The sequence below is a fragment of the Escherichia whittamii genome (assembly GCF_014836715.1).
In the GTDB taxonomy this organism is placed as follows: domain Bacteria; phylum Pseudomonadota; class Gammaproteobacteria; order Enterobacterales; family Enterobacteriaceae; genus Escherichia; species Escherichia whittamii.
The window spans coordinates 1-57,671 of sequence record NZ_JACSQI010000008.1 but is presented as its reverse complement, the minus strand read 5'-3'; the positions used below and the strand labels follow the sequence as shown (position 1 = coordinate 57,671).

At 50.8% G+C, this 57,671-nt stretch carries 53 protein-coding genes, 1 tRNA gene and 3 rRNA genes (1 of these 57 running past the window's edge); 27 read left to right on the top strand and 30 right to left on the bottom strand.

Annotated features, from left to right (window positions below; translation table 11 throughout):
* Positions 1-927: the 3' portion of a PDDEXK nuclease domain-containing protein gene (locus H9644_RS13555; RefSeq protein WP_191774958.1), read on the top strand. The gene continues 186 nt to the left of window position 1, outside the view; 927 of the gene's 1,113 nt are visible here — the last part of the coding sequence; its start codon lies off the left edge, out of view; its stop codon occupies positions 925-927.
* Positions 928-986: 59 nt separating this feature from the next.
* On the opposite strand, the gene nanQ is transcribed toward H9644_RS13555, so the two are convergent.
* The 6 genes from nanQ to nanR form a co-directional block, all read right to left on the bottom strand.
* Complete coding sequence (nanQ, locus tag H9644_RS13550; protein WP_064529508.1) at positions 987-1,451, bottom strand: N-acetylneuraminate anomerase; 465 nt, start codon at positions 1,449-1,451, stop codon at positions 987-989.
* Positions 1,448-2,323, bottom strand: coding sequence for an N-acetylmannosamine kinase (nanK, locus tag H9644_RS13545; RefSeq protein ID WP_191774955.1), 876 nt, complete (start codon positions 2,321-2,323; stop codon positions 1,448-1,450). The genes nanQ and nanK overlap by 4 nt, the downstream gene beginning before the upstream one ends.
* Positions 2,320-3,009: an N-acetylmannosamine-6-phosphate 2-epimerase gene (locus tag H9644_RS13540; RefSeq protein WP_064529506.1), complete on the bottom strand. Its 690-nt coding sequence runs from the start codon at positions 3,007-3,009 to the stop codon at positions 2,320-2,322. The genes nanK and H9644_RS13540 overlap by 4 nt, the downstream gene beginning before the upstream one ends.
* 46 nt (positions 3,010-3,055) lie before the next feature.
* Positions 3,056-4,546, bottom strand: coding sequence for a sialic acid transporter NanT (nanT, locus tag H9644_RS13535; RefSeq protein ID WP_064529505.1), 1,491 nt, complete (start codon positions 4,544-4,546; stop codon positions 3,056-3,058).
* Between the two features lie 108 nt (positions 4,547-4,654).
* Positions 4,655-5,548 carry an N-acetylneuraminate lyase gene (gene nanA / locus H9644_RS13530; RefSeq protein WP_191774953.1) on the bottom strand — a complete coding sequence of 298 codons (894 nt, stop codon included), beginning with the start codon at positions 5,546-5,548 and terminating at the stop codon, positions 4,655-4,657.
* 121 nt (positions 5,549-5,669) lie between these two features.
* Positions 5,670-6,461 carry a transcriptional regulator NanR gene (nanR, locus tag H9644_RS13525; RefSeq protein ID WP_064529503.1) on the bottom strand — a complete coding sequence of 264 codons (792 nt, stop codon included), beginning with the start codon at positions 6,459-6,461 and terminating at the stop codon, positions 5,670-5,672.
* A 379-nt stretch (positions 6,462-6,840) separates the two neighbouring features.
* On the opposite strand from nanR, the gene dcuC reads away from it, so the two are divergent.
* A complete protein-coding gene (gene dcuC, locus H9644_RS13520; protein WP_191774951.1) occupies positions 6,841-8,208 on the top strand; it encodes an anaerobic C4-dicarboxylate transporter DcuC in 1,368 nt (455 codons plus the stop codon).
* Between the two features lie 43 nt (positions 8,209-8,251).
* Here the strand turns inward: dcuC and sspB are convergent, their stop codons facing one another.
* From sspB to zapE, 6 genes are all read right to left on the bottom strand, one after another.
* Complete coding sequence (sspB, locus tag H9644_RS13515; RefSeq protein ID WP_064529500.1) at positions 8,252-8,749, bottom strand: ClpXP protease specificity-enhancing factor; 498 nt, start codon at positions 8,747-8,749, stop codon at positions 8,252-8,254.
* A 5-nt stretch (positions 8,750-8,754) separates the two neighbouring features.
* Positions 8,755-9,393: a stringent starvation protein SspA gene (sspA, locus tag H9644_RS13510; protein ID WP_000257293.1), complete on the bottom strand. Its 639-nt coding sequence runs from the start codon at positions 9,391-9,393 to the stop codon at positions 8,755-8,757.
* Between the two features lie 268 nt (positions 9,394-9,661).
* A complete protein-coding gene (locus H9644_RS13505) occupies positions 9,662-10,456 on the bottom strand; it encodes a DUF695 domain-containing protein (RefSeq protein ID WP_191774949.1) in 795 nt (264 codons plus the stop codon).
* 155 nt (positions 10,457-10,611) lie between these two features.
* A complete protein-coding gene (gene rpsI / locus H9644_RS13500) occupies positions 10,612-11,004 on the bottom strand; it encodes a 30S ribosomal protein S9 (protein WP_000829818.1) in 393 nt (130 codons plus the stop codon).
* Between the two features lie 15 nt (positions 11,005-11,019).
* Entirely contained in the window at positions 11,020-11,448 is a 429-nt protein-coding gene (gene rplM, locus H9644_RS13495; protein WP_001517180.1) for a 50S ribosomal protein L13, read from the bottom strand.
* A gap of 219 nt (positions 11,449-11,667) precedes the next feature.
* Positions 11,668-12,795, bottom strand: coding sequence for a cell division protein ZapE (gene zapE, locus H9644_RS13490; protein ID WP_191774947.1), 1,128 nt, complete (start codon positions 12,793-12,795; stop codon positions 11,668-11,670).
* 193 nt (positions 12,796-12,988) lie between these two features.
* Here zapE and zapG point away from each other — a divergent pair, with 193 nt between their 5' ends.
* The 3 genes from zapG to degS all read left to right on the top strand — a co-directional run bounded on the left by zapG (position 12,989) and on the right by degS (position 16,066).
* Positions 12,989-13,387 carry a Z-ring associated protein ZapG gene (zapG, locus tag H9644_RS13485; protein WP_010345273.1) on the top strand — a complete coding sequence of 133 codons (399 nt, stop codon included), beginning with the start codon at positions 12,989-12,991 and terminating at the stop codon, positions 13,385-13,387.
* A gap of 154 nt (positions 13,388-13,541) precedes the next feature.
* Positions 13,542-14,909: a serine endoprotease DegQ gene (gene degQ, locus H9644_RS13480; RefSeq protein WP_064529497.1), complete on the top strand. Its 1,368-nt coding sequence runs from the start codon at positions 13,542-13,544 to the stop codon at positions 14,907-14,909.
* A gap of 89 nt (positions 14,910-14,998) precedes the next feature.
* Positions 14,999-16,066: an outer membrane-stress sensor serine endopeptidase DegS gene (gene degS / locus H9644_RS13475; RefSeq protein WP_064529496.1), complete on the top strand. Its 1,068-nt coding sequence runs from the start codon at positions 14,999-15,001 to the stop codon at positions 16,064-16,066.
* A 64-nt stretch (positions 16,067-16,130) separates the two neighbouring features.
* On the opposite strand, the gene mdh is transcribed toward degS, so the two are convergent.
* Entirely contained in the window at positions 16,131-17,069 is a 939-nt protein-coding gene (mdh, locus tag H9644_RS13470; RefSeq protein ID WP_064529495.1) for a malate dehydrogenase, read from the bottom strand.
* Positions 17,070-17,503: 434 nt separating this feature from the next.
* On the opposite strand from mdh, the gene argR reads away from it, so the two are divergent.
* Positions 17,504-17,974, top strand: a complete 471-nt coding sequence (argR, locus tag H9644_RS13465; RefSeq protein ID WP_064529494.1) for a transcriptional regulator ArgR — start codon at positions 17,504-17,506, stop codon at positions 17,972-17,974.
* A 368-nt stretch (positions 17,975-18,342) separates the two neighbouring features.
* Positions 18,343-18,606, top strand: a complete 264-nt coding sequence (gene yhcN, locus H9644_RS13460) for a peroxide/acid stress response protein YhcN (RefSeq protein WP_064529493.1) — start codon at positions 18,343-18,345, stop codon at positions 18,604-18,606.
* A 55-nt stretch (positions 18,607-18,661) separates the two neighbouring features.
* Here yhcN and H9644_RS13455 read toward each other — a convergent pair whose 3' ends face one another.
* From H9644_RS13455 to aaeX, 4 genes are all read right to left on the bottom strand, one after another.
* Positions 18,662-18,934 (bottom strand): barstar family protein, encoded by a 273-nt coding sequence (locus H9644_RS13455; protein ID WP_064529492.1) that lies wholly within the window; start codon positions 18,932-18,934, stop codon positions 18,662-18,664.
* A 91-nt stretch (positions 18,935-19,025) separates the two neighbouring features.
* Positions 19,026-20,993: a p-hydroxybenzoic acid efflux pump subunit AaeB gene (gene aaeB, locus H9644_RS13450; RefSeq protein ID WP_064529491.1), complete on the bottom strand. Its 1,968-nt coding sequence runs from the start codon at positions 20,991-20,993 to the stop codon at positions 19,026-19,028.
* 5 nt (positions 20,994-20,998) lie between these two features.
* On the bottom strand, positions 20,999-21,931 hold the full coding sequence (aaeA, locus tag H9644_RS13445; RefSeq protein WP_191774945.1) for a p-hydroxybenzoic acid efflux pump subunit AaeA: 933 nt from the start codon (positions 21,929-21,931) through the stop codon (positions 20,999-21,001).
* A 7-nt stretch (positions 21,932-21,938) separates the two neighbouring features.
* Positions 21,939-22,142: a p-hydroxybenzoic acid efflux pump operon protein AaeX gene (gene aaeX, locus H9644_RS13440; RefSeq protein WP_000051841.1), complete on the bottom strand. Its 204-nt coding sequence runs from the start codon at positions 22,140-22,142 to the stop codon at positions 21,939-21,941.
* 182 nt (positions 22,143-22,324) lie between these two features.
* Here aaeX and aaeR point away from each other — a divergent pair, with 182 nt between their 5' ends.
* On the top strand, positions 22,325-23,254 hold the full coding sequence (gene aaeR / locus H9644_RS13435) for an HTH-type transcriptional activator AaeR (RefSeq protein WP_191774943.1): 930 nt from the start codon (positions 22,325-22,327) through the stop codon (positions 23,252-23,254).
* Between the two features lie 73 nt (positions 23,255-23,327).
* Here the strand turns inward: aaeR and tldD are convergent, their stop codons facing one another.
* The 8 genes from tldD to csrD form a co-directional block, all read right to left on the bottom strand.
* On the bottom strand, positions 23,328-24,773 hold the full coding sequence (gene tldD, locus H9644_RS13430; RefSeq protein WP_191774940.1) for a metalloprotease TldD: 1,446 nt from the start codon (positions 24,771-24,773) through the stop codon (positions 23,328-23,330).
* A gap of 155 nt (positions 24,774-24,928) precedes the next feature.
* The gene (gene yhdP / locus H9644_RS13425; RefSeq protein ID WP_191774938.1) at positions 24,929-28,729 is read right to left on the bottom strand and encodes an AsmA2 domain-containing protein YhdP; all 3,801 of its coding nucleotides are present in this window, start codon (positions 28,727-28,729) and stop codon (positions 24,929-24,931) included.
* A gap of 67 nt (positions 28,730-28,796) precedes the next feature.
* On the bottom strand, positions 28,797-30,266 hold the full coding sequence (gene rng, locus H9644_RS13420; RefSeq protein ID WP_064529486.1) for a ribonuclease G: 1,470 nt from the start codon (positions 30,264-30,266) through the stop codon (positions 28,797-28,799).
* Positions 30,256-30,849 (bottom strand): nucleoside triphosphate pyrophosphatase YhdE, encoded by a 594-nt coding sequence (gene yhdE / locus H9644_RS13415; protein WP_064529485.1) that lies wholly within the window; start codon positions 30,847-30,849, stop codon positions 30,256-30,258. The genes rng and yhdE overlap by 11 nt, the downstream gene beginning before the upstream one ends.
* An 8-nt stretch (positions 30,850-30,857) precedes the next feature.
* Positions 30,858-31,346 carry a rod shape-determining protein MreD gene (gene mreD / locus H9644_RS13410; RefSeq protein WP_191774936.1) on the bottom strand — a complete coding sequence of 163 codons (489 nt, stop codon included), beginning with the start codon at positions 31,344-31,346 and terminating at the stop codon, positions 30,858-30,860.
* Entirely contained in the window at positions 31,346-32,416 is a 1,071-nt protein-coding gene (gene mreC / locus H9644_RS13405; RefSeq protein ID WP_064529483.1) for a rod shape-determining protein MreC, read from the bottom strand. The genes mreD and mreC overlap by 1 nt, the downstream gene beginning before the upstream one ends.
* A gap of 65 nt (positions 32,417-32,481) precedes the next feature.
* A complete protein-coding gene (mreB, locus tag H9644_RS13400) occupies positions 32,482-33,525 on the bottom strand; it encodes a rod shape-determining protein MreB (RefSeq protein WP_000913396.1) in 1,044 nt (347 codons plus the stop codon).
* Positions 33,526-33,830: 305 nt separating this feature from the next.
* A complete protein-coding gene (csrD, locus tag H9644_RS13395; RefSeq protein WP_191774934.1) occupies positions 33,831-35,771 on the bottom strand; it encodes an RNase E specificity factor CsrD in 1,941 nt (646 codons plus the stop codon).
* A gap of 151 nt (positions 35,772-35,922) precedes the next feature.
* Here csrD and acuI point away from each other — a divergent pair, with 151 nt between their 5' ends.
* The 12 genes from acuI to H9644_RS13335 all read left to right on the top strand — a co-directional run bounded on the left by acuI (position 35,923) and on the right by H9644_RS13335 (position 46,358).
* Positions 35,923-36,897, top strand: a complete 975-nt coding sequence (gene acuI / locus H9644_RS13390; RefSeq protein WP_191774932.1) for an acrylyl-CoA reductase (NADPH) — start codon at positions 35,923-35,925, stop codon at positions 36,895-36,897.
* 97 nt (positions 36,898-36,994) lie between these two features.
* Positions 36,995-37,999, top strand: coding sequence for a protein-methionine-sulfoxide reductase catalytic subunit MsrP (gene msrP / locus H9644_RS13385; protein ID WP_064529480.1), 1,005 nt, complete (start codon positions 36,995-36,997; stop codon positions 37,997-37,999).
* Complete coding sequence (gene msrQ / locus H9644_RS13380) at positions 38,000-38,599, top strand: protein-methionine-sulfoxide reductase heme-binding subunit MsrQ (RefSeq protein ID WP_191774930.1); 600 nt, start codon at positions 38,000-38,002, stop codon at positions 38,597-38,599.
* A 395-nt stretch (positions 38,600-38,994) separates the two neighbouring features.
* Positions 38,995-39,465, top strand: a complete 471-nt coding sequence (gene accB, locus H9644_RS13375; protein ID WP_000354618.1) for an acetyl-CoA carboxylase biotin carboxyl carrier protein — start codon at positions 38,995-38,997, stop codon at positions 39,463-39,465.
* A 10-nt stretch (positions 39,466-39,475) separates the two neighbouring features.
* The gene (gene accC / locus H9644_RS13370; RefSeq protein ID WP_000884622.1) at positions 39,476-40,825 is read left to right on the top strand and encodes an acetyl-CoA carboxylase biotin carboxylase subunit; all 1,350 of its coding nucleotides are present in this window, start codon (positions 39,476-39,478) and stop codon (positions 40,823-40,825) included.
* 108 nt (positions 40,826-40,933) lie between these two features.
* Positions 40,934-41,176 carry a YhdT family protein gene (locus H9644_RS13365; protein WP_000381170.1) on the top strand — a complete coding sequence of 81 codons (243 nt, stop codon included), beginning with the start codon at positions 40,934-40,936 and terminating at the stop codon, positions 41,174-41,176.
* A complete protein-coding gene (gene panF, locus H9644_RS13360; protein ID WP_191774929.1) occupies positions 41,166-42,617 on the top strand; it encodes a sodium/pantothenate symporter in 1,452 nt (483 codons plus the stop codon). The genes H9644_RS13365 and panF overlap by 11 nt, the downstream gene beginning before the upstream one ends.
* Before the next feature lie 11 nt (positions 42,618-42,628).
* Positions 42,629-43,510: a 50S ribosomal protein L11 methyltransferase gene (prmA, locus tag H9644_RS13355; protein WP_191774927.1), complete on the top strand. Its 882-nt coding sequence runs from the start codon at positions 42,629-42,631 to the stop codon at positions 43,508-43,510.
* A gap of 328 nt (positions 43,511-43,838) precedes the next feature.
* Positions 43,839-44,804 carry a tRNA dihydrouridine synthase DusB gene (dusB, locus tag H9644_RS13350; RefSeq protein ID WP_032345182.1) on the top strand — a complete coding sequence of 322 codons (966 nt, stop codon included), beginning with the start codon at positions 43,839-43,841 and terminating at the stop codon, positions 44,802-44,804.
* Between the two features lie 25 nt (positions 44,805-44,829).
* The gene (gene fis, locus H9644_RS13345) at positions 44,830-45,126 is read left to right on the top strand and encodes a DNA-binding transcriptional regulator Fis (protein WP_000462905.1); all 297 of its coding nucleotides are present in this window, start codon (positions 44,830-44,832) and stop codon (positions 45,124-45,126) included.
* An 84-nt stretch (positions 45,127-45,210) separates the two neighbouring features.
* Positions 45,211-46,095, top strand: coding sequence for an adenine-specific DNA-methyltransferase (gene yhdJ / locus H9644_RS13340; RefSeq protein ID WP_064529477.1), 885 nt, complete (start codon positions 45,211-45,213; stop codon positions 46,093-46,095).
* 83 nt (positions 46,096-46,178) lie between these two features.
* A complete protein-coding gene (locus tag H9644_RS13335; RefSeq protein WP_001517193.1) occupies positions 46,179-46,358 on the top strand; it encodes a DUF2556 family protein in 180 nt (59 codons plus the stop codon).
* 2 nt (positions 46,359-46,360) lie between these two features.
* Here H9644_RS13335 and envR read toward each other — a convergent pair whose 3' ends face one another.
* Entirely contained in the window at positions 46,361-47,023 is a 663-nt protein-coding gene (envR, locus tag H9644_RS13330) for an acrEF/envCD operon transcriptional regulator (protein ID WP_064529475.1), read from the bottom strand.
* A gap of 398 nt (positions 47,024-47,421) precedes the next feature.
* Here envR and acrE point away from each other — a divergent pair, with 398 nt between their 5' ends.
* The 7 genes from acrE to H9644_RS13295 all read left to right on the top strand — a co-directional run bounded on the left by acrE (position 47,422) and on the right by H9644_RS13295 (position 56,739).
* On the top strand, positions 47,422-48,579 hold the full coding sequence (gene acrE / locus H9644_RS13325; protein ID WP_064529474.1) for a multidrug efflux RND transporter periplasmic adaptor subunit AcrE: 1,158 nt from the start codon (positions 47,422-47,424) through the stop codon (positions 48,577-48,579).
* A gap of 11 nt (positions 48,580-48,590) precedes the next feature.
* On the top strand, positions 48,591-51,695 hold the full coding sequence (gene acrF, locus H9644_RS13320; protein ID WP_191774925.1) for a multidrug efflux RND transporter permease subunit AcrF: 3,105 nt from the start codon (positions 48,591-48,593) through the stop codon (positions 51,693-51,695).
* A 251-nt stretch (positions 51,696-51,946) separates the two neighbouring features.
* Positions 51,947-52,168, top strand: a complete 222-nt coding sequence (locus H9644_RS13315) for a putative periplasmic lipoprotein (RefSeq protein ID WP_000825639.1) — start codon at positions 51,947-51,949, stop codon at positions 52,166-52,168.
* A gap of 417 nt (positions 52,169-52,585) precedes the next feature.
* Complete coding sequence (locus tag H9644_RS13310) at positions 52,586-53,611, top strand: amino acid ABC transporter substrate-binding protein (protein WP_191774923.1); 1,026 nt, start codon at positions 52,586-52,588, stop codon at positions 53,609-53,611.
* Between the two features lie 67 nt (positions 53,612-53,678).
* The gene (locus H9644_RS13305; RefSeq protein WP_191775066.1) at positions 53,679-54,860 is read left to right on the top strand and encodes an amino acid ABC transporter permease; all 1,182 of its coding nucleotides are present in this window, start codon (positions 53,679-53,681) and stop codon (positions 54,858-54,860) included.
* A 9-nt stretch (positions 54,861-54,869) separates the two neighbouring features.
* A complete protein-coding gene (locus tag H9644_RS13300; protein ID WP_191775064.1) occupies positions 54,870-55,973 on the top strand; it encodes an amino acid ABC transporter permease in 1,104 nt (367 codons plus the stop codon).
* A gap of 7 nt (positions 55,974-55,980) precedes the next feature.
* Positions 55,981-56,739: an amino acid ABC transporter ATP-binding protein gene (locus H9644_RS13295; RefSeq protein WP_191774921.1), complete on the top strand. Its 759-nt coding sequence runs from the start codon at positions 55,981-55,983 to the stop codon at positions 56,737-56,739.
* Between the two features lie 63 nt (positions 56,740-56,802).
* Here H9644_RS13295 and rrf (H9644_RS13290) read toward each other — a convergent pair.
* The 4 genes from rrf (H9644_RS13290) to H9644_RS13275 form a co-directional block, all read right to left on the bottom strand.
* Positions 56,803-56,918: ribosomal RNA gene (gene rrf, locus H9644_RS13290) — 5S ribosomal RNA — on the bottom strand.
* A 39-nt stretch (positions 56,919-56,957) separates the two neighbouring features.
* Positions 56,958-57,033, bottom strand: a tRNA-Thr gene (locus H9644_RS13285).
* A 154-nt stretch (positions 57,034-57,187) separates the two neighbouring features.
* Positions 57,188-57,303: ribosomal RNA gene (gene rrf, locus H9644_RS13280) — 5S ribosomal RNA — on the bottom strand.
* Positions 57,304-57,401: 98 nt separating this feature from the next.
* Positions 57,402-57,671 (bottom strand): 23S ribosomal RNA (locus tag H9644_RS13275); the annotation flags it as partial.

Genomic DNA, 57,671 nt, shown 5'->3' with positions numbered 1-57,671 from the left:
GGTACGCAGTTAATCAAGCGGCTATCAAAGGATTTAAGTCTAAGGTATAAGCGTGGGTTCTCCACCAGGAATTTATGGCAGTTTAAGAATTTTTATATTTGTTTTCAACGAATTGAAATTGTGCAGACACTGTCTGCACAATTCACCCCCACAATTCTCCAGACTGTGTCTGGAGAATCTTGCCATTTAGCGCAACTCGCCAAATCCTTCCCCCTACCCTGGTCCACTTACGTCCGTTTGCTTTCTGTTAAAAACGCTGACGCCCGCAGTTTTTATGAAAAAGAGACGCTCCGCTGTGGCTGGTCTGCTCGTCAGCTCGAACGACAAATTGCGACCCAGTTTTATGAGCGGACATTACTATCACATGACAAATCAGCCATGCTGCAACAACACGCTCCTGCCGAGACGCATATTCTTCCGCAGCAGGCGATACGCGATCCCTTTGTGCTCGAATTTCTGGAATTAAAAGATGAATACTCAGAATCTGATTTTGAGGAGGCTCTGATCAACCACCTGATGGATTTCATGCTGGAACTTGGGGATGATTTTGCCTTTGTTGGTCGACAGCGAAGGTTACGCATTGATGACAACTGGTTTCGGGTCGATCTGTTGTTTTTCCACCGCCGTTTACGCTGCCTGCTAATCGTCGATCTAAAAGTGGGCAAATTCAGCTATAGCGATGCCGGACAGATGAATATGTATCTCAACTATGCCAAAGAGCACTGGACGCTACCGGATGAAAATCCGCCCATCGGTCTGGTTCTCTGTGCAGAGAAAGGAGCCGGAGAAGCGCATTATGCACTGGCGGGTTTGCCTAACACCGTTCTGGCAAGTGAATATAAGATACAGCTACCTGATGAGAAACGACTCGCGGATGAACTCGTTCGAACACAGGCGGCGCTAGAGGAAGGTTATAGACGCCGTTAATTTCAGCAATTTCGAATTCTCCAGACTATGTCTGGAGAATCTTTAAAACGAACTAAGTTTTAAGCCATTAACTCAGCCTTAACCTTCACTACCACCTTTTTAATCTCACCAGGCTCGCTAACAACACATCCCGGTTTATGCGGTTCTCCTGGCATAAACACGGCGAACATTCCCGGTTTCAGGATGATAGCTTGCTCGTTCTCAATGGCGCTGCAAAGCTGGTAATCATCTTCATGGTGAAATTCTTCACACTGACGCGCAGAACCTGCCATGCCAAAAAGAATCCGCTCCTCGCCGCTTAACAATAACTGGATATCTATATATTGCTCGTGCAATTCGGCTTTTTTCTCAACGGGCGATTGAGTGTTAAAAGTCATGACATTCATAAAGATATTGTCGCCCTGCAATTCGTAACGACCCGGCGCTTTTTCCTGCGGCCTGGCGGCTAATGCCAGCGTTAACGCGTCCAGTAGTGCTGGATGTAAACCGGCAGACGGTAACGACTGTACTTCACCCATCATCATAATTTTTCTCCCTGGGCCAACAGCGCAGCCCCAAGTAAACCTGCATCGTGGCGGTAGTGCGCCGCCAGTAAATCAACGTGAAATGCCGCTGGCTCCTGAGCCAGATACGTTTCCACCAGCGCCAGGTATCCTTCTGCCAACCCGACGCTGCCACCGACCACCACACACTGGCAATCAGTTGTGGCTTTAACATCTGCAATCAGTCTTGCCAGCACGCGTGCGGAGCGGTGAATCAGTTGCTGCGCCTGACCGTCGCCCTGCCCGGCGCGCCTGAAGATAGTTTTCGCATCCGCGCCCGCCAGGTCGCCCTGCGCCGCCGCTGCAATGCCACGACCAGAAGCAATAGCTTCCACGCAACCTATGCGTCCACAGCCACAGACCGGACCGTGCGGATCGGCCAGCGTATGCCCGAGATGCCCCGCCAGACCGCCAGGGCCGGTTAGCAGATTGCCGCCACTGACCACTCCACCGCCAACGCCAGTGGAAACGGTGATAAACACCATATCGGTTATATCGCCTTCCAGCGCCTGATACTCCGCCCATGCTGCAGCCTGCGCATCGTTAATGGCAATGGTCGGCAAATCGGTAAGTTGTTCCAACGTTTTGACTAACGGAAAGTGTAGCAATCCACCGAGATTATGCGGATTCAGCGCCAACAGGCTGCCGTCGCGAATAATTCCGGTTGAAGCGATGGCAACTTGTTGCGCATGAGCTTGTAACGGTGCAATTAACGCGGCTAGGGCATCACGCAGCGCCTGCGGAGTCTGGCTGGCAGGTGTCGGTAGCTCACGACGATCGCGGATCTGCCCGTCAGCGCCAATCAGCGCAGCGGCAAGTTTAGTACCGCCGATATCAATCGCCAGTGTGGTCATAGCACCGCCTTTTTCATCGCTGTGTTGTACCACTGGCAAATGTGTTCAAGACGCGTAATGGCTGAACCGACCGTCACCGCCCATGCGCCGCGGCGCATGGCGTCTGCAGCCTGGGATGGCGTGTTGTAACGTCCTTCGGCAATCACCCGACATCCGGCGTCGCTTAATGTCTTCACCAGTGCCAGGTCTGGCTCTTCCGGTGTTTCAGGCGTGGTGTAACCCGAAAGCGTGGTGCCAATAATTTCGGCGCCGAGTTTTTGGCAAGCCAGGCCGTCCTCCGGCGTGGAACAGTCGGTCATCGCCAGTAAACCATGATGGTGAATACGTGCCAGCAGTGTTTCAACAGGAACCGGGCGCGGGCGATCGGTGCCATCAATAGCGATGATATCAGCCCCCGCCTGCGCCAGCGCATCAACATCTTCAATATAGGCGGTGATGCGTACCGGAGAATCCTCCAGATCGCGTTTCACAATCCCGATAATCGGCACACTCACCACCGCACGCGTAGCTTTCAGATTCGCCACACCTTCAATGCGAATGGCAACCGCACCAGCCTGCTCTGCCGCTAATGCCATGGCAGCGACGATTTCAGGTTTATCGAGCGGGCTGTCCGGAACCGGCTGGCAGGAGACAATCAGGCCACCGTTGGCGGCGATTTTTTGATCCAGTTGTGCAAGTAACGACATACTTCTTCCCTTAGCAAAAGGCCCGGCACATGGCCGGGCAACAGGATTAACTTTTGGTTTTGACTAAATCGTTTTTGGCACCGCCAAACGGCACGGCACCGCTGAATGGTTTGCCGTCGATAGCGTCATGAGTACGCAACGCTTCCGGGCGCAACCAACGCTGAACGCGAGAAGGCATATCCAGCCCAATCAGCAGGATCACCACGAACGTCAGGCTGAACGAGAGCGATCCCAGTGCAGTACCCAGATCCAGACGTTGAGCGATCAACGCACCAAGGATTGGGGCCAGTGCGCCGCCAAGCGCGCCAACGTTGTAGGTAAAGCCCAGGCCCGCTGCACGCTGGTCAGTATCGAAATAACCGCCAATCAGTTTCGGTAAGATCCCGGAAATACCCTGACCAAGCATTTGCTGGAAGAACAGTAACAGACCAAGCACCCAGACGTTTGCACCGCCAATCGCAAATACCGGAATAATCAGCAGCTGTGAGGCCAGCAGGCTGCAAACGTAGGCTTTGCGCGTTCCCAGCCAGTCGCCGAGGAAGCCGCCGACGCAGCAGCCAACCGCCGCACCAAAGCCGCTAAAGAACAACACATTGGCGACTGTATGCGGGTTATAAGCCAGATCGGTTTTAAGATACGTTGGCAGTAGCGCCTGAATCGGCCATGAGTAGAGGAAGGCAAATAACACAACCACCATCAGCATCACGCCCGTTGGCCAGCGTTTGCCCGTGCTTTGCACCATAAAGCTGATAAAGATTGCGGCGCATAGCAAACCAAGAACAGCGACGATTGCGGCATTTTGCAGATTACCGGCAAAGCAGAACCACAGCGCAGTGGCCGCTGCCAGCGTCATCACGATATTGGCGATACGATGTTCACCACGGTAGAGAATATCCACCATCGTTCGCACCGGTGCTTTGCCTCCGTGTTTCTCTTTCCAGTCTTCCGCTTCCGGGATGTTTTTCCGCAGCCAGAGAGCAAAGATGATCGGTAAGATGCCGATAAAGAACAGTGCACGCCAGCCCCAGACCGGAACGACCAGACTATAGACCTGGGCGGCAACCACAGCCCCCACCGAGAAGCCGGAAATCAGAAAACCACTGGCTTTGTTACGCAGATGTTTTGGCCAGCTTTCAATCACATAGGTGGCGCTGGAACCGTACTCACCCGCCATCCCCATGCCGATGACCAGACGCGCGATAAACATAGTGATGTAGCCAGGCGCAAAGCCGCAGGCCAGCGTCCCGATCGAGAAGAGAACGATACTGGTGACCATTGCCAGACGACGCCCGTAGCGGTCGCCCATAGCGCCAAGCATCAGGCCGCCGAACCAGCGAGAGATGAAAGCTGCGGAGATCAGGCTTGCCGCCTGTACTGTTGTCAGCCCGAATTCACCTTGTACTTCAGTGAGTACCAGGGCAATTAAAACGAAATCAAAACCATCAAGCAGATATCCCAACCAGGCAGCGGAAAATGCCCGCCATTGTGCACGATTGAGATGGCGATACCACGGGATATTCTGGGTTGTAGTACTCATTGTGAGTCTCCCGCGGTGGGCAATGCCCACACGCTTTGGTATGAAAATTGTAGGGTACAGATGCGCTTATTTCCCCTCACCCGGTAGGGGCGAGCAAGGGGAAAGAACTCACCCGCGTTCTTGCATCAACTGCTGGGCAAGCGCCTTCAGTTCTGGCAGATATTTTTCATCTACCGGACCAAACGGTTTACGGCACAGCGGTACAGACACCACATCCATATAATGCAAGACAGTTTTCAGGCCGCGGAATACGCCAGTTTTGATCAGCAAATCAATGACTTTATTACATTCTGTTTGCAGCTTCTGTGCGGTCTGGATATCGCCTTCTTTCAGCGCCTTCACGATACCCTGATAACGCCAGCCCATGATGTTGTAAGTACTGCCGATACCGCCGTCTGCGCCCGCCAGCAGGCCGGAAGCGAAGATTTCGTCGTAACCGTTATAGAGCACCAGATCCGGATGTTCGCGACGGATCTGCTCCATCTGATAGAGATCGCCAGAGGTCTGTTTCAGCGCACCTACACCAGGCAGCGTAACCAGTGTGTTGATTTGATCCAGGGTCAGTTTTACCCCGCTCAGTGCCGGAATGTTGTACACCACCATCGGCAAACCATCCGCTGAATCAATGATTGCCCTATAGTGATCGCAGTGTTCTTCAAAGCTGAAAGGATAGTAGAACGGCGTAACAGCGGAGACGGCATCGAAGCCATAACGTTTGGCTGAAACCGCAAGTTGCTGACTTTCAGCAGTGCTGACGCAACCTACGTGAGCGATTAATTTAATCTTACCTTTCGCCTCTTCGGCGACAATTTCCATTACCTGTTCACGCTCTGAAAGGCTTTGGACAAAGGCTTCACCGGTCGAACCACCCACGTATAAACCGTCGATGCCCTGCTTAATATTGAACTGAACCAGGCGACGCAGACTCGCTTTATCCAGTGCTTGGTGTTGGTCAAAAGGAGTCAGGAGTGCAGCCATTACGCCACGTAAATTCGTTGCCATAAATACCTCTGAAGTGATGCTTGTCTGATGAACGATATACCTTTATACCTGTTATACCAGATCAAATAAGCAACACATCATACAGAACGCTTATAATGCGATCTGCTTCACTAAAGTGGCATTATTTCTTTTTGTGAGTAGCTTGGCCGAAGGCATGCCAGGTGGCAGAAACACTGTTGAGATGCGATTGCAACGCGCGATCGGCTTCGTCAGGATCGTGGCGGCGGATCGCGTCAACGATCGCAATATGTTGTTGATAGCTGACGTTGTTATGCTCGTGCAATGCCTGATCGGCGACTGTTGGGCGCGCGGCGATCAACCAGTCAAGCAAGGCAACGTGGATCGCCTTAAAGATCGGATTACCCGGGATCTCCGCCAGTACACGGTGGAAATCAACGTCTGAGCGGATGAATGCGGCATTGTTATCCAGCGACTGACTGTTGATTTCCAGGGCTTTTGCCAGCAAATCGATTTGTTCATCGGTGGCATGTTCAGCCGCATAGCGCACCAGGCTGGACTCAAAGAACAGACGTAACTGTTCGAAATGGGCTATCCCTCCAGGATGAGAAAGGAAATCTTTCGCCATACCGGACAACTCGCCGATGATAGTGTCCGCAGAAGGACGCGAGACGCGAGCGCGCTCACCGTTGTTTATTTGCACCAGACCTTTACGCTTTAACGCCGCCAGCGCTTCACGCACCGAAGGACGCCCGACGTTAAAGAACGCCATGAGTTCGCGCTCAGACGGCAACTGCTCACCTTCGCCAAACTCGCGGCGGCGGATCATCTGCTCCAGTTCTTCTTCCACCATTTCGGAGAGTTTTTTACGCGCCAGCGGACGGCTACGCAAGTTGCGACCAATTACAGGTGAAGAATCTTCGTTTTGCGAATCAAATGCGTTCATAAGGCCCATTCTTTAAGGTCAGCGTGATTAACATCATCAATGACATCCTATCACAGGATTGAAAGTAGGGTGAAATGAAGGGGTTTACTCTTTGTACACCATCATTATCGTAATTAATTTAATAATTAACCTTTGCGAAAATAAATATAACGCAGATAAAAACACCCCAACCAAATTATTTACAAGAATATTTGCGGATATTATGAATATTATGAATGTGTTCTTGATAAATAATCACAAAGGCATAATTTATAATGAAAAATCTGATTTCTTACAATTAAAAAAATCGACATCAACACCATAAATAGCCTTGCAAAAAATATAACATCATTGTTTTCAATCTGCCGTTAATGGGATTGACCATTTTCTTTTGACACGGAGTTCAACAATGTTCGGCATAATTATTTCTGTCATCGTGTTAATAACGATGGGCTATTTGATCCTTAAAAATTACAAGCCACAGGTGGTGCTGGCCGCAGCGGGTATCTTTCTGATGATTTGTGGTGTCTGGTTAGGGTTTGGTGGTGTACTCGATCCCGCCAAAAGCAGCGGCTACTTAATCGTCGATATTTATAATGAAATCCTGCGCATGCTGTCCAACCGCATTGCCGGGTTGGGGTTGTCGATTATGGCGGTGGGCGGTTATGCCCGCTACATGGAACGCACAGGAGCCAGTCGGGCGATGGTGAGCTTGTTAAGCCGCCCGTTAAAACTCATTCGCTCACCGTATCTTATTCTGTCGGCCACTTACGTCATCGGCCAAATCATGGCGCAGTTTATTACCAGTGCCTCCGGTCTGGGTATGTTGCTGATGGTCACATTATTTCCAACGCTGGTAAGTCTGGGAGTAAGTCGCCTCTCTGCGGTAGCAGTTATCGCGACCACCATGTCTATTGAATGGGGGATTCTGGAAACGAACTCTATTTTTACCGCCCAGATAGCAGGAACGAAAATTGCCACTTATTTCTTCCACTATCAGCTGCCGGTCGCCTCTTGTGTCATTCTCTCAGTGGCAATCTCCCACTTTTTCGTGCAACGCGCTTTTGACAAAAAAGATAAAAATATCAATCAAGAACAGGCGGAGCAAAAAGCTCTCGACCATGTTCCGCCGCTCTATTACGCCATTTTACCGGTAATGCCGTTAATCCTGATGCTCGGTTCGCTGCTTCTTGCTCACCTGGGATTGATGAAGTCAGAACTGCATCTGGTGGTGGTGATGTTATTAAGTTTGACGATGACGATGTTTGTCGAGTTCTTCCGCAAACATAACTTGCGCGAAACAATGGATGATGTGCAGGCGTTTTTTGACGGCATGGGTACGCAGTTTGCAAACGTGGTAACGCTGGTGGTCGCCGGTGAAATATTTGCGAAGGGATTAACGACGATTGGCACCGTTGATGCGGTTATCAAAGGAGCGGAGCATTCTGGCCTTGGTGGCATTGGCGTGATGATTATTATGGCTCTGGTTATTGCCATTTGTGCCATTGTGATGGGCTCCGGCAATGCGCCATTTATGTCATTTGCCAGCCTTATTCCGAATATCGCTGCTGGACTGCACGTACCTGCGGTAGTGATGATTATGCCGATGCACTTTGCCACAACGCTGGCGCGTGCGGTTTCGCCGATTACTGCGGTAGTGGTAGTAACTTCAGGAATAGCAGGCGTTTCGCCCTTTGAAGTGGTGAAGCGGACCGCGATCCCAATGGCAGTCGGATTCCTGGTGAATATGATCGCCACAATTACGCTTTTTTATTAAGACATTAAAACGACAAAACAGGCCACCAGGGCCTGTTTTTATTTTACTTCACAACACGTAATGCCGGGCGACCACCACGCGGTGGTTGCGGCGGTTCATCATCAGGATGATTATCATCATCGCGATCTGGCTTATCGCCATCAATGACCGACATAACGGTTTCATTATCTGCCGATACATCTTCATCATTCATGATGCTGGCATCTTCGTCGTAGGCAGCTTCAGGCTCAAACATTGTGCCGGCGCCATTTTCACGGGCGTAGATAGCCAGCACGGCAGCCAGCGGTACCGAAACTTGACGCGGGATACCACCAAAGCGCGCGTTAAAGCGTACTTCATCATTCGCCAGTTCCAGGTTGCCGACCGCACGCGGAGCAATGTTGAGTACGATTTGCCCGTCACGCGCATATTCCATAGGAACCTGCACGCCAGGGAGCGTCACATCCACCACCAGGTGCGGCGTGAGCTGGTTATCCAGCAACCACTCATAGAATGCACGCAGCAGATAGGGACGACGTGGTGTTAGCTGTGACAAATCCATACAGATTAACTCCGGCCCAGACGCATTTCACGTTCAGCTTCAGTTAAGGAAGCAAGGAAAGAGTCACGCTCAAAGACGCGGGTCATATAGCCTTTCAGCTCTTTCGCACCCGGGCCGCTGAACTCGATGCCCAGTTGCGGCAGACGCCACAGCAGCGGGGCAAGGTAGCAATCGACCAGGCTGAACTCATCGCTCAGGAAGTACGGCTTCTGACCGAAGACCGGCGCGATGGCCAGCAGTTCTTCGCGCAGTTGCTTACGTGCGGCATCCGCTTCAGAAGCTGAACCGTTGATGATGGTGTTCATCAGCGTGTACCAGTCTTTTTCGATGCGGTGCATGTACAGGCGGCTTTCACCGCGAGCTACCGGGTAAACAGGCATCAGTGGCGGATGCGGGAAACGCTCATCCAGGTATTCCATAATGATGCGAGATTCCCACAGGGTCAGCTCACGATCCACCAGGGTCGGAACGCTCTGATTCGGGTTGAGGTCAATCAGATCCTGAGGCGGATTGTCCTTTTCCACGTGTTCGATCTCGAAACTTACACCTTTTTCAGCCAGCACGATGCGGACCTGATGGCTATAGATGTCAGTAGGACCGGAAAACAGCGTCATTACCGAACGTTTGTTGGCAGCGACAGCCATGAAAACCTCCAGGTATAGTCAGAATTTTTACTGCTACCAGCCACCAGGTGGCCAGTCAGAAGTTGTGTTACCCAGTAAGGAACGACTCTCTTTGTTCGAAAAACAAACAAAAAATGAGCAATACCCGACATTTGGGCAGAAAATTGGATGATAGTTTACCAGATTTTGCGACCTTTGTGGTGAGTCGATGCCGGAAATGGGGAAAAAGAGATGTTCCTTAGTCTGAAATGCTTGACTTAATCCCCACCAGAAATGTTGTCTACCTCTTTTACACCGTTGCTATCGGTGCGCCCCAGCCATCAAAACTACCGCCATGCTTTTCAGCCAAATCGGTAATCTGGCATGTGATATCGGTCATATGCCATTGTTCCGGAGCATCAGTGTTAGTAAATGACGCCATATACCCTTGCTGTTGGTCGTTCTGCCGAATACTTACCAGCGTAATGCCATATGGCAATATCGCCACGTCCTCCGCAAAGGCACGGGCAGCATCTTCTGTCGGCAATGTCGCGTAGTAATCAATGGTGCGTGGGAGAGTCAAATCGTCACCATGTTCCAGCAGCCCACGGCATACGCGGGAATCGTGTATCCAGTTCCAGTCATATTTCGACGGGTACAGGAACTGGCGATAGTAATTTCCGTTATCGTTTTTACTCATACTATAGCTGCAAGAGACTTCCGGGCCACCCGTGAGCAATTTATCCAGCGTTTTTTCCCAGTCCAGTTCTTTTTCCGACAGGAAAACAAAATCGCGCCATCCCTCTTGTGTTACCACCCCCACCAGCCAAATCGGTAATGTCTTGCCCCTCTCCTCAAGCCAGTCCTCTATACGATTTAAACGTTGTGTTTCATCAGGCTGCGGTAAACCGTTTTCATAACAATGGGTATAACGCACGCGAAAGAACCAGGTATGGTTAAGTCGATCAAATTTTTCGTCCTGAATGGCGCCGATATCAACACGGATGCCAGTGACACGGTCATCCACCGTTGTGATAAAGAACTCCCATTTATCCGACAACGTTAAAGATTCTTTCTTGTTAAACAATGCATTAAATAATCCCATCGCGATATCCTTTTCTACAGTACGTGGAAAATACTATTAAAAGGAGAATAATGCTGAAGAGAGAGGGAAAAGAGGCTGGAATCGGACTTTAGCCATAAAAAAACCCGCCGAAGCGGGTTTTTTCGCAAATTGTCTTCTGCGTGAGCAGAAACCAATTAACGTTTGGAGAACTGCGGACGACGACGTGCTTTACGCAGACCGACTTTCTTACGTTCAACCTGACGAGCGTCACGAGTAACGAAGCCAGCTTTACGCAGTTCAGAACGCAGGGATTCGTCGTACTCCATCAGAGCGCGGGTGATACCGTGACGGATCGCACCAGCCTGACCAGAGATACCACCACCTTTAACAGTGATGTACAGATCCAGTTTCTCAACCATGTCGACCAGTTCCAGCGGCTGACGAACTACCATGCGGGCAGTTTCACGACCGAAGTACTGTTCCAGAGAACGTTGGTTGATAACGATTTTGCCGTTGCCCGGTTTGATGAACACGCGAGCTGCGGAGCTTTTGCGGCGACCAGTGCCGTAGTATTGATTTTCAGCCATTGCCTATAATCCCGATTAGATGTCAAGAACTTGCGGTTGCTGTGCCGCGTGGTTGTGCTCGTTACCTGCGTAAACTTTCAGTTTACGGAACATAGCACGACCCAGTGGGCCTTTTGGCAACATGCCTTTAACCGCGATCTCAATCACACGCTCAGGACGGCGAGCAATCATCTCTTCAAAGGTCGCTTGTTTGATACCACCGATGTGACCGGTGTGATGATAGTACACTTTGTCAGTACGCTTGTTGCCGGTTACAGCAACTTTGTCAGCGTTCAGAACGATGATGTAATCACCAGTATCTACGTGCGGAGTGTATTCCGCTTTGTGCTTACCGCGCAGGCGCAGAGCCAGTTCGGAAGCCAGACGGCCCAGAGTTTTACCGGTCGCGTCAACAACATACCAGTCGCGTTTTACGGTTTCTGGTTTAGCTGTAAAAGTTTTCATTAAAAGCTTACCCAATAAATAGTTACACGTTGGTGAACACCCAAACGTCTTCAATTGTTGAGGTTCACACGACAAAGTCCGGCAAACCTACCCCTTCGAATAGCCTATGCCAGCACACAAAAAGTTTCGGGAAAAAAAACTTTCTTGTAACGTGGGGTCGCAGGATTATAGAGAAGTCGGGGTCAAAGATCGACCCCTTTTTGTGATTTATGGCAGGTTTTAACCCGCCAAATGCTCGCGCTTCAAATACTCTTCACTCTGCATCTCTTGTAGACGTGACAGGCAACGCTGGAATTCAAACTTCAGTCGTTCGCCCTGATAAATTTCATACAAAGGCACTTCTGCGCTCACCACTAATTTGACATGGCGCTCGTAGAACTCATCCACCAGCGCAATAAAACGTCGTGCTTCGCTCTCCATCAACCGCGTCATGACCGGCACATCAAACAACATCACCGTGTGAAACAGGCGTGAAAGCGCAATATAGTCATGCTGGCTACGGGCATCAACGCACAAGGTAGTAAAAGAGACGGCAAGCGTTTGATTCTCAGCGCCCATTGTCGCCAGCGGGCGATGGTTGATTTCTAACGTCGGTGAGTTTTCTCGTTTCGCTCCAGCCAGCGCCAACCAAAGTTTATCCATTTGCGCCCGGGTTTCATCATTGAGCGGCGATAGCCACAAATGCGCCTGGGTAAGCGTTCGTAGTCGATAATCGACACCTGCATCGACATTCATTACATCGCAATGCTGTTTAATGGCGTCAATAGCCGGTAGAAAACGCGCACGCTGTAAGCCATTTCGATATAGCTCGTCAGGCGGAATATTTGACGTTGCGACCAGCGTTATTCCGCGAGCGAACAAGGCTTTCATCAAACCACCAAGTAACATGGCGTCGGTAATATCCGAAACAAAAAATTCATCAAAACAGAGGACATCGGTTTCTGCTTTGAAGCGATCGGCAATAATTTCCAGCGGGTCGGTCTGGCCCTGTAATGCAGTCAGTTCTTCATGCACGCGCAGCATAAAACGGTGAAAGTGCAGGCGCTGTTTCCGCTCTCCCGGCAAGCTTTGATAGAAAAGGTCCATCAGCCAGGTTTTTCCTCGCCCGACGCCACCCCACATATATAAGCCACGCACCGGCGCACAGCTTGCCTCTTCGCGCTTCCCCCACAGTTTACCGACTCGCGCCATTAACCCACTCGCCCTCGCAGTAGGCGGCGTGCTGTTGATTAACTTCTGGTAGATAATCTCCAGCCGACTGACGGCCTCTTTTTGTACGTCGTCAGGTTGATGGCTGCCCTCATTGAGCGCCTTCAGGTATTGCGATGTCGGGGTAACGCTTTGCATGATGTTCTTGTTATTCCTTGAATAATCGGTGTGCCGTTGTTCACGGTTGACGAAAAAAAGGCCGTTCTACACTACGCGATATGCAGTCGGGATTCCACTTCTGTGGAATTAACGGTTATAGTGGCATAATCAGCCGCAGGCATGGAGCCTGAAGCCAACACCCTACGGAAACAAAAGACAACGGGAGATGTTCATGACCTGGGAATATGCGCTAATTGGGTTAGTCGTCGGCATCATTATTGGTGCTGTGGCCATGCGTTTTGGTAATCGTAAACTACGCCAGCAACAGGCGTTGCAGTACGAACTGGAAAAGAATAAAGCTGAACTGGACGAGTATCGCGAAGAGCTGGTTAACCACTTTGCCCGCAGCGCGGAATTACTGGATACCATGGCGCATGACTATCGCCAGCTGTATCAACACATGGCGAAAAGCTCCAGCAGCCTGCTGCCGGAACTGTCTGCTGAAGCCAACCCGTTCCGCAATCGTCTGGCGGAGTCCGAAGCCAGCAACGATCAGGCTCCGGTGCAGATGCCGCGCGACTATTCTGAAGGCGCATCTGGCCTGCTGCGCACTGGCGCAAAGCGCGACTAATTTATTTTGCGGGCGCAGCCATTGCGCCCTCCTCTTCTCTCCCTCCCCGACTATCATTTAATCTGGTGTCTCATTGTTAGCCGTCTGAAAATTCAATAACATCAAACTGTTTTGAATCTCTTTTTCTTATCATTCAGGTACGAGAGCAGGAATAATGAAAAAACAAACCCAGCTGTTGAGTGCATTAGCGTTAAGTGTCGGGTTAACTCTCTCGGCGCCGTTTCAGGCTGTCGCGTCGATTCCCGGCCAGGTTGCCGGTCAGGCGCCATTGCCCAGCCTGGCCCCGATGCTGGAAAAAGTGCTTCCCGCAGTGGTAAGCGTGCGAGTTGAAGGGACTGCCAGCCAGGGACAGAAAATCCCGGAAGAATTCAAAAAATTTTTTGGCGATGATTTACCGGATCAACCTGCGCAACCCTTTGAAGGTTTAGGCTCCGGTGTCATCATCAATGCCAATAAAGGTTATGTGCTAACCAACAATCACGTCATCAATCAGGCGCAGAAAATAAGTATCCAGCTCAATGACGGACGCGAGTTTGATGCGAAACTGATTGGCAGCGACGACCAGAGCGATATCGCTCTGCTACAAATTCAGAATCCGAGTAAATTAACGCAAATCGTCATTGCCGACTCCGACAAACTGCGCGTCGGTGATTTTGCCGTCGCGGTCGGTAACCCGTTTGGCCTTGGGCAAACCGCGACTTCAGGTATTGTTTCCGCATTAGGTCGCAGCGGGTTAAATCTCGAAGGTCTGGAAAATTTTATCCAGACCGATGCTTCCATTAACCGTGGCAACTCCGGCGGTGCGCTGTTAAACCTTAACGGCGAGTTGATTGGTATTAACACCGCAATTCTTGCCCCTGGCGGCGGTAGCGTCGGGATTGGCTTTGCTATCCCCAGCAATATGGCGCGTACTCTGGCGCAGCAACTTATCGACTTTGGTGAAATTAAACGTGGTCTGTTAGGTATTAAAGGTACAGAGATGAGTGCCGATATCGCCAAAGCGTTTAATTTAGATGTGCAACGTGGCGCGTTTGTCAGCGAAGTACTGCCTGGTTCGGGCTCGGCGAAAGCTGGCGTGAAAGCAGGCGATATTATTACCAGCCTCAACGGTAAACCACTCAATAGCTTCGCCGAGTTGCGTTCCCGCATCGCCACCACTGAACCTGGTACTACAGTGAAGCTTGGTCTGTTACGTAACGGCAAGCCGCTGGACGTGGAAGTGACGCTTGATACCAGTACATCTTCTTCAGCCAGTGCAGAGATGATTACACCAGCGCTGGAAGGCGCAACGTTGAGCGACAGTCAGCTAAAAGATGGTGGAAAAGGCATTAAGATCGACGAAGTTGTCAAAGACAGCCCCGCCGCTCAGGCAGGTTTACAGAAAGATGATGTAATTATTGGCGTGAACCGCAATCGTGTGAACTCGATTGCTGAGATGCGCAAAGTGCTGGCAACCAAACCGGCTATTATTGCCCTGCAAATCATGCGCGGTAATGAGAGTATTTACCTGCTAATGCGTTAATGTCATAAACCGGGCATCAGGCTTACGTGTGATGTCCGGTTAACTCGTGATATGCTGCTGCCGTTCCCTTTTTTAATGACGCCTCCATCATGTTTGTGAAGCTCTTACGTTCCGTTGCGATTGGATTAATTGTCGGCGCTATTTTGCTGGTTGCCATGCCTTCGCTGCGCAGCATTAACCCGCTTTCCACACCGCAATTCGACAGTGCCGATGAGACGCCTGCCAGTTATAATCTGGCGGTCCGCCGCGCCGCGCCTGCGGTGGTAAATGTCTATAACCGTGGATTGAACACATCCTCACACAACCAGCTTGAGATCCGTACGCTAGGGTCAGGTGTGATCATGGACCAACGTGGTTATATCATTACCAATAAACACGTAATCAACGACGCCGACCAGATTATCGTCGCCTTACAGGATGGCCGTGTTTTTGAAGCGTTGCTGGTTGGCTCTGATTCACTGACCGATCTGGCGGTGCTCAAAATTAATGCCACTGGCGGTTTACCCACCATTCCAATCAATTCTCGTCGCATACCGCACATTGGCGATGTAGTGCTGGCGATCGGTAACCCGTACAACCTCGGACAAACAATTACCCAGGGAATTATCAGCGCCACGGGTCGCATCGGCCTGAACCCTACCGGGCGGCAAAACTTTCTGCAAACCGATGCTTCCATTAACCACGGCAACTCCGGCGGTGCGCTGGTGAACTCACTGGGTGAACTGATGGGCATCAACACATTGTCGTTTGATAAGAGTAACGATGGCGAAACCCCAGAAGGCATCGGTTTTGCGATTCCCTTCCAGTTAGCAACCAAAATTATGGATAAGCTAATCCGCGATGGGCGCGTTATCCGTGGCTATATCGGTATTGGCGGCCGCGAAATCGCACCATTACACGCGCAGGGTGGCGGTATCGATCAGCTGCAAGGGATTGTGGTTAATGAAGTGTCACCTGATGGCCCGGCGGCGAATGCCGGTATCCAGGTCAACGATCTGATTATCTCGGTGGATAACAAGCCTGCAATCTCCGCTCTGGAGACAATGGATCAAGTGGCAGAAATTCGACCAGGTTCGGTGATTCCGGTGGTGGTGATGCGCGACGATAAAAAACTGACATTGCAGGTCACTATTCAGGAATATCCGGCGACCAATTAAGGCCGTCATTAAAAAAACAAAAAACCGGAGACTGTGCTCCGGTTTTTTATTATTCGCTAATCAATTACTTATTAACGAACTCTTCGCCCAGGGCGATATCTTTCTTCAGCGTATCCAGCATTCCTTCCAGCGCATTCTGTTCAAATGCGCTCAGAGTACCGATAGATTTACGCTCTTCCACGCCATTTTTACCCAGCAGAAGCGGTTGAGAGAAGAAACGAGCATACTGGCCGTCACCTTCAACGTAGGCACATTCAACTACACCTTTTTCGCCTTGCAGCGCACGAACCAGAGACAGGCCGAAGCGTGCAGCTGCCTGGCCCATGGACAGGGTTGCAGACCCGCCACCGGCCTTCGCTTCAACCACTTCCGTACCCGCGTTCTGGATACGTTTGGTCAGATCAGCAACTTCCTGCTCGGTAAAGCTTACGCCAGGAACTTGAGACAGCAGCGGCAGAATGGTAACGCCAGAGTGACCGCCAATAACCGGAACTTCAACTTCGCCCGGCTGTTTGCCTTTCAGTTCAGCGACAAACGTATTGGAACGAATGATATCCAGCGTGGTGACGCCGAACAGTTTGTTCTTGTCATACACACCCGCTTTCTTCAGCACTTCCGCAGCGATAGCTACCGTGGTGTTTACCGGGTTTGTAATGATACCGATGCACGCTTTCGGGCAGGTTGTCGCAATTTGCTGTACCAGATTCTTCACGATACCGGCGTTAACGTTAAACAGATCGGAACGATCCATACCAGGTTTACGCGCTACACCTGCGGAGATGAGAACCACATCAGCGCCTTCCAGTGCAGGGGTCGCATCTTCACCAGAAAAACCTTTTATTTTCACAGCAGTAGGGATATGGCTCAGGTCGACGGCCACACCGGGAGTGACTGGAGCGATATCATACAGGGAGAGTTCTGAACCTGAAGGCAGTTGGGTTTTTAACAGTAATGCAAGCGCCTGGCCAATACCGCCAGCAGCGCCGAGGACTGCGACTTTCATCCTAAACTCCTTATTATATTGATAAACTAAGACATGTTGCTCCGCTGCCGCGACCTTAATCCACAAATTAACAGTTTACAATGACCACTTCTCAAGAATGTGTAGTCACGCAAATTTGGCGTTTATGCATTTAATTGACGTAATCAGGAACCTAACTTACGTAATTAACAGCCGCTTATGCATTAGAGCAACATTCCAACAGGTGGTGACAATATACCCTACCGTTCAGCCAAAACAACATCAATTTGATAACAATTAATTTACTTTTAAGCAGAATTTACACGCCGTGACGCAGGCATGTTTCTCAATCACGAAATTTGATAAAATCCCGCTCTTTCATAACATTATTTCAGCCTTCTCCAGGGCAGACTGTTTGCATAAAAATTCATCTGTATGCACAATAATGTTGTATCAACCACCATATCGGGTGACTTATGCGAAGCTCGTCTAAGCAAGAAGAATTAGTTAAAGCGTTTAAAGCGTTACTTAAAGAAGAGAAATTTAGCTCCCAGGGTGAAATCGTCGCCGCATTGCAGGAGCAAGGCTTTGACAATATTAATCAGTCTAAAGTCTCGCGAATGTTGACCAAATTTGGTGCTGTACGTACCCGCAATGCAAAAATGGAAATGGTTTACTGCCTGCCAGCTGAACTGGGCGTACCTACCACTTCCAGCCCATTGAAGAACCTGGTGCTGGATATCGACTACAACGATGCTGTTGTTGTAATACATACCAGCCCTGGCGCGGCGCAGTTGATTGCGCGTCTGCTGGACTCTCTGGGCAAAGCAGAAGGTATTCTTGGCACCATCGCAGGTGATGACACCATCTTTACCACCCCTGCTAAAGGTTTCACCGTCAAAGACCTGTACGAAGCGATTTTAGAGCTGTTCGACCAGGAGCTTTAATCTCTGCCCCGTCGCGCTTTGCGACGGGGAAAATGTTGCTATCTCCTCTCGATCCCCCGTTTCTTTCTGCCTGACACTTAACAAATAGTGCCTTTTAGCATGACATTTCATTCACAAAATGAATGTATAGAGCAAATAACGCATACTCCGCAAAAAACTCATATCCAATTGATACAAAACACTTTTCCATAAAGAATGGTACTTTTTTTAATTCTTTTAAGTTATAAAAATAATATTTTTTAACACTTAGTATCCACACCAAACAGTTAGCCAGGTATTAATTAGCTCGATAATTAGTGTATACTTAATTCTGTGATGCGGGTCACGAAACAAAGACCCAGCTAAAAGATTATGTCGAGGTAAAAATCATGAAAATCAAAACCACTGTTGCTGCATTAAGTGTGCTCTCTGTTCTCTCTTTCGGTGCTTTCGCTGCCGACTCCATTGATGCTTCTCAAGCACAAAATCGTGAAGCCATCGGCACCGTGTCCGTCAGCGGTGTAGCATCTTCTCCAATGGATATGCGTGAAATGCTGAATAAAAAAGCGGAAGAGAAAGGCGCGACTGCTTACCAGATTACCGAAGCGCGTAGCGGCGATACCTGGCACGCCACAGCTGAACTGTACAAATAAACCCTCATCGTCTTGTCCGACGATATTGCCCCCCGGTTCGGGGGCTTTTTTTGCGCTAGTGACGAACATTAAAACGCAAATGCCCTTCCAGCTCTTCCTCCGCCTCATCAAACAGCAGTATTAACGCGCCAAAACGCCGACGCGTTTTCTCCCCCAAATGAACAAATTCAATCTCCAGCGGTAGCGGCAGAACATCATTCATTAATACGTCCCACAAAGAGTCGAGGTCGCGCACCTTATCTTTATCCAGACCAAAGGTGTGCCTAAAGTCGCGATAAAAGTCCTCCTGACTCTCAATCTCATCAAAATCAAAACTATAGATATTCATCTCTTGCCACCGTCACGTTTCGCGGAAAGTTCTGCCGATCATCGCTAAGTATAGCCATGAAAAAACCGACGCTTTTGGCGTCGGTTTTGACTTAACTATCGGTCAACGCATGCTGATACTTATGGAGCATGCCCGTAAGCCGATGCACCGGTTCCGTGACCTGCGGCGGCGCTTGCCAGATGCGTAGCTTTTCCTGGTAGATTTCCAGTTCTTCCAGCAACTGACCGAAGTAGCGACGGCGTTTGTCATCGCTGCGGACAGAAATCACATGGTCCGCTGTGCGGCGCATTTGTCGGTGAAATGCCGATAAATCATCATTCACGGGTATCGGCGCATCACGCAATCGCTGGTGAGCGATAATCATCGTTAACGCCAGGCGAAACTTCGGCAAATCGCCGGGAAATTTATTCATCAGCAAAAACAACTGCTGATAAAGCGCAGGCAGATGGTTCTCTTTACGCCGGGCGACATTGGTGGTCATCGCGGAAACAGCGGCAGAAACAAACTGATTAAGCAGCACGCGCCCGGTCCTGTCGCGCGATTTATCCCGCACCAGCAGAATGACGATGAACGCCAGCACACAGCCCACAATTTGCCCCAGCGCACTATCGAGAAACTGACTGAACTGAAAGGTCATCGGGTTATCCAACACGATAATATTAATGGTACTGGCCAGCGCCCCCATCGATCCCAACCGCCGTTTCTGCACTTCAATACCAAGGAAGAATCCCAACACCGCCAGGCTAAGGCACAGCAGCAACATACTCTGTTGGGTATTGGGGATAATCACCAAAAAATAGAGCAGCCCTAACGGTAGCGCCGCTACCGTGCCATAGATAAAGTCGATCGCCACCATGCGTGGATTAGGTAAACGCATTGCCAACGATGTTACGACGGCAATCATCACCATTGCGCCACTGCCGGAGGTCCATCCGGTCCACAGCCAGAACAAAGTACCCAGCATGCAGGACAGCGTGGTTCGCCAGAAGTTGACCATCGCATGATGACGCTCGGCGGATTCTACTTTTACTTCCGGCTCGCCTTGCAGGATCTCTTCTTCGGTCGCGTTGATTTTTGTGTTACTGATAACGCCTCGCTTGAGCAACTGATAACGCGTTGCCGCCGCTACCCAGCTATAAATAGTAATGGGTGTTTCGCGTTCCCCGGTCCAGGCAATCACTCGTCGCAGGCGTTTTAGCTGCTTATGGACGTCCTGTGCTGTTTCTACCGGCGTGTCAAAAAATTCGCGGAAGGTATCGGTGATCAACTCCGGGCGTGTGTTCTGAATGAGATAAGTTTCGCAGGACTGGGTTATCAGCGTCAGCGACAACGTATTGATCGCTTTTAAACGCCGATTGGCGCGCGCCCAGCGGGAAGATTCCATATTCAGGTTACTGCGCATCCCTTGCAGCGCCGTGGTGCGGCGAACCAGATCGCCCCAGGCCTTATCAACAATCTCGCCATCACCATGTTTGATGCACAATTGCATTAGTTGATATTGCGCCACCAGCAAACTTTCCAGCTCTCGATCCACTTCTTGTTTGATCGATCGTGGAGAAAAGAGCAGATCCGCCACAATAGCACACACAATACCAATGACGATTTCACTACAACGTTCAACGGCAAACTGCGGCGTTAGCAGCGGTTCTGGCTGAATAGTGATCACAATGATCAGCGCAGTATAACCGGCAAGCCCCCACGCATAGGAGTTCTCTACACGTACCAGCGAGGAGATCCAGGTACAAAAACCAGCCCAGATACAGCACACCAGAATCATCAACAATGGCGCACGGATCATCGCAATAATGATCACCAGTCCGGCAATACAGCCTATAAATGTGCCGATGATGCGCAAAAAGCCGCGATAGCGGATGGCACCAGAGTACGGTTCGCCACCGGCGGCAAAGGCCGGACCAGCGGCAACAATCGCCGCAGTCAGTACAGCCCAGCGTGGTGTTTCAAGCTGAAAATGAAAGCCAACAAACAGCGCCAGCACAATGGCGGTCGCCAGTTTTACCGCGAAGCGAATATGTTGGTTAGCAATGGAGAAAATACCCATCGTGATTAACCAAACTCACGCAGGCGATGGGCCATTTTACGGAAGAATGAATCCTGGCTTTCGTCGCGATCTTGTTTGCCAGTGACGACCACGGTGGCGGTAGTCCCCGCAGGCCAGATATTGTCTTGCTGGTTGTCGAGGCGAATACGTACCGGCACACGTTGCGCCAGGCGCACCCATTCAAGGTTGGAATCGATGGTCGCCATACCTTTATCATCACGCGTGCTGCTGGCGTTTGTTACCCCAGCGGCGATGCTATCGACAGTCCCTTTCAGAACGGTGTTGCTGCCAAGCGGCGTGATTTCTGCGCGATACCCGGAACGTACTCCTTCCAGCTTAGTTTCTTCCATATAGGCCAGCACATAGAAGGAGTTCTGTTTCACCAGCGCGACAGCCGTTGAACCACGCGTAATAAATTCACCGGTATAGACGTTGAGATTGGTCACCCAGCCATCCGCTGGCGCGCGGATCACTGTACGTTCAAGATCCAGTTTTGCCAGATCGCGGGTTGCCTGAGCTTTCGCTAACTGATGCAAAACCGTTTGCAGCACGTTATTGGCCTGGTCAATCTCTTCACGTGACATCGCCTGTATGCCGAGACGGTTGCGACGTCCAGCCTCCTGGCGTTTTTCCTGTGCCAGCACCTGATAATAGGCAACATCGGCTTCCGCTTCTTCGAGGGCCTTTTGATAGCGCGGCTGGTCGATGGTGAACAGTATCTGTCCTTTTTTCACCAGCTGATTATCATGAACATTCACCTGGGTAATGAGACCAGAAACGTCAGGCGCGATCGCGACGACGTCGGCGCTAAAGCGTGCGTCACGCGTCCACGGGGATTCGGTGTAATAGACCCAGGCATTAAAAATTGCGATGAAGGCCAGAATGACTAATACGACCGTGATGGCCGTACGGGAGAATTTTCTTATAAGTGTTTTCACTTCAACCTCAAACGAACAGTCGCGATATCAAATAAAACAAACAGCAATAGAGCGCGGTGTTGAACAGCGCCGGATGCCAGACAAAATCGTAGATACCTGTTGGCACAAGGACCCGGCGCACCAGCCAGAAAATCGCCAGTGATAAAAGCAATTCGAAAAATATCGGTGGGAAGGACAGCCCAAACACCACGATAACGGGAAACAGACTCATGTTGACCTTGGTTGTATAGAGAGAGCAGGTGTTGTTATTTTCAGCATCTGTCGCCGCAGAGAAGGGCATGGAAAGCCGGGCGAGAGCAACATTGCTGTAGATTGATATTTAATATATTAGCGTAACTGTTATGCTGTTATCTATATTATGTGATCTAAATCACTTTTAAGTCAGAGTGAATAATGGAACGACTAAAACGCATGTCGGTTTTCGCCAAAGTGGTTGAATTTGGTTCGTTTACCGCCGCCGCCAGACAGCTTCAAATGAGCGTATCATCCATCAGTCAGACGGTGTCTAAACTGGAAGATGAGCTGCAGGTGAAGCTGCTAAACCGCAGCACGCGCAGCATTGGTCTGACCGAAGCAGGTAGAATTTACTACCAGGGCTGTCGTCGGATGCTCCATGAAGTGCGGGATGTTCATGAGCAGTTGTACGCCTTCAATAACACGCCTATCGGGACGCTGCGCATTGGCTGTTCTTCAACTATGGCTCAAAATGTTCTCGCCGGGCTGACGGCAAAAATGTTGAAAGAGTACCCAGGTTTAAGCGTCAATCTGGTTACCGGAATTCCTGCACCCGACCTGATTGCCGACGGTCTGGATGTGGTGATCCGCGTAGGAGCGTTGCAGGATTCCAGCCTGTTTTCCCGCCGCCTGGGGGCGATGCCGATGGTGGTGTGCGCTGCTAAAAGCTATCTCACACAGTATGGCGTACCGGAAAAACCCGCCGATTTAAGTAGTCATTCGTGGCTGGAATACAGTGTGCGTCCGGACAATGAATTTGAACTGATCGCGCCAGAAGGGATCTCGACTCGCCTTATCCCGCAGGGACGGTTTGTTACTAACGATCCGATGACGCTGGTGCGCTGGTTAACGGCAGGCGCCGGGATCGCGTATGTACCGCTGATGTGGGTGATCAATGAGATCAATCGTGGGGAGCTGGAAATCCTGCTGCCGCGTTATCAGTCGGATCCACGCCCGGTTTATGCCTTGTATACCGAAAAAGATAAGCTGCCACTGAAGGTGCAGGTCGTGATCAACTCACTGACGGATTATTTTGTCGAGGTCGGTAAGTTGTTTCAGGAGATGCACGGGCGCGGGAAAGAGCAGTAATTCATGTGCGTAGGCCGGTAAGCGCCGCATCCGGCAACCAATGCCTGATGCGACGCTTATCGGCCTGGATAGATTACGCGATACCGCCAACGGTCAGGTTATCAACTTTCAGCGTCGGCTGACCCACGCCAACGGGCAAACTCTGCCCTTCTTTACCGCAAACACCCACGCCGTTATCCAGTTTCAGATCGTTGCCCACCATCGAAATCTGCTGCATGGTTTCGATACCGGAACCAATCAACGTTGCACCTTTCACCGGCTTCGTTACTTTACCGTTTTCAATCAGATACGCTTCTGAGGTGGAGAAGACAAATTTGCCGGAGGTGATATCCACCTGACCGCCACCAAAGTTCGGCGCATAAATGCCATACTCAACGGATTCAATGATTTCCTGCGGCGTCGATTTACCTGGTAACATATAGGTGTTGGTCATACGCGGCATGGGCAGGTGAGCGTAGGATTCACGGCGACCATTACCAGTCGGCGTCATACCCATTAAGCGCGCGTTAAGTTTATCCTGCATGTAGCCTTTCAGGATCCCGTTTTCAATCAGCACGTTGTACTGCCCCGGTGTACCTTCGTCATCAATCGCCACTGAACCACGGCGATCAACCATCGTGCCATCATCCACTACCGTACACAGTTCAGATGCGACCAGTTCGCCGACCTGGCCACTGAAGACCGAAGTGCCACGGCGGTTAAAGTCGCCTTCCAGACCATGGCCCACCGCTTCATGCAACAGCACACCTGGCCAGCCTGCGCCGAGAACCACCGGCATGGTGCCCGCAGGTGCAGCAACGGCAGAAAGGTTGACCAGCGCCATGCGCACGGCTTCTTTCGCCCACGCATCCGCACGGACTTCACCGTCAAGATCGGCAAGGAAAAATTCATAACCAAAACGACCGCCGCCGCCACTGGCACCGCGTTCGCGTTTACCGTCTTCTTCGACCAGAACGCTCACGGAAAGGCGCACCAGTGGGCGCACATCTGCCGCCAGGGTGCCGTCAGTCGCTGCAACCAAAATTAATTCATAGACGCCACTGAGGCTGGCAGTCACTTCCTGTACGCGCTTGTCGGCTTCGCGGGCAACTTTATCGACCCGGCGTAAAATATCCAGTTTATCCTCGCGACTCATGCTTTGCAGCGGATCAAGCGAGGTATACAGCGGGCTATGCTCTACCGCGCCCAGCGTCTGTACTTTGCCATCGCCACTGTCACGGACAATGGTACGCGCCGCTTGTGCGCTCTGTTCCAGCGCCAGCAGGCTGATTTGGTCAGCGTAAGCAAAACCGGTTTTTTCACCGCTGATTGCACGCACACCAACGCCCTGATCGATGTTGTAAGAACCATCTTTGATAATGCGGTCTTCTAAAACCCAGGATTCGTGATAGCTCGACTGAAAATAGAGATCGCCATAATCAAGGCGACGTTCGGTCAGTTGACCGAGGATCGCGAACAAGTCCTGATGTTTCAGGCCGTTCGCCGCTAGCAATTGTTCACTTACCAGGTTCAAACTCATCGTTTTTGTTACTCGTTAGTTACTTCGGTAGAGGATTTTTTACGGCTGCCGGATGTGGCGCAAACGCCTTATCCGGCCTACGGTTATGTTCCGGCTCATTAGCATTTGGCAATGACTCTCTACTGAGATTGGGGCAATTACGCGCCATCGTCAAATCATTGCGCTTTTTCTTTACGCGGTTGGCGCAATACTTCGTTGATTTGCGGATCGTCCAGCGGACCAGAAATGTGATAGCGCAAAATGGAGACTTTGCTCCACAGCGGCCCCAGCACTTTACTGGCGGCAAAAACTGCCGCGCCAACAATGGGGTTAACCGCAAAGGCCGCGGCCACACCCACCGTTGCAGAAATTTCTGGTGCGACAACCGCCTCCATATTCAGATCGCGGCGTACCAGATTCACCGACCCTTTCATGGCGATATCCGCTTCCAGGCCATCCACCAGCGTGTCATCAGTGTGCATAACACCGTCTTTAATCCACGCCGTGCTGCGAATAGAGTCAAAATAGAAACCTTCGCCAAAGGTATCCCTGAAATCAAAGCGCAGCTTACGCATCAGAGCATCGACGCTCAATAAGCGCAGCAATTGCCCGGCGTGTCCGGTGCTGATGTCGGTAATTTCACCTTTGCCCAGTTGAGTATGGATGATGCCATTCAACGTTGCCTCATCCGGCTGCCATGGCGCTTTACGCCAGTGTAAATCGTAATCCACATTAAATGACGACTGGCGTATTGGCGTCGTGACACCAAAAAATTCAGCAGCGGCATCAATTTTCTGCCCGCGTAGTTTTCCTTTCAGCGAGGTGCGTTCGTTACCCGGATTGTTGACCCACTCGCCATCGGCAGAAAGCCGTGAAAAGCCGGTATCAATAAGCCCGTTAGCCAGCGTTAATGTATCGCCGGAAATGGTGATATCGCTGTCGATGCGACCGAGTTTTTGCCCCCAGAACCAACATTCTGCGCAACGTATTTGCACATCCGGCCAGCCACGGAAGCTAATGTGCTCCGTTGTCGGGAAAGGTGACGACGGCGTGGAGTCACCACTGGTTTTCGCCACGCTGGGGTTGTAATAGAGATATTTAATAGTCGCCAGCCACGGCGCGTTATTGCGCATTGCCAGCGTAGCGTTGATTTCACGTCCTTGCGCCTCGATCTGAGTGCCATTTGCCATCGGTTGCGAAACAATACTCAGGTTATTCCATTGCTGATTTCCCAACGACAACGCGGGCGTACGCAACGTAATGTGCTGGGGAAAACTCACCGCACTACCGACTTTATCCGTCGCGCCTTTCTGGAAAAGTGCCAGCCACTCGGCACCATCCATCGGTGGCATATTTAACTCAACACCACTTTGTTCCGGTAACGGTGGAAGCGTTTTACTGTCTGCCGCCCAGATAGCGCGATCGAGCGTCAGCTTTTGACCGAGCAACCAGCGGCTGTTGAAATGGTTATCCGCGCCAGCCTGTCCGGTTAATTCAAAGCTATTGAGGTTGCCATCGACCTTAATATTAACTGGTAGCGGTTCGCCAGCGGGTTTGGCTAACGGCGAAGGTAAGTGACTACTCACATTCTTCAGATCACCGTTTAGTTCTACGTTATACGTTGCGCCAGCATGATAAGGCAGTTCAATGCCCACTTTACCATCCCAGGCCACGCTGCCGCTTAACGCTTCATTCACCGCTTCAGGCAGAACGCCAGTTTTCGCCGGTTGCCAGTTACCGTTGAGATTCACCGCAACCTGGTAGGCTTTTGCCCCTTCTTTGGTAGAAAAATCTACGTTCAGTGGCTGATTAAACCAGCTTGCTGTCAGTGGTTCGCTTTGCAGATCGCCATTGATAAAGCTGAATTTGCCGCTCAAATTTTTCAGTGTGCTATCAAGTGGTTTGATAAACAGACTGTTATTACGCAGCGTCACGTCGCCTTTCGCTGTAACCAGTTCGCCGTTCAGTGGAATATCGAGATGTAAGCGAGCATTCACATCGCCGTCGAGCTGGAGTTCTTGCAGGGTTGCCCCCAGAGAGTCTTTCAGCGGCGTCTCATCAAAGTAAGGACCAACAGCTTTGCCCGGACCTTTAATGTCAGCATCAATCAGCAATTTTTCTTTCGAGTAGTCAGGGATCACTGCGGTGAGATTACTCGCGCGCACGCCGCCCAGATTGACGCCATCGGTTTTCATCCATAAACCGTCGTTTATGAAGTCCAGTTCAATATCAAGATTAGTTAACGCTGGCCAGTCTGGCTGGAAGGCAAACTTCGCGTTACGCAGCGGCACCAGCACCTCAAACTGACCTTCGTTGTGTTTGTAGGGGAAAAGATGCGGATTGCCGCCATAAACCAGCGTCGCGTTATCCGCTTCACCGCCCTGAATTGCGCCACTTAAGTAATCGACTAACTCTTTCCCCATCAGATTTTCCGGGAAATAGCGCCACGCCTGTGAACCATCATCGGTACTGATACCAGCCAGAATGCCCAGCCAGGGTTCATCATTAGCCGGTTGCAGGTAACGGAAACCGCCGCGTGCATGGACAGCTTTGGCTTTAACATCAATGTTGCGGCCATCAAGCTGGAAACCTTTGTCGTTATTCAGCCAGCTTAGGGTCGCCTTACCGTCAGCAATTTCCAACGGTGCGCGGAAAACGGTTTCGTAAGGCATCTTTGCCTTTTTCATCGACACGGTAAGCAAACCATTCTCGACGCTACCGGAAAGCGTCCCGGAGAAGTGTTCCGCACCTGGCAATAATTTCCATTGTTTCCAGGCCAGATCGCTCCACGATGCCTGAAAACGGGTCTTTTCAGCCGCCTGAAGCGGGATATCCAGCGCCAGCGTGTTAATTTTGCCGCGCGGTTGTGTTGACCGCCAGATGTCTCCCAGCGCAGGAGAAAGCTTCGCTGCCAGCGGACGTACGCCTTCCAGCCCCGCCAGTTCCAGATTGCTGGCACGGATCCGCAGTTCATCACTGCGTGTATTATTCTTTCCACCAACGTCCTGTTCCGGCATCCAGGCAAGCGTCAATGCCCCACTCGGCCAGCGTTTGCCATCCATCGTGATACGGGTATCGGGAATAGAAAACTGCCAGCCAGGATGTTCACGCGTAATGTGTGCGGTGAGATTATCGACCGACAGTGAATGCATTTGCTTCTCGCCCAACCAGCTGGCACCGCCCTGTTTCAGCCAGACGTCGCCGCCGGTCACATCGCCTTTGTCGATCGTCATCCAGCCTTCAAGGGAGAATTGCGCCGTTTCCAGTGCAATGTTGTCCTGCATCCATTTGCCCAGCCACGGCTTCAGGTCAATATCATCAGCCTGTAGCCAGACGCGACCGTTACTTAACAACCCTTCATCATCACGCAAATCCATGCGAACTTGCATCACGCCGTGCTGCCCGGTCAGGCTGGAGAGACTTACCTGGCCTTCCGCGCGGTGACGACGCGGGTCATTAAGCCAGGTGAGTTGTGGGATCGCCAGTTCCGCGCGTTGACCGGATGGCGTCAGAAAGCTGACTTCACTATCGCGGAGATCGAAGTGATCGAATTGATGGAGAAAAAGATCGCTGATACGGCTGGCTTCAAGGCTGTCGTTGCCGCCGCTACTTGTGATGGGCGTATTGGTGCGAAAACGTAATTGCCAGAAAGTAAGATCGCGAAACTGCCAGCGCATATGCAGCAGGCTCTGCCAGACATCCAGCGCGAGAGTGAAGCGCTTGACGGAAAACTCGCCACCATCTTTCAGCTCCGCACGAATGTCGTGAGCTTCAAGCGTGGGGCCAAAATTCTGCCAGCTGGCGGAAAGCTGACTGGCTTCCACCGGCATGCCGGTAGCGGATTCAATTTTCTTGAGGATTTCTGGACGCCAGGCATCAAGGTGCGGCAAAGCAATACGCAGGCCGCTGACCAGCAGCGCGGTGATCACAACGAGCGCGGCTCCAGTAAGCAGTAAAATCCCCGGCAATCGCCTCACCCGTCACTCCTTGTCTGCTAAAAATGTGACTCAAAAAACCTTTGCCGGATGGCGGCCCAGCATTTGTTTACATCATGACGACGTCAAACTGCTCCTGGTTGTAGAGCGGTTCGATTTGTACTTTAACCTGCTTACCCACAAAAATTTCTACTTCTGCCAGCGAGTGCGACTCTTCGCCTTTCAACGCTTCAGCAACCGCTGGAGAAGCATAGACCAGGAAACGGTCGGAGTCGTAAGCATGGTGTACGCGAACAATCTCACGCATAATTTCATAGCATACCGTTTCCACGGTTTTCACCGTTCCGCGGCCGTGGCAAGTTGGGCATTCGTTACACAGTACATGTTCAATGCTTTCGCGGGTGCGTTTACGCGTCATTTCCACCAGCCCCAGCGCCGAAAAGCCGTTAACGCTGGTTTTCACCCGGTCTTTGCTCAACGCCTGCTCCAGCGAATGCAGTACCCGACGACGGTGATCTTCATTATTCATGTCGATGAAATCAATAATGATAATCCCGCCCAGGTTACGCAACCGTAGCTGGCGAGCAATGGCCTGCGTCGCCTCAATATTGGTATTGAAGATGGTGTCGTCCAGATTGCGATGACCGACAAACGCCCCAGTATTGATATCCACGGTGGTCATCGCTTCGGTCTGGTCGATAATCAGATAACCGCCAGACTTCAACTCAACTTTGCGTTCCAGCGCCCGCTGAATCTCGTTTTCGACATCAAAGAGATCGAAAATCGGCTGGCGCCCCGTGTAATGCTCCAGCTTGCTGGTCATCTCGGGGATGTATTCCGAAGTGAACTCAAGTAATGCTTCGTAAGTCAGGCGTGAGTCAACGCGAATGCGATCCAGCTCGGCATCGGCAAAATCACGCAGCACACGCTGCGCCAGCGCCAGTTCACCATACAGTTGATAACGCGTCTGTGGGCGCTTTTTACGCTCCATGACTTTGGTCCAGACACGCTTCAGATAAGCGGCATCGGAGGCGAGTTCAGCTTCGCCTACGCCTTCTGCCGCAGTACGGATGATAAATCCGCCCTGCTCGTCGCAATACTCGGCGACCACTTTTTTCAGGCGATCACGTTCGGATTCACTTTCAATGCGTTGGGAAACCCCTACGTGTGACGCTCCTGGCATAAATACCAGGTAACGGGAAGGCAGCGTGATGTCCGTGGTCAGGCGCGCGCCTTTAGTACCCAGAGGATCTTTCACCACCTGCACCATCAGATCTTGCCCCTGCCGGACCAGTTCCGAAATGTCGCGCACCGTGAACTGCTTTTGTTCTTCCCCCGCCACACATTCGGTGTGCGGCATGATGTCAGAAGCGTGTAGAAACGCAGCTTTATCCAGCCCAATATCTACAAAAGCCGCCTGCATACCCGGAAGTACACGACTTACACGACCCTTGTAGATATTGCCTACTATTCCGCGTCGCGCCTCACGTTCAATATGAATTTCCTGCAGAATACCGCCATCAATATACGCCACTCGTGTTTCCGAAGGCGTTACGTTTACCAACAATTCAGCCGTCATGTTTATCCCTTTTCTCACGCAGTGCGTTAAAATTACTCAATAATTCACACGTTTCAACCAGCGGTAAGCCGACTACGGCGTGATAGCTGCCATTTATCTTCCTGACAAAACAACCACCAAGCCCCTGAATACCGTATGCACCTGCTTTATCTAACGGTTCACCGCTGGCGACATAGCCCGCGATATCTTCATCTGTTAACGTTCTGAAAGTCACATCGGTCACCACCAGACAATCGAGAATGTACTGACTGTCGGCCAGTGCCACAGCTGTCATTACCTGATGGGTCTGCCCCGATAATTTGCGCAACATCTGTACCGCATGACCTGCATCGCGCGGTTTCTCCAGTACTTCGCCGTTCAGAATCACAATGGTATCTGCACCCAGCACCGGGAGATCCTGCGCGGCTTGCGCGACGCCCGCCTGAGCTTTCTCGCGCGCCAGACGCACAACGTATTGCTGCGCGCTCTCCTGCGGAAAACGTTGCTCCTCAATGCCCGTAACGATACGTTCAAAGGAAACGCCAAGTTGCGCAAGTAACTCCTGCCGACGCGGAGAACCGGAAGCTAAATACAGAGAAGTCATAGAAACCTTTATTGCACTGCAAACTGCTGACGAATTTTGCGCATCAGCATGAAAATCCACGGCCAGAGCACGCCATTGACTACACTACTCCAGAACACTTCCGGTCTGAAAGAGACGTTGATCACTAAAAACTCTGCCCAGAAAACAATAATATCCACAACCAACGAAAGCAACATGACGACCAGCGCTTGCTGCCACAATGCCAGATTACGGAAAAGCTGGAATTTCAGCGCGACCAGATAAGCAATGATACTCATCGACAACGCCCGTACACCGAGCGTGGAGCCACTGATCAGATCCAGTATGGCACCCATCAAAAAACCTGTGCCCACATTTACGCGATGGGGCAAGGCGAGGCTCCAATACAATAAGATGAGCAAAACCCAGTTAGGCCGGAAAACAATAAGATTATCCGGCCAGGGCATAATTTGCAGTAATAATGCAATGAGGAAAGAGAGCCAGATAACCCAGCGCCCCTGGCTACGATAGCTCGCCACTATTGCCCTCCTGGCGTACGCGCAGGTGGTTGAGTACCACTTTGCGGCGGCGTAGCCCTTTGTGGAGAGCGGTCAGCGGCAGTACCCGTTGCAGGTTGCTGCGGGCCTGGCTGGGTAATACCCGTTGCCGGTTCAGGCAGTTTTGGCCCCATTGCATCTGGCGAAGGCAACACCTGCGGCATCATTTGCATCAGGCGTTCATTAGCAACGCGATGCACCTCTTCCGGCGTCATCGGGTTGGCCCCATTACGATCCGCCCCCCACAACAGAAGCAGATAACGTAAACGTTGCAGTCCCGCAGTCGGACGCGCCTGAATCACGGTATATGCGCGCTGGGTATCGAGTTTCACGGAAGAGACAACCGCCACCGGATAACCTTCCGGGAAACGACCGCCCAGACCTGAAGTCACCAATACATCACCAACACGAATATCAGTATTCGCTGGCAGGTGCTCAAGCTGTAAATCATCCGTACACCCATTACCCGCCGCGATAACGCGGATATCGTTACGCAGCACCTGAATCGGCAGCGCATGGGTCGCGTCGCAGATCAGCAGTACGCGGCTGGTCATTTTTGCGACCGCCACCACCTGGCCGACCACACCTTTATCGCTAATGACTGGCTGGCCTTCGTAAACACCGTTGACACTGCCTTTGTCGATAACAACCTGATCGCTGTATGGATCGTTAACGGTGGAGATAACCTGGGTCACCATCTTCTGCTCGTCCTGACGCAGCGGAGACCCCAGAAGCTCACGCAAGCGCGCGTTCTCCTGTTTATATTGTCCCAACATCAGCAGATCGCTGTTTTTCAGCAGCAACTCCTGACGTAACGCCCGGTTTTCAAGTTCTAGTTGGTCACGCGAGGCCAGCGTCTGCGATACGCCATCCAGCAATTCACGAGGAGCATTGGAAATAAAGTAGAAAGGACTGACAGCGGTATCCATATAGGTACGGATTTGGCTGAAAGTCCCCAGGCGGCTGTCGGCAATAATAATGCCGAGCGCCACCAGCACCGCCAGAATAAGGCGAATCTGTAGCGACGGGCCACGGCTAAAAATTGGCTTCATAAGTTATGCGTATTCTCGTATCAGACCAGGCAGGATGAACAGATGCTTCCCCTGCCTGCATCCGATTACTCTTCGCTGAACAGGTCGCCGCCGTGCATGTCGATCATTTCCAGCGCCTTGCCGCCACCGCGCGCCACACAGGTCAGCGGATCTTCAGCAACAACGACTGGAATGCCGGTTTCTTCCATTAATAAACGGTCAAGGTTACGCAGCAATGCGCCACCGCCAGTGAGCACCATTCCGCGCTCAGAAATGTCGGAAGCCAGTTCCGGCGGACACTGCTCCAGCGCAACCATCACTGCGCTAACGATGCCGGTCAGCGGCTCTTGCAGCGCTTCGAGAATTTCGTTGGAGTTCAGCGTAAAGCCACGTGGAACGCCTTCAGCCAGGTTACGACCACGAACTTCAATTTCACGCACTTCATCGCCCGGATAAGCCGAACCGATTTCGTGTTTAATACGCTCTGCTGTCGCTTCACCGATCAAGGAACCGTAGTTACGACGAACATAGTTGATAATGGCTTCGTCAAAGCGGTCGCCGCCGATGCGTACAGAAGAGGAGTAAACCACGCCATTCAACGAGATTACGGCAACTTCAGTAGTACCACCGCCGATATCAACCACCATGGAACCAGTCGCTTCAGAAACCGGCAGACCGGCGCCAATTGCCGCAGCCATCGGCTCTTCAATCAGGAACACTTCACGGGCGCCTGCGCCCTGCGCGGATTCACGGATTGCGCGGCGTTCAACCTGGGTTGCGCCAACCGGCACACAGACCAGAACGCGCGGGCTTGGGCGCATAAAGCTGTTGCTGTGCACTTGCTTAATGAAGTGCTGGAGCATTTTTTCAGTCACGAAGAAGTCAGCAATTACGCCATCTTTCATTGGGCGAATAGCAGCAATATTGCCCGGCGTACGGCCCAGCATCTGCTTCGCATCATGACCAACTGCAGCCACGCTTTTTGGTGAACCGGCACGATCCTGACGAATGGCCACAACGGAAGGCTCATTCAATACGATGCCTTGTCCTTTTACATAAATGAGGGTATTCGCAGTACCCAAGTCAATGGACAAGTCATTGGAAAACATGCCACGAAATTTTTTCAACATACTAAGGGATAATCCTGAAAGCTGGGGCGGAAAAGAAAATCCGCTTACTTTACCAACCACACGCAGCAGCGACAAGGCGCAAAAATCATCTGCTACGGTGAAAATTAGTGCAGTTCGTTTCCTTTGTTACAAATCTCTGCCTGAGTCCAGATAAGGCTAAATGCGTCAACAGCATTCCTCGCCTGTTTGCAACTGCGTAAGGTCATTCATCTGCATATGTGCTGCAACAATCTGGCGAGCAGATAAGCACACTCCCACGAGACGCAGCGCGCGTTATTCTACGTGAAAACGGATCAAACGGCAGGTTAAACCGAGTATCTTTGTGAATATTTTTTCACGTTAGTATCAAGTGGCTGTGAGGACGCGAAAAAATCCCCCTGACCACCCAAAACCCCGCGCTGAATCAGGGTCTGCCACTCGCTTCGCGAACGTACACCAGTCGCGTAAACCTGGGTGTTGGTCCCGGAACAGGCTTCTACCATGCTCTGAACCAACAATTGGTTTTCCGTTCGCTTCTCAATATTTCTTACCAGCCCCGGATGAAGCTTGAGTAATTCGACATTAAGTTCTTTGATCCAACTGGTACTTACCAGCGTCAATCCAGCCTGGTTAACGGCGACTCGAACCCCTAAAGCATTCACCAAACGAATGACAGGTTGCAAGCGACCGATATGTTGACCAACATCAGCCTCTGCAAGTTCAATAATTATGCGTTTTCGTTGCGATTTTTCACACTGCATCAACGTATCGCGCAGCCAACGCTGGAAACGCGGGCGGATCAACGACTCAACGGTCACCTGAATCGCCAGATTTTCTTGCGGCCAATAGCGTAGCAGCGGGATGAGACGACTGATTTGCAGGCGGTCATACTCTTCCGATAAACCAAACTGCAACACCATCGGCATATATTCCGCCGAGCTAACCTCTTCATTACCATCAAAGATACGACACATAATTTCGCGATGATGAACCTGCCCCTCCCGGGTGACCGCAGGTTTTTGATAAAGCCGCGGACCGCCACGACTCAACATTTGTTCGATTAGCGTACGCCAGCGAACGTTGCCGCGCCCTTTTTCTGGTAATGAGTCATCGTAAATCGCCCAGCTATTACCACCCTGTAATCCCGCATTACGCGTGGCGGATTCGGCATGTTCCATCACCTGTTCTGTTTCCTGGCCGCTACGCCAGGCACAGATGCCGATATGAATCATATCTTCACGATCGAGCATTTTATTGCTCGGCAAGGTATCAATCGCTTTGATCAACTGCCCGGCAATGCTCTCCGCCTCTTTTAATGTCCGGTGCGGCAACAGCGCGGCAAAATCGCTACGGTGATAGCGCGCCAGCAGTGCGCCTGGATAGCGCATCATAAATGTCGACAGTAGATTTGTCAGAGCGAAGAGCTGTTCTTCGGCCTGGCTGTGTCCCCACGTGTCGCTCAACATATTGAAATCAGGCAGACGGATCATCATCACGATCCCGTGAGTCCCTACCTTTTCTTGATCTTCCAGTAATGTAGCCAACTGGTTGTCGAAAAAGAGACGGTTATTGAGGCCGGTTTTGATGTCCTGCGCGGCGTAAGAGCGAATCAGCGTATCAAGACGGCTGTGCTGTTCACGCGCATTCTGAATTTCTGAAAGCAGCATATCCAGCGCACTGCTGGTCCCTGGCGGCCATTCATAGATGGAGCCAAGCACATTCGGCCCACGCTCCCCGTTTAAGATGCGCGCCGAGCGGGTTTCCAGTAGTTCTTGCCCGGCAAGTTGCCGCTGCAGCCAGCGTACTGCAAGGAAAAGCATAATAATGATAAAACCAATTGCACCAGTGAGCGGCGCGGTGGTCATCAGCGAGTGAAAATAGTTTCCCATCGGGTCCTGATAAACCAGACGTAGCGACATCCCCGGATGTTTAACTAACGGAACAGTCAGTTCGCGAAACAGATCGCTGGTGCCAACAGGGCGGTAACTCCCCTGACGGGAAAGGGTATAAACCTGTTTGTTATCATGCAACAGGTCCACGCGAACGATATCTGCCGACATCATCAGTTCACTGATTTGTGGCCTCAGCGAGCTGAAATCAGACGACACCAGATGCGTATCGATCGCCGTCGCCACCGCCTGAACGCGATGACTAAACTTATACTGAATCGCGTTATAGAAACTTAACGAGCAGCCCATCAGAGTCACAAAGATCGTTAGCCCAGTGAGCAGCGTGACAAAGGCTGAAAATTTCGTCGTTAATCTCATCCTTGTGTTAACTCCGATAGTGAGGAAGCGGGCATACTAGCAAATCAGATTTATCTCGCAATTTATTGCGCTTCATCGGCTTTGCTTTTCAATTAGCGAGTATAGTCTTCAGAAATTATTTTCCAATCCATCATGCACATGAGGACCTCTTATGCAGGCGTTACTTTTAGAACAGCAGGACGGCAAAACCCTCGCATCTGTACAGACTCTGGACGCAAGTCGCCTGCCGGAAGGCGATGTGACGGTCGATATCCACTGGTCGAGCCTGAATTATAAAGATGCGCTGGCAATAACCGGTAAAGGAAAAATAATCCGCAATTTTCCGATGATTCCTGGCATCGACTTCGCCGGAACCGTACGCACCAGCGAAGATCCTCGTTTTCATACTGGTCAGGAAGTGTTACTCACAGGCTGGGGTGTTGGTGAAAATCATTGGGGCGGACTGGCAGAACAAGCGCGCGTGAAAGGCGACTGGTTGGTTGCCATGCCGCAAGGTCTGGACGCGCGTAAAGCGATGATTATTGGTACTGCCGGGTTTACAGCCATGCTGTGCGTGCTGGCACTGGAAGATGCTGGTATTCGTCCGCAAGATGGCGAGATTGTGGTAACGGGCGCTAGTGGCGGCGTCGGCAGCACCGCCGTGGCGCTGTTGCATAAGCTGGGATATCAGGTGGTTGCCGTTTCTGGTCGCGAAAGCACCCATGAGTATCTGAAAAGTTTAGGCGCCAGCCGAATTCTGCCGCGTGATGAATTTGCTGAATCCCGCCCACTGGAAAAACAGCTTTGGGCCGGCGCTGTTGACACCGTGGGCGACAAAGTGCTGGCTAAAGTGCTTGCGCAAATGAACTACGGCGGCTGTGTGGCAGCGTGTGGTCTGGCTGGCGGTTTTACCCTGCCAACCACCGTCATGCCGTTTATCCTGCGTAACGTTCGCTTGCAGGGCGTGGATTCGGTGATGACCCCAGCAGAGCGCCGTACGCAAGCCTGGCAACGTCTGGTTGCCGATTTACCGGAATCATTCTACTCACAGGCTGCAAAAGAGATTTCCCTGGCTGATGCGCCAAAATTTGCCGAGGCCATTATTAACAATCAGATCCAGGGCCGTACGCTGGTAAAAATTAACTAAGCGTTAGTATAAAATAATTTACATATCGTTAACGAATTTTAGCAGCACTTTGACATTCTCCCTGCCATAGTAATCATGAGCATACCGGGAGTCTGTTATGAAAAAAATTCGTCAACTTACAGAAGCCGATGTCACTGCTGAATCGGCTTTTTTTATGCAACGTCGGCAAGTTCTGAAAGCATTAGGCATCAGCGCTGCCGCCCTCTCTTTACCAAACGCCGCCCACGCGGATTTGCTTGGCTGGTTCAAAGGGAACGATCGCCCGCCCGCGCCTGCAGGAAAATCCCTGGAGTTCAGCAAACCTGCTGCCTGGCAAAATAACCTGCCACTGACACCGGAAAATAAAGTTTCCGGCTACAACAATTTCTATGAGTTTGGGCTGGATAAAGCGGACCCAGCCGCGAATGCTGGCAGCCTGAAAACCGATCCGTGGACGTTGAAAATCAGTGGTGAAGTCAGTAAACCGTTAACCCTCGACCACGATGCGCTAACCCGTCGATTCCCGTTAGAAGAGCGGATTTACCGAATGCGCTGCGTGGAAGCGTGGTCGATGGTGGTGCCGTGGATTGGTTTTCCGCTGCATAAATTGCTGGCGCTGGCAGAGCCGAACAGCAACGCGAAGTACGTCGCTTTCGAAACAATTTATGCACCGGAACAAATGCCCGGCCAGCAGGACAGGTTTATCGGCGGCGGTCTGAAATATCCCTATGTAGAAGGATTACGTCTCGACGAGGCAATGCATCCGCTCACACTGATGACCGTCGGCGTCTATGGCAAGGCGTTGCCGCCGCAAAACGGCGCGCCGGTACGCCTGATTGTGCCATGGAAATATGGCTTTAAAGGCATCAAGTCGATAGTGAGTATAAAGTTGACCCGTGAACGCCCACCAACCACCTGGAATCTTTCGGCCCCCAACGAATACGGCTTTTACGCCAACGTCAACCCGCATGTTGATCACCCTCGCTGGTCGCAGGCCACTGAGCGATTTATCGGTTCAGGCGGCATCCTGGATGTGCAACGCCAGCCGACACTGTTATTTAACGGCTACGCCGATGAAGTAGCGTCACTATATCGCGGGCTGGATCTACGGGAGAACTTCTAAGTGCGTTTGACTGCAAAACAGATTACCTGGCTGAAAATTTGCCTGCATCTTGCCGGATTTTTGCCGCTTGTCTGGCTGGTTTGGGCTATCAATCATGGTGGGTTAAGTGCTGACCCGGTGAAAGATATTCAGCATTTTACCGGTCGGACTGCGCTGAAATTTTTATTGGCGACGTTGTTAATTACTCCGCTGGCGCGCTACGCTAAACAGCCATTATTGATTCGCACCCGCCGCCTTTTAGGTTTATGGTGTTTCGCCTGGGCGACGCTGCACTTAACCAGTTATGCATTGCTGGAACTTGGCGTGAACAATCTGCCGTTATTAGGTCAGGAATTAATCACCCGACCTTATTTAACCCTGGGTATTATCAGTTGGTTGATTTTGCTTGCTTTAGCATTCACTTCCACACAAGCGATACAGCGAAAACTAGGCAAACACTGGCAACAATTGCATAACTTCGTCTATCTTGTCGCGATCCTGGCCCCCATACATTATCTGTGGTCAGTGAAGGTTATCTCACCGCAGCCGATCATCTACGCCGGGCTGGCATTACTGCTTTTAGCCTTACGTTATAAGAAGTTCCGTCAATGGGCGCGCTAATTTCGTGAACTGTGCGGCTTATTGCAAATTACGCGACGTTGAAAGTTATTTACATGTTAGCTGTTGATTATCTTCCCTGATAAGACCAGTATTTAGCTGCCATTTGCTACGAAATCGTTATAATGTGCGACCTCGTTCTCCCTTAGGCAGTTTTTAAGCTGCTGAAAAGGTGACAATGGCGCAACGAAGGTATATTTTGTTTTTTGCCGGAGGATAGCAGCAGATCGCTGCACAATGTCCGTCAAGTCTCACATTGACACTCTGGGGCAAAATAGACCGGCGTCCCGGCCTGCTGAAATTTACCGCTATGCATACAGCTGTCGGGGCATACGCTTTACAGACGGCGGTGAAACGCCTGTCACAATCACACTAAACAAAGAGTACGGAACCCACTCATGGATATTCGTAAGATTAAAAAACTGATCGAGCTGGTTGAAGAATCAGGCATCTCTGAACTGGAAATTTCTGAAGGCGAAGAGTCAGTACGCATCAGCCGTGCAGCACCTGCCGCAAGTTTCCCGATGATGCAACAAGCTTACGCTGCACCAATGATGCAGCAGCCAGCTCAATCTAACGCAGCCGCTCCGGCGACCGTTCCTTCCATGGAAGCGCCAGCAGCAGCGGAAATCAGTGGTCACATCGTACGTTCCCCAATGGTTGGTACTTTCTACCGCACCCCAAGCCCGGACGCGAAAGCGTTCATCGAAGTGGGTCAGAAAGTGAACGTGGGCGATACCCTGTGCATCGTTGAAGCCATGAAAATGATGAACCAGATCGAAGCAGACAAATCCGGTACTGTGAAAGCAATTCTGGTCGAAAGTGGACAACCGGTAGAATTTGACGAGCCGCTGGTCGTCATCGAGTAACGAGGCGAACATGCTGGATAAAATTGTTATTGCCAACCGCGGCGAGATTGCATTGCGTATTCTTCGTGCCTGTAAAGAACTGGGCATCAAGACTGTCGCTGTGCACTCCAGCGCGGATCGCGATCTAAAACACGTATTACTGGCAGATGAAACGGTCTGTATCGGCCCTGCTCCGTCAGTAAAAAGTTATCTGAACATCCCGGCAATCATCAGCGCCGCTGAAATCACCGGCGCAGTAGCAATCCATCCGGGTTACGGCTTCCTCTCCGAGAACGCCAATTTTGCCGAGCAGGTTGAACGCTCCGGCTTTATCTTCATCGGCCCGAAAGCTGACACCATTCGCCTGATGGGCGACAAAGTGTCGGCAATCGCCGCGATGAAAAAAGCAGGCGTTCCTTGCGTACCGGGTTCTGACGGCCCGCTGGGCGACGATATGGATAAAAACCGTGCCATTGCTAAACGCATTGGTTACCCGGTGATTATCAAAGCCTCCGGTGGTGGCGGCGGTCGTGGTATGCGCGTAGTACGCGGCGACGCTGAACTGGCACAATCTATCTCCATGACTCGTGCGGAAGCGAAAGCTGCTTTCAGCAACGATATGGTTTACATGGAGAAATACCTGGAAAATCCTCGCCACGTCGAGATTCAGGTACTGGCTGATGGCCAGGGCAACGCTATCTATCTGGCGGAACGTGACTGCTCCATGCAGCGTCGTCACCAGAAAGTGGTCGAAGAAGCACCAGCTCCGGGCATTACCCCGGAACTGCGTCGCTACATCGGCGAACGTTGTGCTAAAGCGTGTGTTGATATCGGCTATCGCGGTGCTGGTACGTTTGAGTTCCTGTTCGAAAACGGCGAGTTCTATTTCATCGAAATGAACACCCGTATTCAGGTAGAGCACCCGGTTACTGAAATGATCACCGGTGTTGACCTGATCAAAGAACAGCTGCGTATCGCTGCCGGTCAGCCGCTGTCTATCAAGCAAGAAGAAGTTCACGTTCGCGGTCATGCGGTGGAATGCCGTATCAACGCCGAAGATCCTAATACCTTCTTGCCAAGCCCGGGCAAAATCACCCGTTTCCACGCGCCAGGCGGTTTTGGTGTGCGTTGGGAGTCTCATATCTACGCGGGATACACCGTGCCGCCGTACTATGACTCAATGATCGGTAAACTGATTTGCTACGGTGAAAACCGCGACGTGGCGATTGCGCGCATGAAGAATGCATTGCAAGAGCTGATCATCGACGGTATTAAAACCAACGTTGATCTGCAGATCCGCATCATGAACGACGAGAACTTCCAGCATGGTGGAACTAACATCCACTATCTGGAGAAAAAACTCGGTCTTCAGGAAAAATAAGACTGCAAAAGCGTCAAAAGGCCGGAATTTCCGGCCTTTTTTATTTCTGGGGATCGACAAGCCCCATAAGGTACAATCCCCGCTTTCTTCACCCATCAGGGACAAAAAATGGACACTCGTTTTGTTCAGGCCCATAAAGAGGCGCGCTGGGCGCTGGGGCTGACCCTTTTGTATCTGGCGGTATGGTTAGTAGCCGCTTACTTACCAGGCGTTGCCCCCGGTTTTACCGGCTTTCCGCGCTGGTTTGAGATGGCCTGCATCCTGACGCCGCTGCTATTTATTGGACTGTGCTGGGCGATGGTGAAATTTATCTATCGCGATATCCCACTGGAGGATGACGATGCAGCTTGAAGTGATTCTACCGCTGGTCGCCTATCTGGTGGTGGTGTTCGGAATTTCGGTTTACGCGATGCGTAAACGGAGCACGGGCACCTTCCTCAATGAGTATTTCCTCGGCAGCCGCTCCATGGGCGGCATTGTGCTGGCGATGACGCTCACCGCGACCTATATCAGCGCCAGCTCGTTTATCGGCGGGCCAGGTGCTGCTTATAAATACGGGCTGGGCTGGGTATTACTGGCGATGATCCAGCTACCTGCGGTCTGGCTTTCGCTCGGTATTCTCGGCAAGAAGTTCGCGATTCTCGCGCGCCGCTACAATGCGGTAACACTGAACGACATGCTGTTTGCCCGCTACCAGAGCCGTCTACTGGTATGGCTGGCGAGCTTGAGTTTGTTGGTCGCGTTCGTTGGTGCCATGACAGTGCAGTTTATCGGTGGAGCCCGGTTGCTGGAAACCGCTGCGGGTATTCCTTATGAAACCGGCCTGCTGATTTTCGGTATCAGCATTGCGTTGTATACCGCCTTTGGCGGCTTTCGCGCCAGCGTGCTGAACGACACCATGCAAGGGCTGGTGATGCTGATTGGCACCATTGTTCTGCTAATTGGTGTGGTACATGCCGCTGGCGGTTTAAGCAATGCGGTAGAGACGCTACAAACTATCGATCCGCAACTGGTAACACCACAAGGCGCTGACGATATTCTGTCGCCTGCCTTTATGACCTCATTCTGGGTGCTGGTGTGCTTTGGGGTTATTGGCCTGCCGCATACCGCGGTACGCTGTATCTCTTATAAAGATAGCAAGGCAGTACATCGGGGGATCATCATCGGTACGATTGTGGTCGCAATCCTGATGTTCGGTATGCACCTGGCCGGAGCCTTAGGTCGGGCGGTGATCCCCGACCTTACCGTACCGGATTTGGTAATCCCGACATTGATGGTAAAAGTGCTGCCACCGTTTGCTGCCGGGATCTTCCTTGCTGCACCGATGGCCGCGATCATGTCGACGATCAACGCCCAATTGCTGCAAAGTTCCGCTACGATCATTAAAGATCTCTATCTGAATATCCGTCCGGATCAAATGCAAAACGAGACGCGTCTGAAGCGGATGTCGGCAGTGATCACGTTGGTCCTCGGCGCGTTACTGCTGCTTGCTGCCTGGAAGCCGCCAGAAATGATCATCTGGCTAAATTTGTTGGCCTTCGGTGGGCTGGAGGCTGTCTTCCTGTGGCCGCTGGTGCTGGGTCTTTACTGGGAACGCGCCAACGCCAAAGGAGCGCTGAGTGCAATGATCGTTGGCGGTGTGCTGTATGCCGTACTCGCGACCCTGAATATTCAGTACCTGGGCTTCCACCCTATCGTGCCCTCGTTACTGCTAAGTTTGCTGGCTTTCCTGGTCGGAAACCGTTTCGGTACTTCCGTCCCGCAAGCTACCATTTTGACCACTGATAAATAAAGAGTTTTGCAATGCCTTGGATCCAACTGAAACTGAACACCACTGGCGCGAACGCAGAAGATCTTAGCGATGCGCTGATGGAAGCGGGTGCCGTATCCATTACTTTTCAGGATACCCACGATACGCCGGTGTTTGAGCCTCTGCCGGGCGAAACGCGCCTGTGGGGCGACACCGATGTGATTGGTCTGTTCGATGCTGAAACCGACATGAATGAAGTCGTGGCGATTATGGAGAATCATCCACTGCTCGGCGCGGGCTTCGCACACAAAATCGAACAACTGGAAGACAAAGACTGGGAGCGCGAATGGATGGACAATTTCCACCCAATGCGCTTTGGCGAACGTCTGTGGATCTGCCCAAGCTGGCGTGATGTGCCAGACGAAAACGCCGTCAACGTGATGTTAGACCCAGGCCTGGCGTTTGGTACGGGTACCCATCCAACCACCTCTTTGTGCCTGCAATGGCTCGACAGCCTCGATTTAACTGGTAAAACGGTGATCGACTTTGGCTGTGGTTCCGGCATTCTGGCTATCGCAGCGCTGAAACTGGGCGCAGCAAAAGCGATTGGTATTGATATCGATCCGCAGGCGATTCAGGCCAGCCGCGACAACGCCGAACGTAATGGCGTTTCTGACCGTCTGGAACTCTACTTACCCAAAGATCAGCCAGAAGCGATGAAAGCCGATGTGGTGGTCGCTAATATCCTGGCAGGCCCATTACGTGAACTGGCACCGTTAATCAGCGTCCTGCCGGTTTCAGGCGGTTTGTTAGGCCTTTCCGGTATTCTGGCAAGCCAGGCAGAGAGCGTTTGCGAAGCTTACGCGGATTGCTTCGTTCTGGACCCGGTCGTGGAAAAAGAAGAGTGGTGTCGCATTACTGGTCGTAAGAATTAACCGCCAGAATGCGGCATAGTGATGTAGAGCAAACTGCGAGCAACGTCACAAAAGGCACGTAATTTTGCTGATTATTTAGGCAAATTTGCGTGCCAAAATTTTCATTCATAAAGAAAAATTGAGAACTTACTCAAATTTCTTTGAGTGCGAATTTTAATCAGTTATTTCTAATGTGATGATTTTTATGATTAATTATTCCTCTGAGTTCATTTTAAATGCAATTCTTTGATCCATCTCAGAGGATTGGTCAAAGTTTGGCCTTTCATCTCGTGCAAAAAATGCGTAATATACGCCGCCTTGCAGTCACAGTATGGTCATTTCTTAACTCATGCGCATCGGACAATATCAGCTCAGAAATCGCCTGATCGCAGCGCCCATGGCTGGCATTACAGACAGACCTTTTCGGACGTTGTGCTACGAGATGGGAGCCGGATTGACAGTATCCGAGATGATGTCTTCTAACCCACAGGTTTGGGAAAGCGACAAATCTCGTTTACGGATGGTGCACATTGATGAACCCGGTATTCGCACCGTGCAAATTGCCGGTAGCGATCCGAAAGAAATGGCGGATGCAGCACGTATTAACGTGGAAAGCGGTGCCCAGATTATTGATATCAATATGGGTTGCCCGGCTAAAAAAGTGAATCGCAAGCTCGCAGGTTCAGCCCTCTTGCAGTACCCGGATGTCGTTAAATCGATCCTTACCGAGGTCGTCAATGCAGTGGACGTTCCTGTCACCCTGAAGATTCGCACTGGTTGGGCGCCGGAACACCGTAACTGCGAAGAGATTGCCCAACTGGCTGAAGACTGTGGCATTCAGGCTCTGACCATTCATGGCCGTACACGCGCCTGTTTGTTCAATGGAGAAGCTGAATACGACAGTATTCGGGCAGTTAAGCAGAAAGTTTCCATTCCGGTTATCGCGAATGGCGACATTACTGACCCGCTTAAAGCCAGAGCTGTGCTCGACTATACAGGGGCGGATGCTCTGATGATAGGCCGCGCAGCTCAGGGAAGACCCTGGATCTTTCGGGAAATCCAGCATTATCTGGACACTGGGGAGTTGCTGCCCCCGCTGCCTTTGGCAGAGGTTAAGCGCTTGCTTTGCGCGCACGTTCGGGAACTGCATGACTTTTATGGTCCGGCAAAAGGGTACCGAATTGCACGTAAACACGTTTCCTGGTATCTCCAGGAACACGCTCCAAATGACCAGTTTCGGCGCACATTCAACGCCATTGAGGATACCAGCGAACAGCTGGAGGCGTTGGAGGCATACTTCGAAAATTTTGCGTAAACAGAAATAAAGAGCTGACAGAACTATGTTCGAACAACGCGTAAATTCTGACGTACTGACCGTTTCTACCGTTAACTCTCAGGATCAGGTAACCCAAAAACCCCTGCGTGACTCGGTTAAACAGGCACTGAAGAACTATTTTGCTCAACTGAACGGTCAGGATGTTAATGACCTCTATGAGCTGGTACTGGCTGAAGTAGAACAGCCCCTGTTGGACATGGTGATGCAATACACCCGTGGTAACCAGACCCGTGCTGCGCTGATGATGGGCATCAACCGTGGTACGCTGCGTAAAAAATTGAAAAAGTACGGCATGAACTAATTCAGGTTAGCTAATTGCTTGATTAAAAGGCGCTACTCGGCATGGGGAAGCGCCTTTTTTATAGGTGTCACAAAGGGAGTGACCATGAGAACAGGATGTGAACCCACCAGGTTTGGCGACAATACAAAGACCATTATCCATGGTGATGCATTAGCTGAACTTAAAAAGATACCCGCAGAAAGTGTCGATCTAATTTTTGCCGACCCGCCTTATAACATCGGCAAAAATTTCGATGGCCTGATCGAAGCGTGGAAAGAAGATCTGTTTATTAACTGGCTATTTGAAGTGATTACAGAGTGCCACCGCGTTCTGAAAAAACAGGGCAGCATGTACATCATGAACAGCACGGAAAACATGCCCTTTATCGATCTCCAGTGCCGCAAGCTTTTTACCATCAAAAGCCGCATCGTCTGGTCATATGACAGTTCCGGAGTACAGGCAAAGAAACACTACGGTTCCATGTATGAACCCATCCTGATGATGGTGAAAGATGCCAGAAACTACACATTCAACAGCGACGCTATTCTGGTAGAGGCTAAAACCGGATCGCAGCGCGCGTTGATCGATTACCGCAAAAATCCCCCGCAGCCTTACAATCATCAAAAAGTACCAGGTAACGTCTGGGATTTTCCACGCGTACGTTATTTGATGGATGAATATGAAAACCATCCGACGCAAAAGCCTGAAGCTTTACTGAAGCGCATTATTCTCGCCTCTTCTAACCCTGGCGATGTCATTCTCGATCCGTTTGCTGGTAGCTTCACCACCGGTGCCGTCGCCGTCGCGACCGGGCGAAAATTCATTGGCATTGAGATTAACAGCGAGTACATCAAGATAGGACTACGCCGGCTGGATGTCGCGTCACATTACTCCATGGAAGAGCTGGCGAAAGTGAAAAAAAGAAAAACCGGCAACCTGTCAAAACGAAGCCGGTTAAGCGAAGTTGACCCCGATCTCATTGCAAAGTAAAGGAAGTGTAAGCCTGGTTTTCAGATTATTCATTTCGTGTATATTTCCTGCCAGACTTGGTTAAACATGCACAGGCTCAGGTAATGATTCGCAAGTATTGGTGGCTCGTCGTTTTCGCTGTCTCCGTTTTTCTGTTTGATACCTTACTGATGCAGTGGATTGAACTGCTGGCAACAGAAACAGACAAATGTCGCAATATGAACTCGGTTAATCCGCTAAAACTGGTTAACTGTGACGAGCTGGATTTTTACAATAGGATGTAACTTTATACGATATCTAATTCATTTGTTTTATGAATTAATTTCGTTATGTTTTCATCTGGGATAAACATTCTTAATACATTATCGACTAATGCGGGTGCTTGTTTATAAAGATCGTAACCCGCCATATTCATTAACCAGTTTTGAACAATACCGCTGAAGGCGCCATCAATAATAATCATCACAACATCTAAATCGAGGTTATTTGCTACACAACCTTGTTGCTGACATGCTTGCAATACTTCGCGCAGAATCTGTGGATTAAAGCCCATCTTTTCACGTATTACTGCCTCGGCCAGCATTTCATCACTAAATTCACATTTGTGATATAAGATTTGCAGTAATGCCTGTTGGCGGGGAATTTCGGCAATATATTGCAAGCCAACAATCAGTTTTTCACGCAATTGCTGGTACGGGCTATGGCCTGGCCCTGCAGCCAGTCGCTCCTGGATTAACTCCCGCAATGATGGCTGTTGCAACCACATCTCATTAAACAGTTGGGTCTTGTTTTCGAAGTGCCAGTAGATAGCGCCACGCGTGACGTTAGCGGCGTCGGCGATGTCATTGAGCGTCGTCTTGCTTACGCCATGCTGCGCAAACTGGGCGATGGCGGTTTCAATCAGTTCTTGCCGGGTCTTCAGAGCTTCGGCTTTAGTTCTTTTTGCCATTGTTAATTATTCAGGAAATAAATATATTCGACACGGAGTGAGAAAATAGCGAAGGGTAATCTATCACCTAATGCGTATTTATACGAGAGGCTAAATTTGTCTGTCATAAATCATCAAATAGCTCAAACTTATCATTTAGCTATAATGCATTCATTTAACAAATATATATTTCATTTTAAGTGAAAGTAATTCATCTCATTTCAATTAACGGCAAAACAAAACATTAGAATATTAATCTTTTTTTGTGTTTATGTGCCCTGGAACGCCAGTATTCATAACTATTCCTTACATCACCGGACGATAATTTGTAGGATAGAGAACTGTATTTTTATTTCTGCGAGTTAACGCGTTGCCTTTTTCAGGCTAATAACGCGCTTTTGGTTTTTTGAGGAATAGTAATGACAAAACATGCCAGGTTTTTCCTCCTGCCCTCCTTTATCATGATCTCCGCAGCGTTAATTGCGGGCTGTAACGATAAGGGAGAAGAGAAAGCTCACGTCGGTGAACCGCAGGTTACCGTTCATGTTGTGAATACGGCTCCGTTAGAAGTTAAAACTGAATTACCAGGCCGTACTAATGCTTTCCGTATTGCCGAAGTTCGCCCGCAGGTTAGCGGGATCGTACTGAATCGTAATTTCACTGAAGGCAGCGATGTGCAGGCAGGCCAGTCCCTGTACCAGATCGATCCAGCGACCTATCAAGCAAGTTATGACAGCGCGAAAGGCGAACTGGCGAAAAGCGAAGCTGCCGCTTCCATCGCGCATTTGACGGTAAAACGTTATGTTCCGCTTGTGGGTACGAAATACATCAGCCAGCAGGAATACGACCAGGCCATTGCCGATGCTCGTCAGGCCGATGCTACCGTCATAGCCGCAAAAGCCACAGTCGAAAGCGCCCGCATCAATCTCGCTTATACCAAAGTGACTGCGCCAATTAGCGGACGTATCGGCAAATCTTCGGTGACCGAAGGTGCTCTCGTCACTAACGGGCAAACGACCGAACTGGCGACTGTCCAGCAACTCGATCCTATCTATGTCGATGTGACCCAATCCAGCAACGACTTCATGAGACTGAAGCAGTCCGTAGAGCAAGGTAGTTTGCATAAGGAAAACGCCGCCAGCAACGTAGAGCTGGTCATGGAAAACGGTCAAACCTATCCCCTGAAAGGCACTCTGCAATTCTCTGATGTGACCGTTGATGAAAGCACCGGTTCCATTACCCTGCGCGCAGTTTTCCCTAACCCGCAACACACGCTTCTGCCAGGTATGTTTGTGCGCGCACGGATTGATGAAGGTGTACAACCTGACGCCATTCTTATCCCGCAACAAGGCGTTAGCCGTACACCGCGTGGTGACGCTACCGTGCTGATTGTTAATGATAAAAGCCAGGTTGAGGCACGTCCTGTTGTCGCCAGCCAGGCCATTGGCGATAAATGGCTGATTAGCGAAGGGCTTAAAGCGGGTGATCAGGTCATTGTCAGCGGCCTGCAAAAAGCGCGTCCGGGAGAGCAGGTTAAAGCCACTACCGATACCCCCGCAGATACTGCGTCGAAGTAAGGCAATCTGATATGGCAAACTTTTTTATTCGACGACCAATATTTGCATGGGTGCTGGCCATTATTCTGATGATGGCGGGCGTACTGGCGATCCTACAATTGCCCGTCGCCCAGTATCCAACCATTGCCCCACCTGCGGTTTCTGTGTCGGCAAACTATCCGGGCGCTGATGCGCAAACCGTGCAGGATACGGTGACACAGGTTATCGAACAGAATATGAACGGCATCGATAATCTGATGTATATGTCCTCCACCAGCGATTCAGCCGGTAGCGTGACAATTACTCTCACCTTCCAGTCAGGGACCGACCCAGACATTGCGCAAGTGCAGGTGCAAAACAAACTTCAACTCGCCACACCGTTGCTGCCGCAAGAAGTCCAGCAACAGGGGATTAGTGTCGAGAAATCGAGTAGCAGCTTTTTGATGGTAGCTGGATTTGTTTCTGATAACCCAAGTACCACACAAGACGATATTTCTGACTACATCGCCTCTAACGTCAAAGATACCATTAGCCGTCTGAATGGCGTCGGCGACGTGCAACTGTTCGGCGCTCAGTACGCTATGCGTATCTGGCTCGATGCCGATCTGCTGAACAAATATAAACTCACATCGGTTGATGTCATTAACCAGTTGAAGGTGCAGAACGACCAAATTGCTGCCGGTCAGTTAGGCGGTACGCCGGCATTACCGGGACAGCAGCTAAACGCGTCGATTATTGCCCAGACACGGTTAAAAGATCCGGAAGAGTTCGGCAAAGTCACCCTGCGCGTTAACAGCGACGGTTCGGTGGTACGGCTAAAAGATGTCGCACGGATTGAACTCGGTGGTGAAAACTATAACGTTATCGCCCGTATCAACGGCAAACCCGCGGCTGGCCTCGGCATTAAACTGGCAACGGGTGCTAACGCACTCGATACCGCAAAAGCCATCAAGGCCAAACTGGCAGAATTGCAGCCGTTCTTCCCACAGGGAATGAAGGTTCTCTACCCTTATGACACCACGCCTTTCGTCCAGCTTTCTATCCAGGAGGTGGTGAAAACGCTGTTCGAAGCCATTGTCCTGGTATTCCTGGTGATGTATCTGTTCTTGCAGAACATGCGGGCAACATTGATACCCACCATTGCTGTACCTGTCGTTTTGTTAGGAACGTTTGCCATACTCGCCGCTTTTGGTTACTCCATCAACACGCTAACGATGTTCGGGATGGTGCTTGCCATCGGGCTTCTTGTTGATGATGCGATAGTCGTTGTGGAGAACGTCGAGCGCGTAATGATGGAGGATAAACTCCCCCCCAGAGAAGCGACGGAAAAATCGATGTCGCAAATCCAGGGCGCGCTGGTAGGTATCGCGATGGTACTGTCGGCGGTATTTATTCCGATGGCATTCTTCGGTGGCTCAACAGGGGCAATTTATCGCCAGTTCTCCATCACTATTGTTTCAGCAATGGCGCTTTCAGTGCTGGTTGCGCTGATTCTCACCCCCGCGTTATGTGCAACATTACTGAAACCAGTCTCTGCCGAGCATCACGAAAATAAGGGAGGTTTCTTCGGCTGGTTTAACACCACTTTCGATCATAGCGTTAATCACTACACCAGTAGCGTTGGTAAAATCCTCGGTTCCACAGGGCGATATTTACTGATCTATGCGCTGATTGTCGCCGGAATGGTAGTACTGTTTTTACGCCTCCCTTCTTCTTTCTTGCCGGAAGAAGATCAGGGTGTCTTCCTGACCATGATCCAACTGCCGGCTGGCTCGACGCAAGAGCGGACACAAAAAGTACTGGATGAAGTGACGGATTACTATCTGAAGAACGAGAAGGCGAACGTTGAAAGTGTCTTTACAGTCAATGGGTTTAGCTTCAGTGGTCAGGCGCAAAACGCCGGGATGGCCTTTGTCAGCCTTAAACCGTGGGAAGAGCGCAGTGGCGAAGAAAATAGCGCGGAAGCGGTAATCCAACGTGCCAAAATGGAGCTGGGTAAAATCCGCGACGGTTTTGTCATTCCATTCAATATGCCAGCCATTGTTGAACTGGGTACGGCAACGGGTTTCGACTTTGAGTTAATCGATCAGGCGGGTCTCGGCCACGATGCCTTAACCCATGCTCGCAACCAGTTGCTTGGCATGGCGGCGCAACATCCTGAAAGCTTAGTCAGTGTGCGCCCTAATGGCCTGGAAGATACCGCGCAGTTCAAACTTGAAGTTGACCAGGAAAAAGCACAGGCATTAGGCGTTTCGCTTTCTGACATTAACCAGACCATTTCTACGGCGTTGGGCGGGACTTATGTCAACGACTTCATCGACCGTGGCCGCGTGAAAAAAGTATATGTTCAGGCGGATGCCAAGTTCCGCATGCTGCCAGAAGATGTCGATAAACTTTATGTCCGCAGCGCCAACGGCGAAATGGTGCCATTCTCCACCTTTACCACTTCACATTGGGTATATGGTTCTCCGCGTCTGGAACGCTACAACGGTCTACCTTCCATGGAGATTCAGGGGGAAGCCGCGCCAGGCACCAGTTCCGGCGATGCGATGTCGCTAATGGAAAGCCTCGCCTCACAACTACCTAACGGAATCGGTTATGACTGGACGGGTATGTCATATCAGGAACGCTTGTCAGGCAACCAGGCCCCTGCTCTGGTAGCCATTTCATTCGTGGTCGTTTTTCTGTGTCTTGCGGCGCTCTATGAAAGCTGGTCAATTCCTGTCTCGGTTATGTTGGTCGTGCCGTTAGGGATTGTCGGCGTGCTGCTGGCGGCGACACTCTTTAATCAGAAAAATGACGTTTATTTTATGGTGGGCTTGTTAACGACAATTGGCTTATCGGCTAAAAACGCTATTTTGATTGTTGAGTTCGCCAAAGACCTGATGGAGAAAGAGGGGAAAGGTGTTATTGAAGCGACGCTGATGGCCGTACGTATGCGTCTTCGTCCTATACTGATGACATCTCTCGCCTTTATTCTCGGCGTATTACCGCTGGCTATCAGTAATGGTGCGGGAAGCGGTGCGCAGAACGCGGTAGGGATTGGAGTCATGGGTGGCATGATTTCCGCAACATTACTGGCTATCTTCTTCGTCCCTGTGTTCTTTGTGGTGATCCGCCGTTGCTTCAAAGGGTAAAATTAAGGCACAAAGGCGTCTTCGGACGCCTTTTTAATTTGCAGTTAAAACTATAAAAATTAATGAGTTAATAATTCATTGAGTCTTGAATTGAGTGCATTCATTCTTTCTCCCTTCATTATTTTTACAATTCACATAATTTGTCATTATTCATCTCGCAAGAATTATAACTCCTGGTGATAAAATGGCATTCAGCACGTTAATAAGAAAGTTAGCTTATTAAGCGGTAGCGTTATTACTGAGGTAACACCATGAAAAGATTAATTCCTGTCGCATTGCTCACCGCATTGCTGGCGGGCTGCGCTCACGATTCCCCCTGCGTTCCGGTTTATGACGATCAGGGCCGTCTGGTTCACACCAATACCTGTATGAAAGGTACGACTCAGGATAACTGGGAAACTGCCGGGGCTATTGCTGGCGGGGCGGCGGCTGTCGCGGGCCTGACGATGGGGATCATCGCACTGTCGAAATAACTAAACAGGGCGCGAGCTTTCGCGCCCTGTTTAACGGCACAGAATCTCTCCGTAAGATAAAATACAACTATATTCTTATAGCTTATTTCCTTTTAATTTAGCATTTTATTTCAAACCATCGAAATAACACATCTATTAAATTTCACACTCCTTTAAAACACATGCTCACGCTAACAATCATTATCCTGCTTAGTAAAATATGAATAAATATTTTGCGCTAAAATGTGGTGTATGTTTCATTTTCGCACCATTGCGGGGCGATGTTTTTATTATTTCCTGTCTACACTCAGCTTATTGCGACGCGGAATCGTGCGCAAAAGCTGGCACTACTTTTGCTTATAAAAGGATGGCCACAGACAGGTAAAAGACGTTTCCCAAACGTCCTATAACGATAATTTTCGCCTCACAGGAAGCATTATGAAAAAGATGATGATAGCCACACTGGCTGCCGCCAGCGTGCTGCTTGCCGTTGCAAATCAGGCGCATGCTGGCGCGACATTTGATGCCGTAAAGAATAAAGGGTTTGTTCAATGTGGGATCAGTGACGGATTGCCTGGGTTCTCTTATGCCGATGCAGACGGTAAGTTTTCAGGTATTGATGTAGATGTTTGTCGAGGTGTTGCCGCTGCTGTATTTGGCGACGACACAAAAGTGAAATACACCCCGCTCACCGCAAAAGAACGTTTCACCGCTTTACAGTCAGGGGAAGTGGATTTGCTCTCCCGTAATACGACCTGGACTTCATCCCGCGACGCAGGAATGGGAATGGCATTTACTGGCGTCACTTATTACGACGGCATTGGCTTCCTGACGCACGATAAAGCGGGATTAAAAAGTGCGAAAGAGCTGGATGGCGCAACAGTCTGTATTCAGGCGGGGACTGATACCGAACTCAACGTTGCCGATTACTTCAAGGCGAACAATATGAAGTACACGCCAGTAACCTTCGATCGCTCAGACGAATCCGCAAAGGCACTGGAATCTGGTCGCTGCGATACGCTGGCCTCGGATCAGTCGCAACTGTATGCCCTGCGGATCAAATTAAGTAATCCTGCCGAATGGATTGTCCTGCCAGAAGTTATCTCTAAAGAACCGCTTGGTCCGGTAGTCCGTCGTGGCGATGATGAATGGTTCTCTATTGTGCGCTGGACCCTGTTCGCCATGCTGAATGCTGAAGAGATGGGCATCAATTCCCAGAACGTTGATGAAAAAGCGGCAAATCCGGCTACGCCTGATATGGCGCATCTGCTAGGTAAAGAGGGCGATTACGGCAAGGATCTGAAGCTGGATAACAAATGGGCTTACAACATCATCAAACAGGTGGGTAACTACTCGGAAATTTTTGAGCGCAACGTCGGCTCTGAAAGCCCGCTGAAAATTAAACGTGGGCAAAATAATCTCTGGAATAACGGCGGTATTCAGTACGCTCCGCCCGTGCGTTAAGTCGGTGTGAGGTAACGGGCGTCGCTACGGCGGCGCTCTCTTCAGCGTTATGGTTTCCGAGGTTTATATGCCCCATCGCCGCTCAACCGTTAAAGGATCGCTCTCCTTTACCAACCCTACGGTTCGCGCCTGGTTATTCCAGATCCTGGCCGTTGTTGCCGTCGTCGGCATTGTTGGTTGGTTATTTCACAACACCGTGACGAATCTGAACAATCGCGGCATTACATCAGGGTTTGCCTTTCTGGATCGCGGCGCAGGTTTCGGGATCGTCCAGCATTTGATCGAGTACCAGCAGGGCGATACCTACGGACGCGTTTTTATTGTCGGCTTACTCAATACGCTACTGGTTTCGGCATTGTGTATTGTATTCGCTTCTGCCCTGGGCTTCTTTATCGGTCTGGCGCGACTTTCGGATAACTGGCTGCTACGAAAGCTTTCCACAATTTATATTGAGATCTTCCGTAATATTCCCCCGCTACTGCAAATCTTCTTCTGGTACTTTGCCGTGTTGCGCAATTTGCCCGGGCCGCGACAGGCTGTGAGTACGTTTGATCTCGCCTTTTTGAGCAATCGAGGGCTTTATATTCCATCGCCGCAGCTGGGAGATGGATTTATTGCGTTTATCCTGACTGTTGTTATTGCTATAGCCATTTCTGTTGGACTATTCCGTTTTAATAAAACGCACCAGATAAAAACCGGACAGTTGCGCCGAACCTGGCCGATCGCCTCTATGTTGATCATTGGTTTGCCTTTACTGGCGCAATGGCTTTTTGGCGCGGCACTACACTGGGATGTTCCGGCGTTACAAGGCTTTAACTTCCGCGGCGGGATGGTGCTTATCCCTGAGCTGGCAGCCTTAACGTTGGCGCTTTCAGTTTATACATCTGCATTTATCGCCGAGATTATTCGTGCCGGAATTCAGGCGGTGCCTTATGGTCAGCACGAAGCGGCGCGTTCGCTGGGATTACCCAACCCGGTTGCGCTACGCCAGGTGATCATTCCACAAGCGCTGCGGGTGATTATTCCACCACTTACCAGCCAGTATCTCAACATCGTCAAAAACTCCTCTCTTGCCGCCGCTATCGGCTATCCAGATATGGTTTCGCTGTTTGCTGGCACCGTGCTGAACCAGACCGGGCAAGCCATAGAGACGATTGCTATGACCATGTCGGTCTATCTGATTATCAGCCTGACTATCTCGCTGCTGATGAATATCTATAACCGCCGTATCGCGATCGTTGAACGCTAAGGAGTCATGATGACAAAAGTATTGCTGTCTCATCCCCCGCGCCCGGCGAGCCATAACTCTGGCCGCGCTATGCTGTGGGTGCGCAAAAATCTGTTCTCCAGTTGGAGCAATAGCCTGCTGACTATTGGCTGTCTGTGGCTGATGTGGGAACTGATTCCACCGCTGCTGAACTGGGCTTTTTTACAGGCAAACTGGGTTGGCTCAACACGTACCGACTGCACAAAAGCTGGTGCCTGTTGGGTCTTCATCCACGAACGATTTGGTCAGTTTATGTATGGGCTTTACCCACACGACCAGCGCTGGCGAATTAACCTGGCATTACTGATTAGCCTTGTTTCTATCGCGCCAATGTTCTGGAAATTACTCCCATATCGCGGTCGCTATATTGCTGTATGGGCGGTGATTTACCCGCTCATTGTCTGGTGGCTAATGTATGGCGGTTTTCTTGGTCTGGAGCGGATTGAAACCCGGCAATGGGGCGGACTGACACTGACGTTGATTATCGCCTCTGTTGGGATTGCTGGGGCGCTGCCGTGGGGGATCCTGTTGGCGTTAGGCCGTCGTTCCCATATGCCGATAGTGCGTATCTTGTCAGTCATTTTTATCGAATTCTGGCGTGGCGTACCGCTGATTACCGTGCTGTTTATGTCTTCGGTCATGCTGCCGCTCTTTATGGCGGAAGGCACCAGCATCGACAAACTGATTCGTGCGTTGGTCGGCGTTATCCTCTTTCAGTCAGCATATGTTGCAGAAGTCGTGCGAGGCGGATTGCAGGCATTGCCCAAAGGGCAATACGAAGCGGCAGAGTCGCTAGCGTTAGGTTACTGGAAAACCCAGGGGCTGGTTATTCTGCCGCAGGCACTGAAGCTGGTGATTCCTGGGCTGGTAAATACCATCATCGCACTCTTCAAAGATACCAGTCTGGTGATCATCATCGGGTTGTTCGATCTTTTCAGTAGCGTTCAGCAGGCAACCGTTGACCCCGCCTGGCTGGGTATGTCCACAGAAGGGTATGTGTTTGCCGCACTGATCTACTGGCTCTTCTGTTTCAGCATGTCGCGCTATAGCCAGCATCTGGAAAAACGTTTTAACACCGGGCGTACACCGCATTGAGGACACTATGAGCCAAATTTTACTGCAACCTGCTAACGCGATGATTACGCTGGAAAACGTCAATAAATGGTATGGGCAATTCCATGTCTTAAAAGATATTAATCTGACAGTGCAAACCGGTGAGCGTATCGTTTTGTGTGGTCCTTCCGGTTCCGGGAAATCGACAACCATTCGCTGTATTAATCATCTGGAAGAACACCAACAGGGACGGATCGTGGTGGATGGCATCGAGCTTAACGAAGATATTCGCAATATTGAGCGCGTCAGGCAGGAAGTGGGAATGGTTTTTCAGCATTTCAATCTCTTCCCACATTTGACCGTTTTACAGAACTGTACCCTGGCACCGATTTGGGTGCGTAAGATGCCGAGGAAAGAGGCTGAAGCTCTGGCGATGCATTACCTTGAGCGAGTACGAATTGCCGAACATGCGCAGAAGTTTCCCGGGCAGATCTCCGGCGGCCAGCAGCAACGCGTCGCCATTGCACGGTCACTCTGCATGAAACCAAAGATCATGCTGTTTGATGAACCTACGTCGGCGCTCGATCCGGAGATGGTAAAAGAAGTGCTGGATACAATGATTGGGCTAGCGCAGTCAGGTATGACGATGCTGTGCGTAACGCATGAGATGGGATTTGCGCGAACTGTCGCTGATCGAGTGATTTTTATGGATCGTGGGGAGATAGTGGAACAAGCTGCACCGGATGAATTTTTTGCGCATCCTAAATCGGAGCGTACGAGGGCATTTTTATCGCAGGTAATCCATTAAGTTGTACATGGATTCGAAACGCAAAAAGGCCATCCTTTCGGATGGCCTTTCGCTTGATTTGATGTCTGGCAGTTCCCTACTCTCGCATGGGGAGGCCCCACACTACCATCGGCGCTACGGCGTTTCACTTCTGAGTTCGGCATGGGGTCAGGTGGGACCACCGCGCTACTGCCGCCAGACAAATTCTTTTCTAATCTGCCGAACTTTAACCTAAAAAGTGGTGCTGATACCCAGAGTCGAACTGGGGACCTCACCCTTACCAAGGGTGCGCTCTACCAACTGAGCCATATCAGCACGCTAAATTTGATGCCTGGCAGTTTATGAATCACTTCGTGATTCACCCTTCGGGCCGTTGCTTCGCAACGTTCAAAAGCTTTCGCTTTTGTCACTACTCTCTTGTCGAGTAATGAACTGCCTCAAAGGTCAGTGCCATACTTCTTAATTTGATGCCTGGCAGTTCCCTACTCTCGCATGGGGAGACCCCACACTACCATCGGCGCTACGGCGTTTCACTTCTGAGTTCGGCATGGGGTCAGGTGGGACCACCGCGCTACTGCCGCCAGGCAAATTCTGTTTTATCAACACGTCTTTCTCCGACCTGTCGATTTAATCTGTATCAAGCTGATATTGTCGTCTCTTCGCCAAAACATCTTCGGCGTTGTAAGGTTAAGCCTCACGGTTCATTAGTACCGGTTAGCTCAACGCATCGCTGCGCTTACACACCCGGCCTATCAACGTCGTCGTCTTCAACGTTCCTTCAGGACCCTTAAAGGGTCAGGGAGAACTCATCTCGGGGCAAGTTTCGTGCTTAGATGCTTTCAGCACTTATCTCTTCCGCATTTAGCTACCGGGCAGTGCCATTGGCATGACAACCCGAACACCAGTGATGCGTCCACTCCGGTCCTCTCGTACTAGGAGCAGCCCCCCTCAAT

Bases quoted from the DNA above. Each gene is read 5' to 3' on its own strand.
- H9644_RS13300 (WP_191775064.1), top strand. From the start codon at position 54,870: ATGACAAAAGTATTGCTGTCTCATCCCCCGCGCCCGGCGAGCCATAAC.
- acrE (WP_064529474.1), top strand. From the start codon at position 47,422: ATGACAAAACATGCCAGGTTTTTCCTCCTGCCCTCCTTTATCATGATC.
- H9644_RS13315 (WP_000825639.1), top strand. From the start codon at position 51,947: ATGAAAAGATTAATTCCTGTCGCATTGCTCACCGCATTGCTGGCGGGC.
- rpsI (WP_000829818.1), bottom strand. From the start codon at position 11,004: ATGGCTGAAAATCAATACTACGGCACTGGTCGCCGCAAAAGCTCCGCA.
- nanR (WP_064529503.1), bottom strand. From the start codon at position 6,461: ATGGGCCTTATGAACGCATTTGATTCGCAAAACGAAGATTCTTCACCT.
- acrF (WP_191774925.1), top strand. From the start codon at position 48,591: ATGGCAAACTTTTTTATTCGACGACCAATATTTGCATGGGTGCTGGCC.
- fis (WP_000462905.1), top strand. From the start codon at position 44,830: ATGTTCGAACAACGCGTAAATTCTGACGTACTGACCGTTTCTACCGTT.
- acuI (WP_191774932.1), top strand. From the start codon at position 35,923: ATGCAGGCGTTACTTTTAGAACAGCAGGACGGCAAAACCCTCGCATCT.
- sspA (WP_000257293.1), bottom strand. From the start codon at position 9,393: ATGGCTGTCGCTGCCAACAAACGTTCGGTAATGACGCTGTTTTCCGGT.
- aaeR (WP_191774943.1), top strand. From the start codon at position 22,325: ATGGAACGACTAAAACGCATGTCGGTTTTCGCCAAAGTGGTTGAATTT.
- nanT (WP_064529505.1), bottom strand. From the start codon at position 4,546: ATGAGTACTACAACCCAGAATATCCCGTGGTATCGCCATCTCAATCGT.
- rng (WP_064529486.1), bottom strand. From the start codon at position 30,266: ATGACGGCTGAATTGTTGGTAAACGTAACGCCTTCGGAAACACGAGTG.
- prmA (WP_191774927.1), top strand. From the start codon at position 42,629: ATGCCTTGGATCCAACTGAAACTGAACACCACTGGCGCGAACGCAGAA.
- mreB (WP_000913396.1), bottom strand. From the start codon at position 33,525: ATGTTGAAAAAATTTCGTGGCATGTTTTCCAATGACTTGTCCATTGAC.
- aaeB (WP_064529491.1), bottom strand. From the start codon at position 20,993: ATGGGTATTTTCTCCATTGCTAACCAACATATTCGCTTCGCGGTAAAA.
- yhdE (WP_064529485.1), bottom strand. From the start codon at position 30,849: ATGACTTCTCTGTATTTAGCTTCCGGTTCTCCGCGTCGGCAGGAGTTA.
- dcuC (WP_191774951.1), top strand. From the start codon at position 6,841: ATGTTCGGCATAATTATTTCTGTCATCGTGTTAATAACGATGGGCTAT.
- zapG (WP_010345273.1), top strand. From the start codon at position 12,989: ATGACCTGGGAATATGCGCTAATTGGGTTAGTCGTCGGCATCATTATT.
- rplM (WP_001517180.1), bottom strand. From the start codon at position 11,448: ATGAAAACTTTTACAGCTAAACCAGAAACCGTAAAACGCGACTGGTAT.
- H9644_RS13295 (WP_191774921.1), top strand. From the start codon at position 55,981: ATGAGCCAAATTTTACTGCAACCTGCTAACGCGATGATTACGCTGGAA.
- sspB (WP_064529500.1), bottom strand. From the start codon at position 8,749: ATGGATTTGTCACAGCTAACACCACGTCGTCCCTATCTGCTGCGTGCA.
- zapE (WP_191774947.1), bottom strand. From the start codon at position 12,795: ATGCAAAGCGTTACCCCGACATCGCAATACCTGAAGGCGCTCAATGAG.
- H9644_RS13505 (WP_191774949.1), bottom strand. From the start codon at position 10,456: ATGGGATTATTTAATGCATTGTTTAACAAGAAAGAATCTTTAACGTTG.
- yhcN (WP_064529493.1), top strand. From the start codon at position 18,343: ATGAAAATCAAAACCACTGTTGCTGCATTAAGTGTGCTCTCTGTTCTC.
- H9644_RS13365 (WP_000381170.1), top strand. From the start codon at position 40,934: ATGGACACTCGTTTTGTTCAGGCCCATAAAGAGGCGCGCTGGGCGCTG.
- mdh (WP_064529495.1), bottom strand. From the start codon at position 17,069: ATGAAAGTCGCAGTCCTCGGCGCTGCTGGCGGTATTGGCCAGGCGCTT.
- nanQ (WP_064529508.1), bottom strand. From the start codon at position 1,451: ATGATGATGGGTGAAGTACAGTCGTTACCGTCTGCCGGTTTACATCCA.
- H9644_RS13540 (WP_064529506.1), bottom strand. From the start codon at position 3,009: ATGTCGTTACTTGCACAACTGGATCAAAAAATCGCCGCCAACGGTGGC.
- yhdJ (WP_064529477.1), top strand. From the start codon at position 45,211: ATGAGAACAGGATGTGAACCCACCAGGTTTGGCGACAATACAAAGACC.
- nanA (WP_191774953.1), bottom strand. From the start codon at position 5,548: ATGGCAACGAATTTACGTGGCGTAATGGCTGCACTCCTGACTCCTTTT.
- envR (WP_064529475.1), bottom strand. From the start codon at position 47,023: ATGGCAAAAAGAACTAAAGCCGAAGCTCTGAAGACCCGGCAAGAACTG.
- H9644_RS13335 (WP_001517193.1), top strand. From the start codon at position 46,179: ATGATTCGCAAGTATTGGTGGCTCGTCGTTTTCGCTGTCTCCGTTTTT.
- tldD (WP_191774940.1), bottom strand. From the start codon at position 24,773: ATGAGTTTGAACCTGGTAAGTGAACAATTGCTAGCGGCGAACGGCCTG.
- argR (WP_064529494.1), top strand. From the start codon at position 17,504: ATGCGAAGCTCGTCTAAGCAAGAAGAATTAGTTAAAGCGTTTAAAGCG.
- accC (WP_000884622.1), top strand. From the start codon at position 39,476: ATGCTGGATAAAATTGTTATTGCCAACCGCGGCGAGATTGCATTGCGT.
- aaeX (WP_000051841.1), bottom strand. From the start codon at position 22,142: ATGAGTCTGTTTCCCGTTATCGTGGTGTTTGGGCTGTCCTTCCCACCG.
- degS (WP_064529496.1), top strand. From the start codon at position 14,999: ATGTTTGTGAAGCTCTTACGTTCCGTTGCGATTGGATTAATTGTCGGC.
- accB (WP_000354618.1), top strand. From the start codon at position 38,995: ATGGATATTCGTAAGATTAAAAAACTGATCGAGCTGGTTGAAGAATCA.
- msrP (WP_064529480.1), top strand. From the start codon at position 36,995: ATGAAAAAAATTCGTCAACTTACAGAAGCCGATGTCACTGCTGAATCG.
- mreC (WP_064529483.1), bottom strand. From the start codon at position 32,416: ATGAAGCCAATTTTTAGCCGTGGCCCGTCGCTACAGATTCGCCTTATT.
- panF (WP_191774929.1), top strand. From the start codon at position 41,166: ATGCAGCTTGAAGTGATTCTACCGCTGGTCGCCTATCTGGTGGTGGTG.
- H9644_RS13455 (WP_064529492.1), bottom strand. From the start codon at position 18,934: ATGAATATCTATAGTTTTGATTTTGATGAGATTGAGAGTCAGGAGGAC.
- H9644_RS13310 (WP_191774923.1), top strand. From the start codon at position 52,586: ATGAAAAAGATGATGATAGCCACACTGGCTGCCGCCAGCGTGCTGCTT.
- degQ (WP_064529497.1), top strand. From the start codon at position 13,542: ATGAAAAAACAAACCCAGCTGTTGAGTGCATTAGCGTTAAGTGTCGGG.
- nanK (WP_191774955.1), bottom strand. From the start codon at position 2,323: ATGACCACACTGGCGATTGATATCGGCGGTACTAAACTTGCCGCTGCG.
- dusB (WP_032345182.1), top strand. From the start codon at position 43,839: ATGCGCATCGGACAATATCAGCTCAGAAATCGCCTGATCGCAGCGCCC.
- H9644_RS13305 (WP_191775066.1), top strand. From the start codon at position 53,679: ATGCCCCATCGCCGCTCAACCGTTAAAGGATCGCTCTCCTTTACCAAC.
- csrD (WP_191774934.1), bottom strand. From the start codon at position 35,771: ATGAGATTAACGACGAAATTTTCAGCCTTTGTCACGCTGCTCACTGGG.